The sequence below is a fragment of the Marinobacterium rhizophilum DSM 18822 genome, from assembly GCF_000378045.1.
GTDB classification, from domain to species: Bacteria; Pseudomonadota; Gammaproteobacteria; order Pseudomonadales; family Balneatricaceae; genus Marinobacterium_A; species Marinobacterium_A rhizophilum.
This window is the reverse complement of the sequence record NZ_KB899109.1, coordinates 56908-109036: the sequence shown is the minus strand read 5'-3', so window position 1 is coordinate 109036 and position 52129 is coordinate 56908. Positions and strand designations below refer to the sequence as shown.

The window sequence follows — 52129 nt, the reverse complement described above, 5'->3', positions numbered from 1 at the left end:
GAGGATCTGCCGGGCGATGCTGACCACCAGTATCTCGATTCCCGCTACCCGCAGCACGGCACTGGGGCCGAAACTGCCGTGCAGTCCATGGATCATGGGACCATCGCCGATAAAATGCCCATCGCTGATGGACAGCAGCTGGCCTTCCAGGGGCAGTGGACCGCCACCGAAGCGTGGGTCGGTAGCGCCCCCAAGACTGATCTGAACGGATTGACCGACCACAGCGTTGCGCAGCGTTTGCACGGCGCTGGCATCCACCAGGGGACCAAAACAGGCGTTGCCGACACCCGCGTCCAGCAGTGCCCGCAGCAGCGCGGTGGCATCGCCGTAGCCGCCGGCGCCCGGGTTATCGGCATAGTCGGCGATCACCAGGGGACCCTCTGTGGGGATATAGCGGGCCGCGAGGGTTGCGGCGTCTGCCACGCTGAGGTAATTGTTCAGCACTTCGAAGCGGCGGTTCCAGATATCATCGACGAGGGTTTCGGCGAAAGCGCGATGGGCGCTGAAGTCGCCCTGCGCCGTCACCAGCACCGTGGGCCCGACCTCCGCCACATCGGCGCTGGCAAAACCTGCATTAATGCTGACGGCGAAAACATCGTCCACCTCTTCATAGGCCCGGGCAATTGCGATGCGCTCGATCATCGGGCCGATATCGGTGCGCCCGCCGTTGACCTCCTCCAGCATAGGTCGGCTCACGCGGATCGTGCGGGGGTGGATCTCGCCGGCCATGGTACGTTGCAGAATTTCGCCGGCATGGCGACCGGCTTTGCGCATATCAATATGCGGGTAGGTTTTGAAGGACACAATAATATCGGCAAGCGCACACATCTGCCGGCTGACATTGGCGTGTGGATCCAGGGTGATGGCGATGGGCAGGTCCGGGCCGACCAGGGTGCGGATACGTGCAAGCAGTTCGCCTTCACCGTCTTCGCAGAAATCGAGTCCCATGGCACCGTGGAGCCCGAGCAGAATGCCGTCGAAGCGCTTGAGTCTGATGGCCGCGAGTATGGGTTCACAGAGCCAGTCAAACGCCTGGCGCCTGACTTTGCCGCTCGGGCCTGCCGCCGCGCTCAGCACATGATCCAGCTGCCAGTGGTGCGCCCGCCCGGTGTCGAGAAAGCCGGCAAGTTCGGTATTTTCATCGCCGCGCTCGCGTAGGGCAGCTTCGCCCATCAGCACATAGCGGGCCATGAAGGCCTCTCTGTCGGTTTTATACCGGCTGAAGGAGTTGGTTTCGTGGGAAAATTCGGCCGAAAGAACGTTGAAACTCATGCGGTTTTCCGTGGGTTATTGATCCGGGGGCTAGCCGCCGCCGGTGCTGCCAGAGGGATCGCAGTGTCGCCTGGGCGCGATGCGTGCAGTACCTTGGTGACGAAGGGTGAGGTCATGCTGCGCACCGTCGCGCTGTAATTGAGCTGAAAGCGTACTTCGGCCCCAACGGCCAGGGGATGCCCGCCGCAGTCAATGATCAGGTGATCACTGCTGGCATCGATAATGTCGATCCCCGCGGGGCAGCTGAGGCCGTCGGGGTCCACATCCTGGCGACCGATGGCCAGGATTGCCTGGGCGATGTCACCCCGATCCGCCGGCGGCGCCTTTTCGCCGAACGCGGTTTGGCCGATTTCTCCCCAGGGTTGCGTTGGCTTGATCTTCGATTCGATCACTTCGGCGACCAGGGTAATGGCGTCGGTATAGAGGCCATCAATCGGCTGGCGGTGCAGGGGCTCGCACCCCAGCAGAATGGACTCACCCAGGCGCAGGTTGTTGATGCGGCCGGTGTCCGCACCGCTGAACGCCCAGTTCAGATTGGCCGAGTTGCCGCCCGTCACTATATCCAGGGTCACGCCGAAGGCGGCTTCCACCGAGCAAGCCTGGGCGGACAGCTGATCCATATTGCGGCTGTCCGGCGACACACCGCAGTGGCACGCCAGGTTGGCGCCTATGCCCTTTAGCGTGATATTCGGCATAGCAAGTACCAGGCCCGCGGTGTGTAAAAGGTCGGCGGGCATAATCCCTTCGCGCAGGTCGCCAAGTTCCACCATCAGCACGACCGCGTGTGTCTTTCCGACAGCTTTGGCTGCGTCTGAGAGTTGACGGATCACCTCGAGTTCGCTGTTGAGGCTTATGTCGGCGTACTGAACCACCCGCGGCACATCGCTGATCATGGGGGCACGTATCAGCATCATCGGAGCCCTGATGCCTGCGCGGCACATCGCTTCGATATTCTCCATGCGCGAGTCGGCGATCATGCTTACACCCGCCCGCAGCAGAGTGCGGGCGATGTCCGGTGAGCCGAGACTGGCTTTCGTAACCGCCGTCACCGAGATACCGCGGGCGGCTAGCCGGGTGACCAGTGTGCGGGCGTTGTGATGAATCTTGTCGAGGTCGACGTCGAGGCGCGGCGCACTCAATGCGCGGTCGCGGTGAGCTTTTCCCCAAGTTCGGGAAAGGCCCCCAGTACGATGTCCACAAGGCGATCCGGTGAGCGGGTCAGCGCATCGGTGGTCGGTATGCCGAGCTCAAGTTCGTAGGCATCGACGGCCGTGCTGACTTCAGCATCGGTCATGTTTTCGTGATTGAGGGTCAATCCAATGACCCGGGTGTCGGAAAATGTCTGGATCAGGTTAATCTCGGCGGCCGGCAGCGGCATGGGCATCCGGTCGAAGTCGCAGCGGTAGGTGCGGCCCGGCGCATGTTGCAGGATGACGCCGGTGGGGCAGCTGCCGCGCAGGATAAACGAGGTGGTGGAAAATGCAGGGTGGCTCAGCGCCCCCTGCCCTTCAATGATGATCACATCGGGCTGCTCTGTCTCGAAGGCATCAAAGATGATGGCTTCCAGCTCGCCGGCGCAAAACTGCGAAGGCACTGCGTCCAGCGCGATACCGTAGCGTGCTCCCTGGATCAAGCCGGTTTGCCCTGTGCCGATCATTACCACGTTCAGGCCGCGATCCCGCAGGGCGCGGGTGAGGATGGTCGCCGTGGTGCGTTTGCCAATGGCGCAATCTGTGCCCAGTACGGCGATGCGCGGGCAGGTTACCTGTGCGATGCGGCCGCTGAACATCCGCAGGTCTTTACTCGCGCGGGGGCGGCGGATATCCAGTATCGTTACGCCCCTGGCGCTGCTTGCCGCGACAAACTCAGGGTCGTCGTTCAGAAATTCATGCAGGCCGTTGACGATATTCATGCCCAGACCAATGGCATCGAGCACCAGGCTGCGCTCGGCGGCCGACAGCATGCCGCTGGACGGTGCCATCCCGAAGATGAAAAAGTCGGGTAGCGTTTCGGTCCGTGACAGGGCATCGGCCAGGTCGCGGCAGACAGGGATGGCGTTTGCGACGCCATCAAGCACCATGCCGGCATCCTGACCGGCCTTCTGGCTGTCAATGATTGACAGGATCTCGTATTTTTCCGAGTGTCGCACGAGGCCGTTGGCGGTTTTACCGTCGATGGCGCCGAAGTTTGCTTCGCAATAGACAATGGCCGTCGTGAGACGTTGGGGTTTATTGAGTGATTGCGCGGGCGCTGCAGGCTCAAAGGTGCCGGTGCTGGGGGAGATCAGGGCGCCGGGTGTGGCTTGAAGCGGGGAAAGCAGGCTGTCGCTCGGGATCGCGTTGGAACGCGGTGTATCTTGCAAGGGGGGAAGCGGTAAAGCGGGCCTTGGGGTGGCCAGGGCTTGATCACCTGCGGCCGGTGGACCCTGGGGTGAATAGAAGCGGGCCAGCGGGGGCGATTGCGGAATGTCAGACATGGGATAACCTCGGCTTGACGGAGGCTCAGGAGGGCAGTTGGATCGTGCCGACCTGGGTCGGATGTCAACAAGAGGTCCCCACTAAGCGGTGGGGTGAAAGTACATACTACCATAGCCGGGCGCCGGATTACGGATAAAGCCTGTCCGGCGCGGGCGCCCGGCGTCTATCACTCGCACCTGGAGTACACCCCGAACCGATCCCGGCCCGTGGTTTTCGCCAGGTACATCACCTGGTCTGCTGCGCGCATCAGGCTCTTGGCGTCCTCGCAACGGTACTTGTCATTGTGGGTCGCAACGCCCGCCGGGGCGGTAATGAAAATACTCACCCCGCTGTCGGTCAGCAGCGGTGATTTACGCAGCGATGAAACCAGCCGGTTCGCGACCCGGGTTGCGGTGTTGCAGTCACTATCCGGCAGGATGATCACGAACTCTTCACCACCATAGGAATTCCGGGGACCCTATACCCATTTCCCACCTCAGCTCTGTTCCACCGGCAGCACAGGGCATACCGGTTCATTCATTTATACGCAATCAATACTGCCCATCAGTGCACAACACTGCGCCTCCCTTATCATCAAAAAGCCCCTGGTCGAGGGGCTTTTTCTTAGTTCACCAGATAAGGCTGATGGAAAACGACCGGTCAGGTCTTCGATGCCTCGAAGATACCCTGAATGGATGCATCGAGCATCGTGTTGAACGCATCGTCGGACTGTTGTGCCGACAGGCCCTCGCTCAACGCACGCGAGAAGCTCGCGATCATGCCGTGGTTCTGCGCAAGCCGTTCATTCGCCTGCTCCCTCGAATAACCGCCCGATAGCGCAACGACCCGCACGACATTGGGATGCTCAATACAGTCCTTGTACAGATCGGCCTGTTCCGGCAGCGTCAGCTTGAGCATGACTTTCTGATCCGGCGCAAGCGCATTCAGGTGCGCAAGGATACCGTCTTTCAGCATGGTCTCGGCATGCGCCTTTTCGGGACTGTGAATATCGACTTCCGGTTCGATGATCGGTACCAGTCCTGTGGCAAGAATGCGTTTTGCGATGTCGAACTGCTGGTCGAGGAGTGCGCGGATGCCCGCTTCGTGCGCCAGCTTGATGACCGAGCGCATCTTGGTGCCGAAGATACCCTGCGCCACGGCGCGATCGAGCAGGGTATCGAGATCAGGCATCGGCTTCATGAGCTGAACGCCGCTCTCCTCCGCCGCCAGGCCCTTGTCGACCTTGAGAAAAGGCACAACCTGCTTTTCCTCCCACAGGTATTGCGCCGTCGGTTTGCCGCCGATCTGGCGCTCCATCGTGTTCTCGAACAGGATCGCGCCCAGGATGCGGTTGCCGGCGAACGCCGGGCTGGTGATGATCCTGCTGCGCATCTGGTGGACCTTGTCGAACATTTCATCGTCGCCGGCGTAGTCGGTCTCGGGAATGCCGTAAAGACGCAGCGCCTTGGGTGTACTGCCGCCGCTCTGATCGAGTGCGGCGATAAAGCCGTCATCGCCACGCATTTTGTCGAATTGCCGCTGGTTCATGATTCCTTCCATGCACTGTGGGTTGAATGGGAACTTCGAATCGAAGCATCGGAGTCGCAACGAGGCTCATTATTAACCCGAAGGATTAATACATGAAGCGTTTATGCTTCATCATTGGCCGCAGGCCAATGCGAACGCCAGCATGCCCAGGTACCTGCGCCCGTTTTGATGGCGTGACGGACAAACAGGGAGGGAACCTATTTGTCCGCCGAGTTAAGAGTATACAGCCCAATCTGCCGTTTCGCCGAAGAACCGCCGGACCGCCGGACCGCAAAGGGGTTCGACCCTCGTGTTGTGATGGGCTTTCGCGGCCGCAAAGCGCCAATCCAATGCCTTTCATGGTGATGTACTACACGGTTGGCCGTCTCAGGTGCCCAGGCGCTGCTCCAGCTGCGCCAGTACCCGCTGGAACGGCTGCTCTGCCAGGCAGCCGTAAGCCGCATGCTTGCGCAGCCGAAAGGTCGCCGGGCTCGACAGGCCACAGAGGAAACGGGCGAGCTGGCGCGGGTGGCGCAGTGCCTCCTGGCGTTCCGCGATCAGCGCTTCGATACTCTGTTGCTGCGCACCAGACAGTGGCGTATCGGCCAGCGCCGGCAAGGTGCGTGCACCCTGCTCAACACAACTGCTGCACTGGCCGCAGGGTTCGCTCAGCTGATCGCCGAAGTAGCCACACAGCTGGGCCGGCAGGCAGTTGCCGTCCTCGGCGTAATCCAGTACCTGTTGCAGCCGGGAAAGGCTCTGCTGTTCGCGCCGGGTGAAGAGCTGGCCCAGCCGCGCGCAGAGCTCGGCCATATCCGGCGTCTGCAGGCGGCGGTACTGCTGGCGTACGCCCTTCACCTGGGTACTGATGCTGCCCTGCTGTTCCAGGTACTGCAGCGCCTTGAGCAGGCGTTCGCGCGGCTCGCCCAGCGCCTCGGCCGCCTCGGTGACATCCAGCGTCAGCCAGATCCGGCCCTGCTTGCCGGTGGAAAACATGCGCTGCAGAAAATCGGCGCGGGCCGCATCGAACCCCGCCAGCAGCTGCGCCTGAGGCACCTCGAAGCGAATCTGGTAGGTGCTGTAGAAAGGCCCGGTGCCGGCAATAACGCCTTCGAGCTCCAGGTAGGTGAGCACCGTATTGATCACCAGCGGGCGAATATCGAAGCGGTTCGACAGATCGTACACCGCGATATCGAACGTATCCCCCAGCGACAGCAGATGGCCGATGAGGGCGTCCAAATGCTCCGGCACCGGCGTATCGCCGTAGGTGAAGTTTTCCAGCACGCGGATATCGTCCGGGCAGGCGAAGAGCACGCAGCGCGACGCCCCGCCATCTCGCCCGGCGCGGCCGATCTCCTGCATGTAGTTTTCCAGCGACTTGGGCAGGTTGTAGTGGTAAACGGCACGGATATCGGCCTTGTCGATGCCCATGCCAAAGGCGATGGTAGCCACTACGGTATCGGCCTCCCCCGCCATAAAGGCATTCTGGATCGACTCGCGCACCTCCGGCTTCATGCCGGCATGGTAGGCCTGCGCACGAATGCCGGCGCGCTGCAGCTGCGCCGCCACCTGCTCCGCCTGCTGCTGCAGCGTCACGTAGATAATGGAGGCTTCACCGGCCGCGGCCTGCAATGCGCGCAGCAGCTGCGGCAGTTTGTCGTCGTCACGACAGGGCGTTACGCCCAGCGCCAGGTTGGGCCGGTAAAAGCCGGTGTGGATGTGGTTGGCCGCCGGAATGCCAAACTGGCGGCAGATATCCTCGGCCACCGAGGGCGTCGCGGTGGCGGTCAGCGCCAGTACGCGCTGCGCCCTTAGAGTTTGCGCGAGCTGCGCCAGCTTCAGGTAGTCGGGGCGAAAGTTGTGGCCCCATTCCGAGATGCAGTGGGCTTCGTCCACGGCCAGCAGCGCAATCCGCAGGTCCTTGAGCAGCGACAGAAAGCGCTCGTTCTGCAGCCGCTCCGGCGCCACATACAGCAGCTTGAGCTCCCCCCTGCGCAACTGCCGGTAGATCTCGCGCACCTCATCCCCCGTGCGGCTGGAGTCCAGCCGCGCCGCGGCGATACCGCGAGCGTGCAGCGCCGCCACCTGGTCCTGCATCAGCGCGATCAGCGGCGACACCACCAGCGTCAGGCCCTCGATCAGCAGCGCCGGCAGCTGGTAGCACAGGCTCTTGCCGCCCCCGGTGGGAAAGACCGTCAGTACCGACTCACCGGCGAGCAGCTTGTCGATGGCGGCTTGCTGGCCGTCGCGAAACGCTTCCAGGCCAAAGGTCGTTTTCAGTATTTCCAGTGCGACGCTCATAACCATGGGCTCCCCGGGGATTTGCAAAAGGGTATTAGACCCCGTCCCGCCCGGCGGCTGCAAACCCGGCGTGCAGCAGCGACGACTCAACAGGCAGCATTTCGAATGCTGCGGGCCATCGGCAGAAGCCAAACAGGATTGAGGTTAGAATGATGCTGGCAATAAAGTGCCGCACTCAAGACAACCGCTTGAGTGCTTAAAAAACAGTTCAAAAAGAAACGTATACGTATGCAAGGAAGCTGTCTGTGCGGGGCTGTCGAATACGAGGTCACGCAACTCGAGATGCCCATCACCCACTGTCATTGCCGTACCTGTCGCAAGGCGCAGGCGGCTGCCTTCGCGCCGGTGGCCGGCGTGTTACGCGCGCACTTCCGCTGGCTCAAGGGTGAGGACTCGCTCCGCGCCTTTGAGTCATCCCCCGGCAAGCTAAGGCGTTTCTGCGGCAACTGCGGCACCCACCTTGTTGCAGAACGCCCCGGGAAACCGCACCTGGTGCTGCGAGTTGCGACACTGGACGAGGATCCAGGCATGACGCCCGCCATGCATATCTGGTGCTCGAATGACGTACCCTGGCTGCAGGATGCCGAAGATATACCCCGCTACGCCGAATGGCAGCCCGACCGATAAGGCCTGCGGGCGAGTACATAGCGGGCTGACAGTCCGAAGGTTGTGATGGGCTTCGCTGCGCTGCGCCACATCCTACGAAGCGGGTTAGCCTCGGCCAGCCGCAGGAGTATCGTGGCGCTACTCGGAACCGAGGGTTGGGCGTCAGGCCAAACGTCCCGGCACAGGGTGCCGGGACACTGTTTCAGAAGTCTGCCCTTCCCGCCGCCGCAAAGGCATCGCGGGTCAGGTTCTCGCAGCCCTCGGCGGTGACGGCGATATTGTCCTCGATGCGGATGCCGCCGAAGGGCATCAGGGCTTCCACCTGCGTCCAGTTCACCGTCTCGCCAGCCGGACTCTGGCGCAGCCGGTCGAGCAGCGAGGGTATGAAATAGAGCCCCGGTTCGATGGTGATGACGAATCCCGGCTGCAGTGTTCGGGTCAGGCGCAGGAACGGGTGCTCCGCAGGCGGCTCGCGCAGGCTGCCGGCGGCGTCCTGCTGCCAGCCGCCCACATCGTGTACCTGCAGGCCCAGCAGGTGGCCGAGGCCGTGGGGGAAGAAGGTACGGGTAATACCCTGCTCCAGCTGCGCCTCGACGCTGGCATTGACCAGGCCGCTGTCGCGAAGGAGCTGCGCCAGCGCGGCGTGCATCTGCTGGTGCAGCTCAACAAAGCTGGCACCGGGGACCACCGAGTGCAGCAAGAATTTTTGTGCACTGTCGAGCGCCGCGATCAGGCCGGCGAAGGCCGACTCCCGATCGGCCGCATGGGTGCGGGTAATATCGGCGGCATAGCCATGATGGGTGGCACCGGCGTCGATCAGCAGCGTGTGTCGCTCAGCCGGCGCCTCGCGCTGCTGAAACTGGTAGTGCAGCACCGCCGCATGACGGTTCAGGGCCACGATATTGTCGTAGGGCAAGTCCCGCTCGTTATGATCGATGGCAGCCAGATAGCCCTGGTGGATACGGTATTCGCTGGCGCCGACATGGAACAGCTGTTCGGCGGCAATATGACCCTGCGCCGCCACGCGGTTGGCGCGGCGCAGACAATGCAGTTCCCAGTCGGTCTTCAGCGCCCGCTCGAAATCAAGCCGGGCCATCAGGTCCCGGGGGTTGTGTGCCCAGTCATCGCGGGCAAAGTCCGGCTGCGCCGCAGCAATCACGGCGGTGTGGCCAAGGCCGGCACAGAGCGCTTTCAGTGCGCCGGCATCGGCGAAGCACTCGATCTCGAACAGAGCGGTCCAGTCGCTGCTGGGTACTTCGGGTGTCTGGTGCCAGAAGTCGTCCGGGCAGTACAGGTAGAGCAGCGGCACCTGCCCTGGGCGCAGCAGCAGCCAGCTGCCGGGCTGCTCGGTCAGGTACGGCAGCCACTGCACGAAGGGCGGATGGGCACGAAACGGATACTGGGTATCGTCAAGGAAACGGCGCGGCGCGGTGCCGGAGCCGAGCAGCAGTGCATCAAAGCCGGTTTCGGCCAGGCTGCGGTCAAAGCGCGCCCTGAGCGTTTCGATGTGGTGTGCAAACAGTGTGTGCATTAAATTTACTCCGGCTGCGGGGGCCTGAATCAGGGTAAGACGTTGGACGGCCGCTCAAAGCGCTCGGCCAGCATGGACCAGAACGTTTCAAGGTTGGCATTGTGGTCGTGCCGGCGCCGATAAAGACGGATCTGTAACGGAATGTGCCAGTGTTCGTCACCGGCCAGCGCCAGCTGGCCGTATCGCAGGCTATCGTCGATAAGGCGGTGCGGTACCCAGCCCAGCCCAAAGCCCTCCTTGACCATGGCCTTGACACTGATGGCATGCACGTTCTCGTTCATGGTGACCAGCTGCGGCGGACGTAACTGCTGCTGCATGAACTGCTGTATCACCGGACGCGCAAAGGCGCCCTCATGGTAGCCGATATAGGGTATCGGCTCCCGGCCGCTGCCCGACAGCGTATAGATCGGCTGCTGTTCATCGTCCAGCGCCGTGATCGGCACCAGCACTTCATCGGTCACCGTCAGGTGTTCAAAGCGGTCATCATCCAGCGCCCCCATGAACTCGATGGTCGGGTGCCAGTAACACAGCACCAGGTCGCAGTCGCCCTGGGCCAGGGCGTTAACGAAGTCGGCGCCAACCCAGGCAGTGGACTTGAGGTTGAGCTCGATGTCAAAGCCGGGCTGGCTGGAGTACGGCTGGATCCAGTCGTTGTAAAAGCACAGGTAGAGTGTCTGGGTGGTGGCAAAGTAAAGCCGGTTACTCTCCTGCTCGCGTATCTCGTTGCAGCGTGCCTTGGTCTCGCGGGCAATACGGCTAATCTGTTCGACGCCGGCCAGAAAAACCTCGCCGGCCGGCGTCAGCGACAGCGGCAGGGTGTTGCGGTCGATCAGGGTCACGCCCATCTCGTCCTCGAGCAGCTTGATGCGGCGGCTCAGGGTCGGCTGCGTGACGTTGCGCTCGTCGGCTGCGCGGGAGAAGTGCCGCGTTTTCGCCAACGCGATGAAATCGTCCAGCCATCTGACTTCCATCCAGCACTCCTCAGGTCTGACGCGCGAGCCAGGCCAGCAGCGGATCCAGTAACGACGCACCGAGGCGCGCCGAGCGCTCGGGCGACCAGCCCTGCAGCGGGTCCGGCCGCAGATCGTAGTCCTTGAACGGCATTTCCAGCGTCATCGCCGGGCACTGAAAGCGCTTGCCGACCCAGTTGCTGGCAATGGTGATGGACTCGGCGCCGTACTTGTTGGGCGGATAACCGCGCTCGAGCTGAAAGTCGGCATTGGCCGCTGCAAGATCATGTTCGAACTGCTGCTCCTGTTCGAGTAACGCCGCCTCGACCCAGGGCAGGCCCTCCTGCCCGGCGATGAAGTTGCACGGCAACCCTTCGTCGCCATGCAGGTCGAGATGCAGATCGACCCCGGTCTGTTCCATGCGCTCACGTACGCGGAAAACCTCGGGGCTGCGCTCGAGGCTGGGTGTATCCCATTCGCGGTTCAGGTTCACGCCCAGCGCATTGGTGCGCAGATGACCGCGCACCGCACCATCGGGATTCATGTTCGGTACCAGGTAGATAACCGCCGCCTCCAGAATGCGGGCCGCCTGGGCATCGTGCCGGTCCAGCAGCCGCTCGATCAGCCCCTCGGCGCACCACTGGGCCATGGTTTCGCCCGGATGCTGGCGCGCGGTCACCCAGATCGTTTTGCGACCCGCGGCCGGCGTTCCAATGCGCAGCAAATCCAGGTCGCGGCCATCCAGGGTCGTGCCCAGGTGCTCGCAGCATACCCGCTCCGACTGCCCGGCCCGGGCGATCAGATCCAGGTGCCGCTCGAAACTGTAGGGCGCAAAACAAGCATAGTAGAGGCTGTCCTGCACTGGCTCATGCTCGATCACCAGTTCGCCCCCGGCGTAGCGCGTCGGCACCCGGAACCAGTGCTGGCGGTCATAGGATGCCACTGCCCGGTAGTCTTCCCAGCCATCCGGGTAGGAGGCGCCGGCGGCATTGAGCAGGCGCATGCGCAACGCTTTCCCGCGGGCACCCTGCACCCGGTAATGAAACCACTGATAGAACTCTGAGGCGTTATCCTGGCGGATCCGCAACTGGATATCGTCGGCCCGGCGGGCCTCAACGACCTCGATATTGCCACTGTCGAAACTCGAGCTGATATGGATGTTCGTCATCTCAGATGCGCCCCTCTTCAACCGCATGACAGGCGACCTGTCCGCCGTCACCGGTGGCTATTAGCCTGGGGATGTCCCGCGAGCAGCGCTCGTTGGCATGGGGGCAACGGCCATGGAACACGCAGCCCGTCGGCAGGTTCACCGGTGTCGACACCTCGCCCTGCAGCCTGATGTGGGCCGGCCGGCCGGTTTCGAGTCGCGGGATCGCCGACAGCAACGCCTGGGTATAGGGATGACGCGGCGTTGCAAACAGCGTTTTGGTCGGGGCCAGCTCGCACAGGGTGCCGAGGTACATCACCGCCACCCGGGTGCCGAAGTGCTCGACCACCGACAGATCGTGGGTAATGAACAGGTAGGTCAGGTTGCGGCTTGCCTGGGCATCCATCATCAGGTTCAACACCTGGGCCTGGATCGACACATCAAGCGCCGAGATCGGCTCGTCGGCAACGATGAACTCCGGATCCACCGCCAGCGCGCGGGCGATGCTGATGCGCTGGCGCTGGCCGCCGGAGAACTCGTGGGAGAAGCGCTTGCCCCAGGTCGGGTCGATGCCGACTGACTGCATCACCTCGTGCACCTTGTCGCGCACCTCGCTGGCCGGCGCCTTGGGATTATGAAACCTGACCGGCTCCTCCAGCGTCTGCGCAATGGTCATGCGCGGGTTCAGCGACGCATAGGGGTTCTGGAAGATCATCTGCATCTTGCGCCGATACGGCAGTATCTGACGGTCGCTCAGATTGTCGATACGCTCGCCACCGTAGCTGATGGTGCCGGCACTGGGGCTCAGCAGCCCCATCACGGTACGGGCGACGGTGGACTTGCCACAGCCGGACTCGCCGACCACGCAGAGCGCTTCACCGCGCTGCACATCGAGGCTGACGCCGTTGATCGCGTGCACGACCTCCCGCTCGCGCACCAGCTTGCCGCCGCGAAACTTGAGCTGGTCGAGGAAATCGCCGGAGATCGAGAAGCGCTTGTGCAGGTCCTTAATCTGGACCAGGGGTTCGGTTTGGGCGCTCATGTTACTTCACCTCCAGGGCGTGCACAGCCGCCTCTTCCTCGAGTTTCATCTGCGCCACCATATGGCAGGCAACCTTGCAGCCGCCGGAACGGGTAAAGCCCGGCAACTCCCTGTGGCAGACGTCCAGAACGTAATCGCAGCGCGGATTGAAGGCGCAGCCGGTGGGGATATTCTGCAACGGCGGCATGGAGCCGCGGATCTGGTTCAGCCGCTGTCCCGGAATGGCCATCTGCGGCAGCGCGTTCATCAGCCCCTGGGTATAGGGATGCTGGGCATCGTTGATGATTTCCCGGGTCGGCCCCTGCTCGATGATGCGCCCGGCATACATCACCATCGCCCGCCGGGTCACCTGCGACACGATGCCCAGGTCATGGGTAATGAGTATCAGTGCCACGCTGTTGCGCTCGCACAGCTCCAGCATCAGGTCCATGATCTCGGCCTGGATGGTCACGTCCAGTGCCGTGGTCGGCTCATCGGCGATGATGATGTCTGGGTCCATCAGCAGGCCGATGGCAATGACAATGCGCTGGCGCATGCCGCCGGACAACTCGTGCGGATACTGGTCGATGCGCGTCTCGGGCGACGGAATCTGCACCTGCTTGAGCTTTTGCAACGCGATGCGCCTCGCATCCTTGCGACTGATCTTGCGGTGGGCCAGCAGGCACTCGACCATCTGCTGGCCGATGGTCAGCACCGGGTTCAGCGTCATCATCGGGTCCTGGAAGATCATCGAGATGCGGTTGCCGCGAATCGAGCGCAGCTGTTTGGGCGACATCGCCGCGAGGTTCTGCCCCTCAAACAGGATCTCGCCGCCGGCGATGTAGCCCGGCTGTGACAGCAGGTTGAGGATAGAAAAGCCGAGCACCGACTTGCCGGCGCCGGATTCGCCGACAACGCCAAGGCGCTCGCCGCGCTCGAGACTGAAATTGATGTCCCGCAGGGCCTGGACCTCGCCACTGCGCAGGCCGAAACGGACGTCGAGGTTTCTGACTTCTAGAAGCGCCATGAGATTACCCCTTGTAGAGTTTCGGATTGAGAACATCGCGCAGCCAGTCACCCAGCAGGTTCATCACCAGAACCAGGCTGATCAGCACTGCGCCCGGGATCACGGTGATCCACCAGGAGCCGGAGAAAATGTACTCGAAGCCGCTGGAGATGAGCGAGCCCAGCGACGGCTCGGACACCGGCATACCGAGGCCGAGGAACGACAGCGAGGCCTCCGCGATAATGGCGTTCGCGACCTGCACCGTCGAGATCACCAGAATGGGCGAGAGCGTATTGGGCAGGATGTGGCGGAACATGATGCGCGGCGCCTTGAAGCCGATCACCCGGGCCGCATCGACGTATTCCTTCTTCTTCTCGGCCAGCACGGATGCACGAATGGTGCGGGCATACTGGGGCCATTCGGCAATGCCGATCACCAGGATCAGCATCACCATCGCCAGTTCCTGGTACAGCTCGGTGCCGAAAGTCGCCTGGAACACCGCCAGTACCACGATGGCCACCATCATGGTCGAGAACGACAGCTGCACATCGGCAAAACGCATCAGCAGGCTGTCAACACGGCCACCGCGGTACCCTGCCAGCAGGCCGATAACGATGCCGATCACCGCCTGCAGCGCCACCGCACACAGGCCGATCGCCAGCGACACCCGGGTGCCATAGAGAATGGTCGACCAGAGGTCGCGACCCTGGGCGTCGGTGCCGAGCCAGAACGCAGGGTCCGACCCTGCCTCCCAGCTGGGCGGCATCTCGGCATTGAGGATGTCGATCTGGGCCGGGTCATAGGGATTGTAGGGCGCGATCAGCGGCGCCAGCAGTGCCATGAGTCCATAGGCGACAAAAACCAGCAGACTGAACTGCGCGACCCGGTCCCTGGTAAAGCTGTGCCACAGGTGGCTGTCGAGAAAACGCTGCCAGGCACTCGGCGGCGCATCCAGGGTCTGTACGTGATCGTTCATTATTTTTTACCTGCCGTCTTTTTAAGCGAGACTGGAGGATTCACAAGGCCATTCTCTTTAACGGCCGTTTCTGTCAGGAAATCTGCAAGACTGCAGCGCGACATCATCACTTCTTACCTGCCAGCTTCACGGTTGGATTCACGAGGCCGTAGATCAGGTCGACGAGCGTATTGGTCACCACGAAGATAGCGCCGACGACGATAAGGTAGGCCACGATCAGCGGCGTATCGACACGGTTCACCGCCTCGAGGAAGAGGAACCCCATGCCGGGCCACTGGAACACCGTTTCGGTCAGGATGGTGTAGGCCACCATGGTGCCGATCTGCACACCGCCGACGGTAATGACCGGCAGCATGGTGTTTTTAAGCGCGTGAAGAAAATAGATGCGCCGCGGCGACAGGCCCTTGGCCCAGGCAAACTTGACGTATTCAGACTGCAGCACCTCCATCATCTCGGCACGGATGAGGCGAATGAACAGCGGCAGCATGATCGATGCCAGCGAAATACAGGGCAGCACCAGGTGCGCCAGGCCGTCGGCGGTAAAGAAACCGCTGCCCCAGAAGCCTAAGATCTGCGTGGTTTCGCCACGCCCGAACGATGGCATCCAGCCGAGCTCGATGGAAAACAGGTAGATCAGGCCAATGGCTGTCAGGAACACGGGCACCGAAATGCCAATGATACTGAACCCCATAACGGCGCGGGAAAACAGGCTGTAGGGCTTTATCGCCGAGTAGACCCCCAGCGGCACCGACAGCAGCATGATGATCAGTGTGGCGCCGAGCACCAGTTCCAGCGTGGCCGGCAACTTCTTGAGAATGACCTCCAGCGCCGGTTCCTTAAAGAAGTAGGAGGTGCCGAGGTCGCCCTGCAGGGCATTTTTGGCAAAGCGCGCATACTGCACCAGGAAGGGGTCATTGAGCCCCATTTCGTCGCGCAGTTCCTGGCGTTCCGCTTCCGATACCGACTGACCCACCAGCTCGCGCAGCGGATCGCCCAGGTTGTCCTGTATCGAGAAACTGACCAGGCTGATGACGAACATCACGATAATCGCCTGCACGACGCGTTTGATCAAAAAAGCAATCATGGTTTACGCCTCGAGTCTCACCGCGGTCCCTGCAGCGCACTCTGGTTTGACAATGAAAATAGGCGCCCGGAACGACAGGGCCGGGACGCCTGATAAAAGGGGGACAGCAGTCGGCGCTGCCGGCCGTCGCGGGACAGCCGGCAGCGACCGGCTTACTCCTTGATGACCAGGTCACCCAAATACGGGAAGTTCATCACATTGAGCACCGGCGCGATATCGACCTTCTTGTTGGCGGCCCACGCCAGGTTCTGCCAGTGCAGCGGTACGAAGGCAGCGTCGTCGTAGAGCATCTGCTCGACGGTCTGCATGATTTCGGCACGCGTCTGAACGTCGGTCTCGCTGTTCGCCTGGAGCACCAGCTTGTCGATGGCCGGGTTGCAGTAGTTGCCGCTGTTGTACTGGCCGGCACCGGTATCGACGTTCGGGCACTGGGTCAGGAACTCGTAGAAGTTGTTCGAATCCTCGGTATCCGCATGCCAGCCAATCATCATGATGTCGGCTTCACGGACATCGAATGCCGGCCAGTACTGCGCCTTGGGCACGGTTTTCAGGTCGACCGTGATGTTGATGCGGGCCAGCATCGAGGCCACCGCCTGGGCGATCTTGGCATCATTCACATAACGGTTGTTGGGCGCCATCATGGTCACGGTAAAGCCGTTTTCGTAACCGGCCTCCTGCATCAGCTGCTTGGCTTTCTCCACGTCATAGCGCGGTTTCAGGGCCGGGTTGTGGCCCAGGTAACCTTCGGGGCTCAACTGTGCCGCGGTAGTGGCAAAGCCCTTCATGATCTTGTCGACGATGCCCTGCTGGTTGATGGCATAGTTCACCGCCTGGCGAACACGTACATCCTTAAAGGCCTCGACCCGTGCCTGGTTCAGCTGAAAGGTAATGATTCGAGTGCCGCCCATGGCGACCAGGTCGACCCTGTCGCTCTTTTCGATGCGATCCAGGTCCGTGGGGGGCACCGGCGCGATAAAATCGACATCGCCGGACAACAGCGCAGCGACACGGGTGGGCGCCTCCTTGATCGGGGTCAGCACAATGCTGTCGACATTGCCCGGCGACTGCTTGTCCCAGTAGTCGGGGTTGCGGCTAAACTCGACCTTGACGCCCTGCTCCCGGCTGGTGATGGTATAGGGGCCGGTGCCGGACAGGTGGCTGGATGCAAAGGAGTCACCGTGCTTGACCAGCAGATCCTTGGGATTGCCTTTCTCATCGGTACCGCTGTAAAAGGCGCTGTCCATCGGAAACAGGTAGGTGGCGTTGTTCAGCACCAGCGGGAAGGGCTCGTTGGTCACCAGGTCGACGGTGTAGTCATCCACCACCTTCACTTCCTTGAACGGCGCAAAGATGCTTTTGAAGTCGGCCGACTCTTTCAGGCGATTGAAGGTAAAGACCACGTCCTTGGCGGTCATCGCGTTGCCGCTGTGGAATTTCACGCCCTGGCGCAGATGAAAGCGCATTGTCAGGTCGTCAACACGTTCCCAGCTCTCGGCCAGGCGTGCCTCAAAGCCCAGGTCCCTGGACCAGCGCACCAGCGGATCGAACGTCATGTGGGAAAGCTGCAGGGTGCCACCGGACAGCTGTTCATGCGGATCCAGCGACACCGGGTCGGCGTCGTACGCCATTTTGAGGGTCGCGGCCTGCGCGCTCACCAGCCCTAGACTAAACATGGCGCCGGCCAGAATCGAAACGGTCTTTTTCATCGTGTGTCCTGCAATTATTGTTTTTTATAAAGCTGTTAACGCCTCCCAGACTAGATGATCGGCTGCGCTCGACCAATCGAAATACCGACTAGCCCTATACGCCATACGCATGAGTATGCGAATGGCGTATAGCCCGCAGAAAACGGCACATCGATACGGGCGTTAAGAATCAGGACAATGGGGTGTGGCGTACTGCGTGAACAGGCAAGACGGCAAGCAGACGCATGAGTATGCAGAGGATGCGTCATCATGGGCCGCGGACGACAGCGGGAGGCATTCAAGGCGCATCCGTGCGCGCCCGCTGATAGGGAGTGACGGAAACCCGGCTGCTCGTCTGCCAGGTTATAACCACCCTAAACGAAAAAACCCCGGCCGCGAGGCCAGGGTTTTAAGGTTTGCCGGGAGGGCTGAGCTTACATCATGCCGCCCATGCCACCCATGCCACCCATGCCACCCATGTCAGGCATGGCCGGCTTGTCTTCCGGGTGATCAGCAACCATTGCTTCGGTGGTGATCATCAGGCCAGCAACAGACGCAGCTGCCTGCAGGGCAGAACGTGTCACCTTGGCCGGATCCAGGATACCCATTTCCAGCATGTCGCCGTATTCGCCAGTGCCGGCGTTGTAGCCGTATGCACCAGAGCCTGCGCGAACATTGGAGACAACCACGGAACCTTCTTCACCTGCGTTCTGAACGATCTGACGCATCGGTGCTTCCATGGCACGGAAGGCCAGTTCGATACCAACGGTCTGATCGTGGTTGATGCCTTCCAGGCCCTGTACATTGGACAGAGCGCGGATCAGTGCAACACCACCGCCAGGAACCACGCCTTCTTCAACGGCTGCACGGGTTGCATGCAGGGCGTCTTCAACGCGGGCTTTCTTCTCTTTCATTTCGGTTTCGGTTGCAGCACCGACCTTGATAACGGCTACGCCGCCGGCCAGCTTGGCAACACGTTCCTGCAGTTTTTCGCGGTCGTAATCAGAAGAAGTTTCTTCGATCTGAGCGCGGATCTGCTGTACGCGAGCCTGGATGGCGGTCGCTTCACCAATGCCGTCAACGATGACGGTGTTTTCCTTGGTGATGTTGATCTTCTTGGCCTGACCCAGCTGTTCCAGCGTGGCGGTTTCAAGGCTCAGACCCACTTCTTCAGCGATCACGGTAGCGCCAGTCAGGACAGCGATGTCTTCCAGCATGGCCTTGCGACGGTCACCAAAGCCCGGTGCCTTGACGGCAGCAACCTTGACGATACCGCGCATGTTGTTGACAACCAGGGTTGCCAGCGCTTCGCCTTCAACGTCTTCAGCAACGATCAGCAGCGGACGGGAAGACTTGGCAACCTGCTCGAGGGTCGGCAGCAGATCACGGATGTTGGAGATCTTCTTGTCGAACAGCAGGATGTACGGGTGATCCAGTTCAACAGACATGTTTTCCTGGTTGTTGATGAAGTACGGCGACAGGTAACCGCGGTCAAACTGCATGCCTTCAACAACGTCCAGTTCATTCTGCAGGCTGGTGCCTTCTTCTACAGTAATGACGCCTTCCTTGCCCACGCGCTCCATGGCCTTGGCAATCAGGTCGCCAATATCAGTATCGGAGTTTGCAGAGATAGAGCCCACCTGGGAAATGGCTTTGGAATCGGTGCAGGGCACAGCCATTTTGCGCAGTTCTTCAACGACGGCGGTAGTCGCCTTGTCGATGCCGCGCTTCAGGTCCATCGGGTTCATGCCGGCAGCCACGGATTTCAGACCTTCGTTAACGATAGCCTGAGCCAGAACGGTTGCAGTCGTGGTGCCGTCACCGGCAACATCGCTGGCCTGGGAAGCAACTTCCTTGACCATCTGAGCGCCCATGTTTTCGAAGCGGTCTTTCAGCTCGATTTCTTTGGCAACGGAAACGCCGTCCTTGGTTACCAGCGGTGAACCAAAGGATTTTTCCAGTACTACGTTACGGCCTTTGGGGCCCAGGGTAGTTTTTACAGCGTCAGCCAGGATGTTTACACCCGCGAGCATGCGTTTGCGCGCATCATCACCAAAACGTACGTCTTTAGCAGCCATTGTCAGTCAATCCTATACAAAGCGTTATAAATCGGAAATCAACGGGGTCGGACAGGCCGATCAGCCTTCAACCACACCAAAGATTTCGCTTTCGTTCATGATCAGCAGTTCTTCGCCGTCAATCTTGACAACATTGCTACCGGAGTACTGGCCAAACAGAACGACGTCACCTTCTTTAACGGTCAGAGGCTTTACATCACCATTGTTCAGCGTACGCCCTTCACCAACGGCTACGACAGTGCCGCGATTCGGCTTTTCTGCAGCAGAACCCGGCAGAACGATGCCGCCAGCGGTAGTGGTTTCTTCTTCACTGCGACGAACGACAACCCGATCGTGAAGCGGACGAATTTTCATCTGTTTTACTCTCCTGATCTTATTAGGATCCAAAGCCATTGTTTACAGAGAAAGGACAACAGACCCTCTGCTGCCCCAAATACTGGATGTTCAGGTTAATGGGGGCGGGGAAATGCATTTCAACAGCCCCGACAAAAAAATTTGAAAAAATTCTGTCCTTGTCAGCAACCGTTTCACTGCCCGCGTTACTGAATCCGCCGAACAGGCACGTCGCGCAACAAGACCGCGCCGGCGGCTAGTGTATTGCTGCACTCTTGGTGGTGCTGTAGAACGCGCTCAATTTTTCGCCAGTCAAGGCGTGAGGCAGAGTCATAGTGGGGCTATGGCGACAACGAACAACGCAGGATGGCGGAAAAAAGAGGCCGTTATAAGCTTCATAGAGGGTGCAACCGTACACTGCTGCGACATAGCGGTCAGGCACTACAAACTGAACGGATAACAGGCTATTGCACAGGGTGTGGCTTAATCATCTTCGCGGCGATATTCGCCATCGATGGTATCGCCCTTGCCATCAACGCGGGGATCCGGGCGACGGGCGCTGGGGCCGGGCTGGAAGTCCGGATCTACAAAGGTGGTACGACGGTGGGACGCCGCCACTATGGTAAACCGGCTCACCAGCGCTTTTGCCAGCAGTTGGCGGGTATAGGGTACCAAACAGCAAAAGCCGATCACATCGGTAACAAAGCCCGGTGTTATCAGCAGGGCGCCCCCCACGGCCAGCACGATACCCTCAACCATTTCACCGGCCGGAATCTCGCCGGCATCCAGGCGCTGCTGCGCCCGCGCCAGGGTCGACAGGCCCTGATGGCGCAGCATATTGACACCGATAAAGGCTGACAGCAGCACCAGGCCCACCGTATACCAGGCACCAATGGCCTGACCCACGTTGATCAGCAGAGAAATTTCAATGATTGGAATAACGATAAAAAGCAGAAAGAGAAACCGCATTGCCATAGTCCAGAAGAATTTCCCTCATCACACCAGATGCTCGCCGAATCCGCAACATAAATGCCCCTGCCAAAGGCTCTGGTGGTGCCGAAACGACGCCAGGAAGGCTTCGGAGTGAAATGCTGCAGCCACATTAGACCAAAGTATAAGAAACTTTTTGCCGCAAATCGGTCGCAAAATAAACACTATAAAAAACAGAAGGTTAAATTCAGAAAAAATGGAAACCTATAGCCCTAATCTGTAACAGCTTAGTGACAGTTGCATGAACCCGGTAGACTTTTGTGCACAAGCGTTATAGCTTTGTGCAATGCAACATACTGCATAGCATCATACAAGCGACACCCCGGCTAACTGCACCACAAAATAAAAACAGACAAGAACCACACTTGGACTAGGTGAACACTATGGATATTAAAGACAAGGTAATCGTAATCACCGGCGGCGGCCGCGGCCTGGGTCGTGCCATGGCCCTCGAGCTGGCCGGCAAGGGTGCACGCCTGGCCCTGGTCGACATGAACGGTGATGATCTCGATACCACCGCAGGTCTGTGCATGGAGAAAGGCGCTGAGGCGCGCTGCTATATCTGCAACGTCACCGAGGAAATCGCGGTCGAGCAGCTGTTTGCCGATATCGCCACTGATTTTGGCGCCATCAACGGCCTGGTCAACAACGCCGGCGTAACCCGTGATGCGCTGCTGGTAAAGGCCAAGGATGGTCAGGTTGTCTCCAAAATGACGCTGGAGAACTGGAACCTGGTCATGAATGTAAACCTCACCGGCACCTTCCTCTGTGCCCGTGAAGCGGCCTGCAAAATGATCGAACTGGGCAACCCTGGCTGCATCATCAACATTTCATCCATCTCCCGCTCCGGCAACATGGGCCAGACCAACTACACCGCCACCAAGGCCGGTGCAGAGGCCATGGCCGTGACCTGGGCCAAGGAGCTGGCACGCTACGGTATTCGCGCAGCCTCCATCGCTCCTGGCTTTATCGCCACCGACATGGTCATGGCAATGAAACCCGAAGCACTGGAAAAAATGGCCGCAGGCATTCCGGCCAAGCGCCTCGGACAGCCTGAGGAAATCGCCCGTACCGTTAGCTTCATTCTTGAGAATGACTACATCAGCGGCCGCTGCATCGAAGTCGACGGCGCCCTGCGCATCTGATGTTGCACTTGAAAAAACAGTGATTCACCTTTCAAAACCGGCGCCCACGCCGGTTTTTTTATGCCATATCCATCGATTGCAACACCAGCCCCTACAACCATAAAGGCTCATTACCCGATGCGCGGGCACCGCGGGCGTTTACAAGCCGGCAAGCGATGGACACAATGTTTGCTCAAGGATATCCAGGGAACTCAACTCAATCATGCAAATCGAAAACGCCGAGCAGGCCCAGAGCTGGAAACAATGGCTGCAAAGCGCCCGTGTCTATCTGCAACCCAGGCCCATCACGCTGTTATTCCTTGGTTTTTCCGCCGGGCTACCCTTGATGCTGGTGTTTTCCACCCTGTCCTACTGGCTGCGGGAAGCTGGTATAGACCGCGGCACCATCACCTATTTTTCATGGGTTGCACTGGCCTACGCCTTTAAGTGGGTATGGTCGCCCATTATCGACCGCATGCCCATACCCCTGCTGTCTCGCTGGCTGGGGCGACGACGTAGCTGGATGCTCACGGCACAGCTTCTGATAGCCCTGAGTCTGGTTGGACTGGCCGCTTCCGATCCGCAGCAAAACCTGGAATTGATGGCCCTCTTCGCCCTCGCCGTCGCGTTCTGCTCCGCCACCCAGGACATCTCCATCGACGCCTATCGTATCGAATCGGCAGAACCCAGGATCCAGGCCGCCATGGCCGCGACCTACATGCTGGGTTACCGTCTGGCCATGATTCTGGCCACCACCGGCGCCCTGCTGATTGCAGCCTGGCACGATCCGGGCGCCGACAGCTATAACCGCGAATCCTGGCAGATGGCTTACTGGGCCATGGCTGCCCTGATGGGGGTCGGCATCGTGACAACATTGTGCGCCCCGGAACCCAAGCCCAATGGTGCAGCAGCGGAGCAAAAACGACAGGATATAGAAGCCTTCATGGAACAGCGCCAGCATCTGCCACACCCGCTGGCAAAGCTGCTGGGCTGGTTTTACGTCGCGGCCTACTGCCCTTTTGCTGACTTCATCAGCCGCTATGGCAAGCCTGCGCTGCTGATCCTGGCGCTGATCGGCAGCTACCGCATCGCCGACGTTGTCATGGGCATTATTGCCAATGTGTTCTACGTCGACATGGGGTTCACCAAGGTTGAAGTGGCAGAAATCACCAAGCTGTTCGGCACCCTGATGACCATTTTCGGTTCCCTTGTGGGCGGCCTGCTGGTGTATCGCTTTGGCGTGATGCGTATTCTGTTTATCGGCGCTCTGCTGGCGGCGGCTACCAACCTGCTGTTCTCGGCCCTCGCCGTGACCGGACACAGCGTTAGCTTTCTGATCGTGACCATCTCCCTGGACAACTTCAGCGCAGGTATCGCCACGGCGGCCTTTATCGCCTATCTGTCGAGCCTGACCAGCATCAGCTATACCGCAACGCAATACGCACTTTTCAGCTCCGTCATGCTGCTAATGCCAAAATTTCTGGCCGGCTTCTCCGGCGATGCGGTGAATATGCTGGGCTACCCGCTGTTCTTTGTCTTCACCGCAGTGCTCGGCCTGCCGGTACTGGCACTGGTATGGCTGGCGGCACGGCATACACCTGACCAGGCAACCATCAAATAGTAATAATTATCATTTACATGTGATAACCAATATCATAAAGTTCCGAGACCACTCAAGGAAAGGGACTGTTATGAGCTATATCATCGACGCCTGGCTGGAGCGGCCGGATCCATACCTGCGCATTACTCATCGCCATACCGGCATTCGTGTCATTGAATGGCGCAACGAAAAAGTCGTCGCCCTGCTGGAACAGGGGGTCATTTGCCCTCAGGATCTGCAGCAATCGCAATGCTGCAGCAAGGAACTGGTACAGGAGCTGTTTGTACTGGCGTGCCTGGAAGGGGGGCGCTGCCACTGCCGCAGCGATGGCAGCGAAACGCATTGACTGGAGAGCGCACTCACTGGCAATAGCCGCGCTGCGTTTCTGATTTTAGTCAATCGCAGCGCCGCTCGCGGTTTCGAGTATGCCAACACCGGCCCCTTGCGGGCCGATGCTATTTTGCAGATTGCTAGTCGCGAAAGTTGTTGAACTGCAGCGGCAACTCAAGCTCAGCCGCCCGCAGCATAGCCATTACGCCCTGCAGGTCATCACGCTTCTTGCCGGTCACACGGACCTGCTCACCCTGTACCTGGGTTTGTACCTTGAGCTTGGCATCCTTGATCAGCTTGACGATTTTCTTGGCCAGCGCCTGATCGAGCCCCTGCTTCAGTACCACCTGCTGGCGGGCGCGCATATTGGCTTTTTCCGGATCCTTCACTTCCATGCAGCGAATATCGATCTTGCGACTGGTCAGCTTGGCACGCAGTACTTCCAGCATCTGCTGCAGCTGGAAGTCCACTTCGGCCCAGAGCATCACATGATCTTCGCCCTGCTCAAACCGCGCATCGATACCCTTAAAGTCGTAGCGGTTCTGGATTTCGCGATTGGCCTGATCCACCGCATTGGTTACTTCATGCATGTCCAGCTCGGACACTATGTCAAATGACGGCATTACCCGATCTCCTCTAGATTGAAGCGGCCCGTCAACACCTGGGTACAAAACACGGGGGCGGGCCGAAGTGGTGGCATTTTAGCGAAGGCCCGTGGCCATTTCACCCATTGCTCACTCTGGTTATCATAAGCCTTGTCATCAACCTGGCGAGGCAATGATGACGCAGCTCCATGTAAACTCAGCGAAAGCCGGCCTTTGCGCGTGCGAGCCGCTGATGTTACGGGAGCCACCGACAACCGGGCACGCAGCCCAGGGAAGCTGAATGTTCACCCGGTTAAGCAGCAACGACGGAGTTCTCATGCACTGGACTATTCTGGGTGCCGGCGCCATAGGCTGCCTGTGGGCGGCGCAACTGCAGCGGGCTGGCGTACCGGTCAGCCTGGTATTGCGCAGCCCTGCCCGCTTTGCGCAATACCAGGCAAAGGGAGGTATTACCCTGATTGACGGGACAGGTGAAACCTTCTGCCCGATGCCCGCCACACTGGCAGCGGCACAGACCCCCATTCGACAACTGCTGCTGTGCACCAAGGCCTACGACAGCCTGGCGGCACTGGAGTCCGTGTGGCACCGGCTCAGCACCGACAGTCGCATTCTGGTATTGCAAAATGGCTTGGGCACGCAGCAGCAAATCGCAGCTCGCGCTGGAAAAGCGCGCGTTCTGATCGGATCCACCACCGATGGCGCCTATTTGCGCGCGCCCTTTGAAGTCGTCCATGCCGGGCACGGTGAGACCGCGATCGGGCAGCTCGGCTGCGCTGCGGCGAGACTACCGGATTTAGGTCCCGGATTTGGCCTGCAGCTGCGCCAGGACCCGAACATCGAGGCGACCTTATGGCGCAAGCTGGCCATTAATTGCGCCATCAACCCCCTGACGGCAGTGCATGACTGTCGCAACGGCGAGCTGGCCACAGTCCCGGCCTATACTCAAGCGCTTGGAATCCTGTGTACTGAGTTCGAAGCCGTGGCCCGCGCCCGCGGCATCGTTCTGTTCGATCGCCCGCTGCAGGAACAGGCACTACAGGTGGCCCGCAACACCGGCGACAACTATTCATCGATGTTGCAGGATATTCGCCACAAGCGCCCTACCGAAATCGAGCAGATTACGGGCTTCCTGTGCCATCAGGCGGATCTTCTTGGTATCGACGTACCACATCACCGCGCCTTGCTGGAGCAGGTTCGCCAGCTCGAGACAGCGACATTCCGGAGTAGGCAGCATGAGTCCTGATACGCGTCCTGAGATGCTTGCGATTGACGTGCAAAGCGCCCAGGACGAAGAACCGAACTGGCGCCCGGCCAACCTCAACGAGCGGCGCAGGAAAACACCCAGGATGAGCGCGAAGGAATACCGCAGGGACATGCATGCGCTGCAGATCGAACTGCAAAAATTTCAGCGCTGGGTACGCGAGAACGGCATCCGCATTTGCGTGTTGTTCGAGGGCCGTGACGCCGCCGGCAAAGGCGGCACGATCAAGCGCCTGATCGAGCATCTGAACCCGCGGGGTTACCGGGTCGTCGCGCTGGAAAAACCCACTGAGCAGGAACAGGGGCAATGGTATTTCCAGCGCTACATCAAGCACCTGCCCAACGCAGGGGAAATCGTGTTGTTCGACCGTTCCTGGTACAACCGTGCCGGTGTTGAGCGGGTGATGGGATTCTGCAGCCAGGCCCAGGTCGATGCGTTCATGCAGTCGGCACCTGCGCTGGAACAGATGCTGGTCAACTCCGGTCTGCGGCTGGTAAAACTCTGGTTTTCGGTCAGCAAGAAAGAGCAGCGCAGGCGCTTCCACCGACGGGAAACGGATCCGCTACGCCGCTGGAAACTCAGTCCAATCGATTTGGAAGCGCAGCGACGCTGGCGCGACTATACCCATGCCAAAGAGGCAATGTTTCAGCACACCAGCACGACTGAAGCCCCCTGGGTCCAGATCCGCTCGAATGACAAGAAGCGGGCGCGTGTAAATGCCATTCGCTACCTGTTAAGCCTTTACGACTACCCCGACCGGGACCTGACACTACTGCAGCTGGACCGGCGCATCGTTTCAAGCCCCAAAATAACCACAACGCCACTGTCCCCCCTGCCGAATCAGGACAAGTACTGAACTTCACGGAGCACAACATGCCGGATCGTCTCAATCGAATTTACACCCGCAGCGGCGACAACGGGACCACCGGCCTTGCCGATGGTAGCCGGGTCGAGAAATACCATCCGCGCATCGAGGCTCTGGGGGATATCGACGAGCTGAACTCAAGCCTGGGCGTGCTGATTGCCGACCTCGCACCCGGCGATGCCCTGTCAGACATCCTGCCCCCGCTGCAGCACGACCTGTTTGATCTGGGTGGGGAGCTGGCCATGGTCGAGGCGCAATACTGGGTTCTGGACGCTGCTGCCATCAGCACGCTGGAGCAACAGCTGGACCGTCTCAACGCCGGTTTGCCGGCACTGCGTGAATTTATTCTCCCGGGGGGAAACCGCCCCAGCGCCCTGTGTCAGCAAAGCCGCAGCTTGTGCCGGCGCGCCGAGCGTCGCCTGGTTGAGCTGGCACAGACTGAGGCGGTCAATCCCCATGCGCTGGGCTACATTAACCGCCTGTCCGACCTGCTGTTTGTCTGTGCCCGGGTTCTGGCGCGCCGCGATGGCGGTCAGGAGGTGTACTGGCAGGCGCGCAACAAGCGTTAAGCGGCTCGGGGCCGCGACCCGGCACCGCATCAGTTATACTTAACCCCAGCCAAGGAGGATAAAAATGAAAAGAATCTTACCCGTACTGATGCTTGCCTGGCTGCCCCAGCTTGCACTGGCCGACTGTGCCCTGGATCAGCAATTTTGCCGTACCGAATGCGAAGTACGACATTTCACTGACGAGGCGGCAGTGACGGGTTGCAAGGCACGCTGCTCGGTTCAGCGGGCCATTTGTTCGACGGGCAAGGGCGCAGAAACGGCCGTAGAGCTGGGCAAGGAAGGTGCCGATGCGGCGGTGGAAGCCAGCAAGGATGCCTGGGAAGGTACCAAGTCCTTTATCAAGGGCATCAGCGAACCCTGAGCGACAGGGTTCAACAACCTCAGCTGGCCCGTTTGCCTTTTGCACCGGCATGGGAAAACGCCAGCCGGGCCTGCAGAAAAAAGCGATTGAAGCCGCGAAAATCATCCTCGCTGACAGCTCCGTGTCCACGCAACCGATCCGCATAGAGAAATCCGATTGTCCGGCTACCCACCTGCAGGGGCGAAAGCACAAACCCCTGCGGCAACACGGCCGCCACAAATGCAGAGGGAAGCCGCCTGCGCCAGTCATCCTGATCGATGTCTGAAACAAACAGGCTGCTGCCCTGCCCCAGCAATCGAAAGAAGAAGTCGCCCTCCCCCTGTCCACGATTGAATTTCAGGTAATCACGCAGTGGTGCCTGGCTCTCACCGCCAATTATGCGAACCGCCAGCTGCTGACCGTCACGATCCAGCAGGCAAAGCGCCGCCCGGTCGCACCCGGTGCTTTTGATAATGGCCTCGATAACCTTCTGCAACACCTCTTGCGGCGGCGCTGAAGCGCTGAGCAGTTCACTCAGGGCCTGCAGGTAATCCAGCTGCAGGGACTGCCCGCTGTCCACTGTCCGCTGAATCTCGGCCGGTGCAGGCTGTTCTGGTGACGGCGGCGTGTCATGCGCCTCGAGGCGGGAGTGAATGTAATAGGCCGTGCGCCGGTTCAACTCGGCAACATCCGGGTCCGTGCTGTCGAGCGGTGGCACCAAGGGGCGGGGCGGCACTTCATATTCCAGCGCCAGATCACACACCAGCTTGTAGGCATGACTGATACTTTGCTCGATGGCATCGCGGTCGATCCCGGTTTCGCTCGAGATATCCTTCAGTAACTGGGCATAACCGGGGCCGCCGTGGGTCCCCTTGGCATGCAACAGCTCCAGCAACTGGCTCGACAGGCTCACCAGGTGGTAGCCCAGCCGGTCGTCTCCGCGCAGCTGCTCGGCGGTCAGCGCATCCATGGTCAGAACCATGGCCTTGGGAAACCCCCAGCTGGTCGCCAGATCCTGTCCGATGTCACTGAAATTTCCACCCAGAACGCGCAGTTGCAAGGCTTCCCAGCTCTCGCCGCTACCCTGACGCAACTGCAACATCTTCTTGTACAGATCAGGCTGGGTATATGCCAGCGCCGTCTCGCCCAGGTTATGCAGCAAGCCGCACAAGTAGGTCTGTTCAACATCCCGCACACCGCAGCGCTGCGCCAGTTCCCGGGCCAGCGCACCACTGAGAAAGGCGCGCATCTGCAACGAGCCGATATCGGCCTCCGGTCGGTTCTGGCCCAGGGTTTCGATCAGTTTAAGCGTGACCGTCAGGCTCTTGATGCGATCAAAGCCGAGTAATACCACCGCTCTGGACACGACCTTGATCGGCCCCTGGCCCCGGTTGTATCCCGGCGTATTGGCGAGCTTGAGCAACTTGATCGAGAGGTTGGCGTCTTTCATCACCGCCATCGCCAGGGCCATCGCATCGGACTCCTGGGAACTGCTGATCTGCTGAATACGGTTGACCGTCGCACTGAAAATGGGAAGATCACCCAATCGGTCGAGCCGACTATAGACTGCATTGATGGTCTGCTGATACTTCACTGCAAACAGCTCCTTCCCTTGAAATAAGGTACCACCGACTCAGCCAAAACTGTCGAGGCCAGGCTGCCAGTTCATGAATGACAGCTCGCACCACTGCTGTTGCCGATCATAACCGATTTTCAATCGGCTCAGGGAACCGGTATCGATGCGCAGCTGCGACCACTTGTTCCCGGCCAGCTCCAGCTGCCGACCCAGCAGCCCTCGAATGACGCCACCATGCGTAAGCAGCAAAACATGCGCACTGCCCTGCGCCAGCGCCGGAAGATGCATCAAATGATCCTCAAGCGCCTGTAACCGCGCACAAAATGCCGCCAGGCTTTCACCACCCGGCGGCGGACTCGCATTCGGATCCTGCCAGAAGGCCATCACGGCATCCCGGTCCTGCTGCCAGACGTCCTCGTAAGAGCGCCCCTCCCAGTCACCGAAGTCAAGCTCCAGCAAGCGATCATCCGTGACCACGGGCAGCTGCAATTGCTCCGCAATATATGTGCCCGGCTCGGCACAACGCCGTAACGGCGAGCACATCAGCTGCTGCCAGCCTGGATTACGGTGCGCATACGCCTGCATCTGCCGCCATCCCAGCGGGGTCAGTGCCGAGTCCGTGCGGCCCCGGTAACAGGCCGCATTTTCGGCATCGCCGTGACGCAGCAAATCCAGCGTCAGTACGCTCAAGCGCCCGGCCCCGCCACACCGGCCCCGGCAAATGTCGCCATGTCACTGTGCAGCGCACAGGCACTGCGTACGATCTGTACCGCCAGTGCGGCCCCGCTGCCTTCACCCAGTCGCATATCCAGTGACAGCAGGGGTCGCGCCTGCAACGCTTCGAGCAGAAGCCCGTGACCGGGTTCGGCCGAGCGGTGACCATAGATCAGCCAGGCTGCCAGGTCGGGTTTGAGTCGCACGGCCACCAGCGCAGCCAGCGTGCTGATAAACCCATCCACCAGCACAGGTACCGCCCGCTGGCCCGCATGCAGATAAGCACCGACCATCGCAACGATTTCAAATCCGCCCAGGCAGCGCAGCAGCTCAAGTACCCTGTGCTCTTGAAGTGCCTCGGGCCCGCTGGCCAGATCCGGCATATCGGCTGTGTGTCGCTGCAGTGCCTGGCGGATCAGCGTCACCTTCTGTGCCAGCACTGCCGTCCCGACACCGGTGCCCGGACCCGCCAGTAGCTGCGGATCGAGCCCCAGCAACGCGGCGCCCAGTGCCGTCGCAGCACTGGTGTTGCCGATGCCCATCTCACCGGCCACGAACAGATCGCAACCCGCCGCCTTGGCCTCTGCCAGACGCTCCGCGCCGGCCAGCAGTGCCGCGTCACGCTGTTCGGCCGTCATCGCGGCCTGCTGGGTGAAATCGGCGGTTCCCGGACCCAGCCAGCGATCCAGCACCCGCGGGTCGGGCGCGGGGCGTTGCAGCGTCCCGAGGTTCACCACATCGAAATGGGCACCGGCAAGCCTTGCCAGCACCGACACCGCCGCACCGCCGGCGGCAAAATTGGCCACCATCTGACCCGTCACGGCCTGGGGATAGGCCGACACCCCGGCCGCAGCGATGCCATGATCGGCGGCAAACAGGCTGATATGGCAATGCTCAATGCGTGGATCGACACGGCCCTGCAACCCGGCCAGGCGAATCGCCAGCTGCTCCAGCTCACCCAGTGCCCCGGCGGGCTTGGTCAGCTGCAGCTGATGCGCGCGGGCCTTCGCCTCAACCTGGGCACTGGGACGCTGTATGGGCTGCTCAAGCCAGTTGTGCGGTATACCGACGTCTGTCATTTCACCTCCAGCGGCAAGCCCGCCACACTCAGCGTGACCCGGTCACAGAACCCCGCCATGCGCTGATGCAGCCAGCCGGCTTGATCCTGAAATCGCCGGCTGAGTTCACCCATCGGCACGATTCCCATCCCCACTTCGTTGCTGACCATAATGAGGCTGCCATCACAGCGGCTTAACAGCCGGTCCAGCGCATCCAGTTCGGCCTGCAGGGTTTCTTCGCAGTCCAGCAGCAACAGGTTGGTCAGCCACAGGGTCAGGCAGTCCACCAGCACGCAATAGCCCTGTTCCAGCAGGGGTTCAAGCGCACCGGCCAGCGCCGTGGGCGCTTCGACCAGGCGCCAGTCCTCAGGACGCTCTGCCTGGTGACGCCGAACCCGCTCGGCCAGCTCCGCGTCATCCCCCGGCACCATGGTGACCACCAGCGCCACCGGCAAGCCGCTCGCCTGGGCGCGCTGCTCTGCCAGCCGGCTTTTGCCGGACCGGGCACCACCGAGTATCAGTTGTTTCACGTACATCTCCGTTTTCAATTTAGTTGCTGCGCCCGAGCTTGTGTCTGGCATCGTCCAGGTGGGCGCACAGTTGCTCGGCACCGGATAATGCCCGCGAGGTGGCACGGTGCATCCAGTCGGCGTTGAGCTGATAAAACAGGTTATTCCTTACCGCCGGCAACTCGGGCCACCGCTGCCAGCGTGCAATCCAGTCGTGGGGCGCTTCTTCGGTTGTGGTGATGATAACCTCGGGCCGCACTGCCAGCACCGACTCCACGCCGAGCTGAGGCACCGCCTCGGGCCGGTCCGCAAAGGGATTTTCGCCGCCACACAGATGCAGCATCTGATCCACCAGCAGGGTACGGTTCACGGTCATCAGCGGCTCATGCCAGAGCTGGTAAAACACCCGTACCGGTGCCGCTCCCTGGTAGCGCACGCGCAGCCGATTCACCCGCTGCTCCAGCGCGGACGCCGCGGCATCCGCATTGACCTGCAGCCCGGTGAGCTGGCCATACAGCCGCAGATTGGCGGCAATGGCGGCAAAACTGCGGGGGTCGGACTCAAACACCGCAATGCCGAACTGGCGCAGACGCGCCAGCTGTGCAGGCGGGTTTCCGCCCGGCCAGGCCACCACCAGATCGGGCTGCAATGCCAGCACCTGCTCCAGGTTCAGCTGGCCAAAACTGCCGACACGGGGAATCGCCCGGGCACGCGGCGGGTAATCGCTGAAAGCGACAGTGCCGACAATACGATCACCAGCGCCCATGGCGAACAGGTTTTCGGTGATATGGGGCGCCAGCGCAAGAATGCGCTGTGCCGGTTGCTCCAGGGTGACGCTGTGACCGGAGTTGTCGATGACGGTGACCGCCGCCTGGGCGGGTAACACCAGCAACAGCCAGATTAACTTTATAAAAATGTATCTTGAGTACATAATAACGCAAACCGCAAAGCCGACAGTATACCGACACCATCAGGAGGTGCCCATGATACCGCTGCAGGAAAGGCGCGTTCCAGCCGAGTTTTCCCTGTTCAATCTTGCCTTCCGGCCCTTCTTTCTCCTGGCCGGTGCCGCGGGCGCCCTGCTGATTGGGCTCTGGCTGTATATCTATACCAGCGCCACAATAAGCACCTACTATGGCAACGGCCTGCTTTGGCATGGTCACGAAATGCTGTTTGGTTTCGCTATCGCCGTCATTGCCGGCTTTCTGCTAACCGCGGTACGCACCTGGACCTCGATTCAAACGCTGAGCGGCTTCTGGCTGGCGTCACTGGCCCTGGTCTGGCTGGCAGGACGTATTGTGCCCTTCTTGCCCATACCCGCTATCGCGGTCGCACTGACCGACCTGGCATTCCTGCCACTGCTGGGCATGGCGCTGGCCTGGCCACTGGTGCGCTCGCGCAATTACCGCAATCTCGTTTTTCTGGCGCTGCTGTGTGGCTTCTTTATCGCCAACCTGCTGGTGCATCTGCAACAACTGGGGCTGACCCGCACAGCCCTTGACGGGCTGCACGGCGCACTTTATCTGGTGGTGTTGATGATGCTCATCATGGGCGGCAGGGTCATTCCGTTCTTTACCGAACGCGGCCTTGGCACATTCACGGCCAAGCGCAGACCCTGGCTGGAGCGGCTGATCATACCGCTGGCGTTACTCTGGGCACTGAGCTGGGCATTGCAGTGGCCGCGCACCGCCCTGCTGACGGCGGCGCTGAACTTTGCAGCACACCTGGTCCGTCAAAGCGGCTGGCTCAGCCCGCGCATTGCCCGGGTTCCCCTGCTGTGGATACTGCATCTGGGTTACCTGTTCATGACGCTGGGCTTTGCCCTGCAGTGCTTTAGCGCGCTGGGCTGGCTGCCAGCATCGCTGGCACTGCACGCGTTTGGCGCCGGTGCCATTGGCAGCCTGACCCTGGGCATGATGGCACGCGTATCGCTGGGGCATACCGGCCGGCCACTTGAAATCCCGGGATCAATCCGGCTGGCCTTCGCGTTGATGCTACTGGCCGGCCTGTCTCGAGTATTGCTGCCACTGGCATCCCTGCCCTATGCGTTTGCCATCTACACGGCCGGCAGCCTCTGGGTACTGGCCTGGCTGCTGTTCTTACTGCACTACAGTCGGATTCTGATCCGCCCCCGCGTGGACGGGCTCTACGGATAAGAGCCGCAGGATATCTGCGCACACGGCAGCAACGCTTAGCGGTCACATCGAAAAACCTACTGCGCGCCTCATCTGCTGCGTTACGCGGTGCTCGGAATCCTCATGTATACCCCATACACTGCGGTTCCTGCGCGCCGTGCGCCTTGCAGCTAAGTCTGCTCGTAACGGTTTTTCGAGGTGCCTTAGCGTGACATATCGACGATTACACGTCCGCGCACCTGGCCGTTCACGATGCGCTGGGCATAATCCGGCACCTCGTCCAGACCGATGCTGTGACCGATGTCCCCCAGTGCCGCTGCTGGCAGCTCCTGTGCCAGGCGCTGCCAGGCCTGCTGGCGACGCAGCAACGGGCACATGACCGAGTCCACCCCCTGCAGCCGAACATTGCGCAGAATAAACGGCATCACCGTGGTGGGCAGATTGAACCCGGCGGCAAGACCACAGGCCGCGACCGTGCCACCGTAACAGGTCTCCGCCAGCACCTTGGCCAGGATGGTATCACCCACGGTATCAATGGCACCGGCCCAGCGTTGCGCCTCCAGCGCCCGGGGCTTGACCAGCATAGTCTCGCGGCTCACCAGTGCGCTGGCACCCAGCCCTTTGAGGTAGGCCTCGGTTTCCGGGCGACCGGTTACGGCATACACCTCGTAGCCAAGCCCTGCCAGAATGGCCACCGCCACACTGCCGACACCGCCGGCGGCCCCGGTCACCAGCACGGGCCCCTGCGCCGGTGTCACGCCGCCTTCTTCCAGCGCCATGACGCATAGCATGGCGGTGAGGCCTGCGGTGCCGATCATCATCGCGGCGCGGGCATCCAATCCCTCAGGCATAGGCACCAGCCAGTCGGCTTTAAGACGAGCCTTTTCGGCCATGCCGCCCCAGTAACGCTCTCCCACCCCCCAGCCGGTGAGCACCACCGCATCGCCCGGAGCAAACGCAGCATCGGCAGATTCCAGCACCCGCCCGGCCAGGTCGATGCCCGGCACCATCGGGAACTGGTTGACGATTTTTCCGCTGCCGGTGATTGCCAGGCCATCCTTGAAGTTCAGCGACGAGTAATCCACCGCCACCAGCACGCCCTCATCGGGAAGCTCCGACTCCTGCAGTGTTTTGACCTGCGCCTGTGTCTTGCCGTCCTGCTGATCCAGTACCAGTGCCCTAAACATATCGCCTCCGAATACCCTGTCGTTAATTTGTAAGACGAATTAACATTAAGACCCATTTGTCTATTTGTAAAGCGAATTAACAAATCGCCCCCACTGTGGAATACTAGCCCCACAACAGGGAGACCAGATGACAACTTCTACCTTCGCGCCAGTAAAACGGGACAACCTTTCTCGCCAGATCGCCGACCAGTTGCGCCGTGCCATCGTGGAGGGCGAGCTGCGTGCCGATGACCGCCTGCCCACCGAAGACGAACTGGCACTGCGCTTTGGCGTATCACGACCCACCATCCGCGAAGCCCTGAAGATCCTCGCGGCCCAGAACCTGATCCGCTCAAAGCGCGGCCCCACCGGCGGCACCTTTATCAACTGCCCCAGCGTCAAGGACCTGAGTGAATCCCTTACCTGCGCGACCACCCTGCTGGTCGGCATGGACGCTTTCAATATGGACGAGGTGCTACAGGCGCGCGAGCTGCTGGAAAGCCAGTGCTGTCGACTGGCAGCGCTCAACCGCACCGAGGAACAGCTGGCCCGCATGCGACAGCAGCTGGAAATCCAGCGGGACAGCAACCTCAGTGCCGAGGACTTTTGCGCCTCCGATGTGGCGCTGCACCGCACCCTGGTCGATGCAAGCGGTAACCGCCTGCTCGGCTTCGTGATGTATTCAGTCATCGAGGCGCTGCAGCCGGTCACGAACATGGTGGCGCATCGCTTTCGCGACCGGACCCATGTAAGCCGGCAGCACCAGCGCCTGATTGATGCGCTCGAAAGCCGTGATGCCGATGCCGCCTGTGCCATTGTCACCGAGCAACTCAATGACCTGCGTCAGCATCTCGGCACTGACAGCATGACCCCGGCCGGCAACAGCCACTGAAGCTTGCATCCACCGCCATGCTGCCGGTAGGCTTGGGCCAGCGATTGTTTTATCCTACGATTTCGGTTCAAATTCCAGGTGAGGATTGACTGTGGAAGAAAACAGTATATGGATCATTGGCGCCGTCGCGCTGGCGGCAGGCGGCCTGATCGGTTATCTGCTGGGACGCTCGGGCTCTGATGCAAATCAGCGCCAGACTCTGAGCGATCAACTTGATGAAACCAAAGCGGAACTGACGACCTACAAGCAGGACGTCACCGAGCACTTTGAGAAAACCGCTGAACTGGTTAATCAGCTCACCAACACCTACAGGGAAGTGCACCAGCACCTGGCCAGCGGCGCCCAGTCACTCTGTGACAGCGACACCGCGAGCCTCGCGCTGAAAGAAAGCGCGCAAGCCAGGCTAACAGCCGCACCGGAAGCGTCGGACGCCCCTATTCCAGTCGTCACCGATGTTGTTCCTAACGAGGAAGCGGAAAAGATTCCTGAACCGCCAAGGGACTACGCCGCCAAGTCAGGCAACGAGAAAGGCATGCTGTCTGAGGCCTACGGCCTTGATGTCGAGGTTGACGACAACGGAGAGGAGCCAGTGACCAACCCGGCTGACCTCGCCGCGCTGAAAGAGAAAGAAAAGGCTAAGGCACAAGAGAAAGAAAAGGCTAAGGCACAAGAGAAAGAAAAAGTGCAGGCCAAACCGGCCAGTACCGACGCCTGAACCGCTGCGCGGCACCTACGGCAATCGTAGCGCCGCGCCTATACTGCAAAGATGCCGCACACAACACCGGCAGGGGAATGGCTGTTCGGCCGACGAGTGTCAAACCGGATTGTCGATATCGGCAAAGCGCCACTGCAAACCAAAATGCTGCGCCAGATGCTCCCCCAGCGACTGCACGCCGTAACGTTCTGTTGCGTGATGTCCGGCGGCGATGTAATGCACGCCATGCTCCCGCGCACTGTGTACCGTAGGCTCCGAAATTTCCCCTGAAAGATAGGCATCGAGCCCCAGTTCGGCGGCCTGCTCGATATACCCCTGGGCAGCGCCGGTGCACCAGCCAATCCGCTCGACCGGCTGCTCCCCCCCCTTGATACACAGCGGCTCCCGGCCCAATACAGCCTCGATGCGGGCGGCAAACTCGGTGAGCGTCAGCGGGGTATCCAGCCGCCCGGCCAACCCGACCGCACGCGGATTGCCAGGCTCCAGTGAGCCTTCGATCGCCAGACCCAGTCGTGCTGCCAGTTGCACGTTATTGCCATAAACCGGGTGCACATCCAGCGGCAGATGGTAAGCCAGCAGACTGATATCATGTTTTAGCAAGGTCGCAAGTCGGCGCTTTTTGACACCGCGAATACGGCTGTCCTCGCCTTTCCAGAAATAGCCATGGTGTACCAGTACCAGGTCAGCCTGCCAGGCGACAGCCTCATCCAGCAGGGCCTGACTGGCCGTGACACCACAGAGGATGCGTTTTACCTGGGAACGCCCTTCCACCTGAAGCCCATTGGGGCAGTAATCGGAAATGCTGTTGCTTTGCAGCAACGTATCGCAGTAACGCACCAGCTCATTCAGTTCGATAGACATACACTTATGATTCCATATTTCACAACAGCCAAGCTCTAGCCGTATAATTGCATGATTTCATAGCACAATCACCCGAGCTGCCCATGCGAAAGACTTCCTATCTGATCTGGCCAATCATTACCGGCATACTGGCGGCGGTAGTGATCCTGCAGCTCTTTCCCGACTTGCTCAGCCCGCCGGTAACGACCGTCGAAATCCGTGAAGCCCAGCCCCCCAAGGCAGAATCCGCCGGTCCAGGCAATGGCCCGGTGTCCTATGCCGACGCCGTTGCCACGGCGGCACCGGCCGTCGTTAACATCTACACCCGCACCCTGGTAAAGCCCCAGGAGAATGCACTGAGCGCCGACCCCTTCTTTCGCAACTTTTTTGGTTCAGGCAACCAGCCGCAGCGTGACCGGATCGAATCCAGCCTCGGCTCCGGTGTCATTCTCAGCGCCCAGGGTTTTATCGTCACCAATAATCATGTCATCGCCAATGCCGACAGCGTGCTGGTTGCCCTGCGCGACGGGCGCGAAGCCCCGGCACAGGTTATCGGCACAGATCCGGAAACGGACCTTGCCGTCCTTAAAATACAGCTGCCCGACCTGCCCAGCATCTCCCTCACCTCTTCTGAGGCCAAACGCATCGGCGATGTAGTCCTCGCCATAGGCAACCCCTACGGCGTCGGCCAAACGGTCACCATGGGCATTATCAGCGCAACCGGGCGCAACAGCCTGGGACTCAATACCTACGAAGACTTCATTCAGACCGATGCAGCCATCAATCCAGGCAACTCCGGCGGTGCCCTGATCGACGCCTACGGTAACCTGATCGGCATAAACTCGGCCATCTTTTCCAAGTCCGGGGGTTCCCAGGGCATCGGCTTCGCCATTCCTTCCAACCTGGCACGCCAGGTCATGCAGGACCTGATCGAGCACCAGCGGGTTATTCGGGGCTGGATAGGGGTAGAGGTTCAGGAGCTGACGCCGCGCCTGGCCGAAAGCTTTGGCCTCGACAACGCCCAGGGGCTGGTCATCGCCGGTATCTTTCGCAATGGCCCTGCCCACATGGCTGGCCTGCAGCCAGGCGATATCATGACGGCGATTAACCAAGACCCGATCAGCGACAGTCGTACAGCCATGAACCGCATAGCAACGTTCAAGCCCGGCCAATCGACCAGCATCGACATTCTGCGCAACGGCACACCAATGCAGCTTGAGGTGCAGATAGGAGAGCGTCCGCAGGAAGGCGAACGTTAAGACAGGAAGGAATAAAAACGGCTGTCAGCACCCGCGGTGCTGCAGCCGTGTTGAGTATCAGTCTGGCTTGATACGGTATTCAGCTGAGCGGGCATGGGCCGTAAGACCTTCACCACGCGCCAGAATGGACGCGACTTCACCCATCTTCGACGCACCGTCGGCGGAGAATTGAATCAGCGACGAGCGCTTCTGAAAATCATACACACCCAGCGGTGACGAAAAACGCGCTGTACCGGATGTCGGCAGTACGTGGTTCGGACCGGCGCAGTAATCGCCCAGTGCCTCTGCCGTGTAATGCCCCATGAAAATGGCACCGGCATGACGGATGTCAGGTACCAGCGCCTCGGGATTATCCACCGCCAGCTCCAGATGCTCCGGCGCGATACGGTTGGCCACGTCGACGGCCTGTGCCATATCTTCCACACGGATCAGTGCCGCACGGTTACGCAGCGAGGCTTCAATAATCTCGCGCCTTTCCATGGTGGGCAGCAGGCGCAATATGCTCTGCTCGACCCGATCCAGATAATCGGCATTCGGGCTCACCAGGATCGACTGCGCGTCTTCGTCATGCTCGGCCTGAGAAAACAGGTCCATGGCAATCCAGTCCGGATCGGTGCTGCCATCACAGAGCACCAGGATCTCGGAAGGCCCGGCAATCATGTCGATACCGACAACACCAAAGACCGCACGCTTGGCCGTCGCGACAAAAATGTTGCCAGGGCCCACGATCTTGTCGACTCGCGGTACCGTTTCTGTGCCATAGGCCAGCGCCGCCACGGCCTGGGCGCCGCCGATGCAGAACACCCGGTCAACCCCGGCCAGGGCCGCCGCTGCCAGCACCAGCTCGTTCAGTTCACCACCCGGAGTCGGCACGACCATGATGATCTCGCCGACACCGGCCACCTTGGCCGGCAAGGCATTCATCAGTACCGACGACGGATAGGACGCCTTGCCACCGGGCACATAAATGCCCACCCGGTCCATAGGCGTGACTTTCTGGCCCAGCATGGTGCCATCGGCTTCGGTGTAGCTCCAGGAGTCGCTTTTCTGGCGCTCGTGGTATTCGCGTACACGTGTCGCCGCCTCTTCCAGTGCGCTGCGCTGTGCCTTGGGCAGCTGTTCCAGCGCCTGCTCCAGACGTTCACGGCTCAGCTCCAGCTCAGCCATGGTGCTGACATCCAGACGGTCGAAGCGCTTGCTGTACTCCACTACCGCGGCATCACCCTCGCGGCGTACGCGCGCAAGAATTTCATCCACGATCGCGTTAACGCCGGCATCGGACACCGACTCCCAGGCCAGTAACTGCTGCAGGGAGGCATCGAAGTCCGCTGCGGTGGCATCCAGGCGCTGAATATTCAGTTCTGACATTGCTTAACCTCCGCGCCGCGCCGCAACGGCCTGGGCCATGCTGTCGACGATCGGCTGTATCAGGTCGTATTTCATTTTCATCGAGGCCTGGCCAACCACCAGTCGCGAGCTGATAGGGGCGATCAGCTCCAGCGGCTCGAGACCGTTTGCCCGTAGCGTATTGCCGGTATCGACGATGTCCACAATCTGATCGGCCAGCCCCATGATCGGCGCCAGTTCCATGGCGCCATAGAGCTTGATGATATCGACCTGCAGCCCCTGGCGCGCGAAGTACTCGCGGGTCAGGTTAACGAACTTGGTGGCAATGCGCAGGCGGCCCTTCACCGGAGCCGCCTTGACCAGGCCCGCCGTCATCAGCTTGCAAACGGCGATCTCCAGATCCAGCGGCTCGTAAAGCCCTTCGCCGCCGTGTTCCAGCAGTACATCCTTACCGGAGATACCCATGTCCGCACCACCATACTCAACGTAGGTCGGCACGTCCGTGGCGCGAATAACCACCAGCTTTACATGATCCTGGTTGGTATCGAAAATCAGCTTGCGGCTGCTGAAAATATCCTCAGCCGGCACGATGCCCGCCGCCTCCAGCAGAGGCAGGGTTTCCTTCAGAATGCGCCCCTTGGAAAGCGCAATGGTCAACGGTTGTGTCATTGGTCTGTGGTGCCCCCTGTCAACCCGGCATGCGAACGATGTGTGCACCGAGCAGCCGCATCTTTTCTTCGATGTGCTCGTAGCCACGGTCGATGTGATAGATGCGATCGATCAGCGTGTCGCCAGTCGCCGTCAGCGCGGCAATGACCAGGCTGGCCGAGGCCCGCAGGTCTGTTGCCATCACCGGTGCGGCCTGCAGTTTCTCGACGCCCTCGATCGTCGCATGGTGTCCGTCGATGGTGATCTGGGCGCCCATGCGCATCATTTCCTGCATGTGCATGAAACGGTTTTCAAATACGGTTTCGCGAATCTGGCTAACACCCTGTGACACGACGTTCATGGCGGCAAACTGTGCCTGCATGTCGGTCGGAAAGGCCGGATACGGCGCCGTGGTAATGCTCACGGCCTTGGGCCGGCGGCCTTTCATGTCCAGTTCGATCCAGTCGTCGCCGGTGGTGATTTCGGCCCCGGCTTCGGTGAGCTTCTGCAACACGGCATCCAGAATATCCGGCCGCGTATTGGTGCAGCGCACTCGGCCCCCCGTCGCGGCTGCCGCCACCAGGAAGGTACCGGTTTCAATGCGATCCGGCAGTACCGAATAATGGCCACCCGCCAGCGACTCTACGCCCTGCACACGAATGGTATCGGTGCCGTGACCGCTGATTTTTGCCCCCATGGCGATCAGGCAGTTGGCCAGATCCACCACTTCGGGTTCACGGGCGGCGTTTTCAAGCACGGTTTCGCCATCGGCCAGTACTGCCGCCATGAGGATATTCTCGGTGCCGGTCACCGTGACCATGTCAAAGAATACCCGCGCGCCCTTCAGGCGCCCGTTGCTGCGTGCATGGATATAGCCTTCCTCCACCAGCACTTCGGCACCCATGGCCTGCAGGCCTCGAATGTGCTGATCCACCGGCCGGCTGCCAATGGCACAACCGCCCGGCAGGGATACCTGAGCCTCGCCAAAATGCGCCAGCAAAGGACCCAGCACCAGGATCGAGGCGCGCATGGTTTTCACCAGGTCGTAGGGGGCGTGATACTCGCGAATCGTGCGCGCATCAATCTGTACATTCAGGTTTTCATCGGCCACCACCTCAACGCCCATGCGACGCAACAACTCAAGCATCGTGGTGACGTCATTCAGGTGAGGCAGATTGCTGATATGAACCGGCCCGTCGGCCAGCAAAGCTGAAGCCAGAATCGGCAGGGCAGCGTTTTTTGCACCCGAAATGCTGACCTCACCGTTAAGGGTGACGCCGCCTTCAATCTTGAACTTTTCCATCAGGGATCCTGTCGTTAAACGCGGCTTAGGATTGCAGCGCTTGCCACTGTTCCGGAGTGTAGGTCTTGATGGTCAGCGCATGAATGGCGCCACTGGCGATATGCTGCTGCAGGCACTGGTATACAAGCTGCTGCTTTTTGACCGGTGTCAGGCCGGCAAACAGGTCACCCACCACGGTCACCTGGAAGTCACAACCCTCACCAGCGGGATAAACACTGCAGCCCTCAAGCTGAGATTCAATAATCTGCTTTACTTCTTGCGCTTGCATACCGCTCTCCAACACTCATTCTTCAAATCAAAACAAGGCGCAGAATAATAGCCGAATGAGAGCCAAAACGCGACGCCGGGCAAGGAGGCTGGCCCAAGCCTCTTAAACAACAGTCACTGTACGTTATTCGCTGAACAGGTGACTCAGGCCGACAAGACGGGCAATTGACAGCAAATCATCAGGCACATTGCGGGCCTGCAGGCTGACATTGTGCTCCTGCGCTTCGCGCAGGCAGCACAGCCAGAGCGACAACGCGGCGCTGTCGACGCTGGCAACGGCAGCAAAATCGACCACACAGAGCGACTCACCCGTCGCTATCAATCGCTCGAGGCGCTCGCGCACCGCCGATACCGTGGAGAAACGCAGGTCACCGCTCAGCGCCACCTCATCGGCAGCGCGCACTTCGACAGAGGCCTGCATCAGCTACCCTCGGATTTGGTCACCTGATTGCCTGCCTGACTGTCAACCTGACCCTCCCAGCTATCAATTACCCGCTGGATATTACCGTTATTGCGCTCGGCCAGGTCGGCAAACTGATTGGTAAACGTCAGACGCAGGTTGATGCCGTCAAGGATCACGTTGACCAGCTGCCAGGTACCGTCGCGTTCCAGCATGTAATTGACCAGGCTGTACTTGGTGCCGGCACCGGAGTAAACATCCAGCGTGACAACCTGCTTGTCCGGCTCGGGGCTCTCGGGACCTTGCGCGGCAACCTCAACACGGTTGATTTCAAACCCGGCCAGCGCCTTGGTGTAGGTCTTGACCATTGTGTGCTTGAAAACTGCCGCAAAGTGGGCCCGTTCGGCATCATTCGCGCGACGATAGAACTTGCCCATCACGCGCTGCGAGATGTAGTTAAAATCAATCACCCCGTCCAGACGCTTCTCAACCCGCCCCATGGCAGCACTGAGCGACGCCTCGTCATTGATATCCACGCCCTCTTCCAGCAGCGCCACCATATCATTGGTCACTTTCTCAACCACATCACTGGCCGCTTCCCAGCTGGCCTGCGCCGGCAATGCCGACAGCAGCAGCGAACACATCAACGCAACGCTTGTTAGCAATCGTTTCATGACAGACCTCACTCACTAACCTTGTTGAAAAGAAACTTGCTTACCAGGTTTTCCAGCACCAGCGCCGACTGGGTATTTTCAAGCGCATCGCCGTCTTCGAGCATTTCCTCATCGGCGCCGGGCGTAATGCCGATATACTGTTCGCCCAAAAGACCCGCGGTAAGAATCTGTGCCGAGCTGTCACGACTCAGATAGTCCACCGAATCGTTGATATCCATCTCCACCACCGCCATCAGCAGACGATCGTCAATCGTAATTGACCGTACCTGACCAATCTGGACACCAGACAGCGTTACCTTTGCCCTGGGCGCAAGCCCACCAATGTTTTCAAACCGTGCCAACACGCGATAGCTGCTCCCGCTATCAGACATTTTCAGACCGCTGACATTCAGTGCCAGCAGAATCAATGCCAGGATCCCTGTCAGCATGAAGCCGCCGACACTGATCTCAACCACCCTCGTACGCATTTTACAGATCTCCAAACATCAAAGCGGTGAGAATAAAGTCCAGCCCCAGCACCCATAACGACGCATACACCACGGTACGCGTTGTCGCCTGACTGATCCCCTCGGAGGTCGGCACGCAGTCATAACCCTGGTATACCGCAACCCAGGTCACCACGAAACCAAACGACACCGCCTTGATCAGGCCGTTAAGGACATCATCATAGAAGTCCACGGAATGCTGCATATTGGCCCAGAAAGAACCCTCATAGATTCCCAGCCAGTCAATGCTGACCAGGGCTCCGCCCCAGACACCAACCGTTGAGAAAATGGCTGCCAGGATTGGCAGACAGATAAACCCGGCCCAGAAACGCGGTGCAATAATGCGCCGATAGGGATCAACCCCAATCATCTCCATGCTGGACAATTGCTCGGTGGCCTTCATCAGGCCAATTTCAGCGGTCAGCGCGGAGCCGGCTCGACCGGCAAACAGCAGGGCCGTTACCACGGGCCCAAGCTCACGCACCAGGCTCAGCGCCACCATCTGACCAACGGCCTGCTCGGAGCCATAGCTGACCAGGATGGTGTAGCCCTGCAGGCCCAGCACCATGCCGATAAAGGTGCCCGACACCAGAATGATAACCAGCGACAGCACACCCACGAAGTAGATCTGCTTCAGCAACAGCGGAAACATCAGCATCGGCTGGGGCCGCGCGATAAGTGCATGCGCCAGCAACGACCCGGAGCGGCCAAGGGCAGACAACCCTTCCAGCCCGATATGGCCCAGCGCCTGAAGGCGATCCAGCATCCTTTACAACCCTTTCATCAGTTCGGTCTGATAGTCATCAGCCGGAAAATGGAACGCGACTGGGCCATCAGGCAGCCCGTGCATAAACTGCTTCACCTGTTCCGACTCGTCGGCCCTGAGTTCGGCCGGGGTGCCGCGGGCAATCACCGAACCACCCGATACGAGGTAGATGTAATCAGCTATACCAAGGGTTTCCTGAATGTCATGTGAAACAATAATGCTGGTGTGCCCCAGTGCCTGGTTCAGGCGGCGAATCAGATTGACCAGCACCCCCATGGCAATGGGATCCTGCCCGGTAAAAGGCTCGTCATACATGACAATATGGGGATCCAGCACGATGGCACGCGCCAGCGCCACGCGCCGCGACATGCCGCCGGACAGTTCACTCGGCATGAGGTGCCGTGCACCGCGCAGCCCAACGGCCTGCAACTTCATGAGCACCACATCCCGGATCATGTCCTGCGGCAAGTCGGTATGCACCCGCAGCGGAAATGCGACGTTCTCGAAGACGGACATGTCGGTGAACAGCGCCCCGCTCTGGAACAGCATGCCCATGCGGGCGCGCACTTCAAACAGATCCGAGCGCGACAGAGTGGGTATATTGCTCCCCTCAACCTCAATGCGCCCGGTGTCAGGCAGCAGCTGACCGCCAATCAGCTTGAGAAGAGTGGTTTTACCGGTGCCCGAGGGTCCCATGATCGCAGTTATCTTGCCGCGCGGTATCTGCATGTTCAGATCGCGGAAGATGGTGCGGTCGCCACGGGAAAAGCTCAAGTCACTGATATTGATTATGAAATCTTCGATGTTTTCCATATATGAAGCAGCAGGTCGACCATGAGCCCGCTGTAGTCTTCGCCTTGGCAGATTAAAAGGCTGAAATATATCATTGCAGCGCACAAACCGGAAATCTTAGTTGGCGCCGGGCATTCACGGCAGCTGAATTCCGGCACCAAGTTTGCACCGACTTCCCATTCTGTTCTAATAGTCTCCCTGCGCGGCCCGCGACCCGCATATGCAGTGCCGCCGAGGCGGCACAGCAGCGTCGCCAACGACGGTCAATAGCAGTTCACTGTGCCGAAAATCCGGTGCTGCTGTACACTGTGCGTACTTAAATAGCCATGATCTCTTAATAACCCTCAAGGCCGAATTTAGATGAGCGAAACCTTCGACTATCTCAGCACCGCACGCCGCACCATCGAACTGGAGCGTGATGCTGTATCCGACCTTCTTAACCACCTGAACGGCGACTTTACCCGCGCGTGTGACCTGCTGATGTCCTGCGAGGGGCGCGTTATCGTCACCGGCATGGGCAAGTCCGGCCATATTGGCAACAAGATCGCAGCGACACTCGCCAGCACCGGCACGCCGGCCTTTTTTGTCCACCCCGGTGAAGCCAGCCACGGCGACATGGGGATGATTACGTCCAAGGACGTGGTCATTGCCCTGTCCAACTCGGGCGAAACCTCTGAAGTCGTCACCATCCTGCCACTGATCAAGCGCATGAATGCACCGCTGATCAGCATTACGGCCAATCCCAATTCCACCATGGCCCAGGCCTCAGATGCCAGCCTGCACATCGGTGTCGAGCGTGAAGCGTGCCCGCTGGGCCTGGCCCCCACGTCCAGCACCACGGCGCAACTGGTCATGGGCGATGCGCTGGCCATCGCCCTGCTGGAAGCCCGCGGCTTCAGCGCCGAGGATTTTGCATTTTCCCATCCGGGCGGAAGCCTGGGCCGCCGCCTGCTGCTCAAGGTTAGCGACCTGATGCATACCGGCGCCGATATCCCCTGCGTCAGTAGCGATACATCCATTAACCAGGCGCTGCTGGAAGTGACCCGCAAGCGCCTGGGCATGACCGCCGTGACCGACAGCGAAGGACGCCTGTGCGGCCTGTTTACCGACGGTGACCTGCGCCGTACGCTGGACCGGGACCTCGACCTGAAGAACACCGCCATCAGCGAGGTCATGACGCCGGACTGCACCACCGTCCCTGCCGGCATCCTCGCCGCCGAGGCCCTGCAGATCATGCAGTCGCAGCAGATTAATGCGTTGCTGGTGGTGGATGACAACCGCCGTCCCGTAGGGGCCCTGAACATGCACGACATGCTCAAAGCTGGAGTTATCTGATGAGTTTTTTCAACACATCCGCACCGCTTTCCGCCGAACTGGTTGAACGCCTGCGCAAGGTAACCCTGGCCGTATTTGACGTTGACGGTGTCCTGACTGATGGCCACCTCAACTTTCTTCCCGACGGCACCGAAGTAAAGAGCTTCAATACGCTCGACGGCCTGGGCATCAAGCTGCTGCAGCAAGCCGGCATCGAAACAGCCATCATTACCGGAAGATGCTCCCCACAGGTGGAATTGCGTGCCAAGGCGCTGGGCATTACCTACCTGATCCAGGGCCGCGAAGACAAACTGGTCGCCCTCAAGGAAGTCTGGGCCCAGTCGGAACACGGCAGTGACACCACGGCTTACATCGGCGATGACTGGCCGGATCTCGGCGCCATCCGCGCCGTCGCCTTTGGCGCCACGGTGCCCAACGGCCACCCGCTGATGCTCGAATATGCTCACTGGTGCACCCAGAGGGCTGGCGGCGCCGGCGCCGGACGCGAATTCTGCGAACAGATACTCAGTGCCCGAGGACAACTCGAGTCACTTCTCGGCGAGTACCTGTAAACCATGCTGAGCAGCCGGACGCGCCTGATCCTTGCCACTGCCCTGCTGGCGCCGATACTGTTGTACTGGGGCGCCGACCGGGCGCCGACGGAAACAGCGGCGCCTGAACTGGCCCCCGGTCGTGCAGATACTGACTATTATCTGCGCGACGCCACCATTCGTCAGTTTGATAGCCAGGGGCAACTGCATCAGGAGCTGCGCTCCCCGCAGCTGGAGCACTACCCGAGCCACGGCGAACTCAAGGCCCTGACCCCGGATATTGTTTTATTTCGCAACGAGTCCCGGGACGAGGTTCTGATCAGCGCCGAGCACGGCCGAATGCAGGACAGCAGCGAGCAGGTCACGCTCAGCGGCAGCGTCAGCGTACTGAGCAGCTCCGCCAACAGCACACCGCTGCGACTGGAGGCCCAGACGCTAACCCTGACGCCGTCGCAGCAACTGATTGAAACCGACACTGCCGTCACGCTGTTCAGCCAGGATGGGGAAACCCGGGCCAACGGCATGAAGGCCAACCTGAACACCCGCCAAGTCGAGCTAATGTCCGATGTCGAGGGACGCTATGAAACCAAATAACACCCGCCTCTGGCTGGCAGCCCTGCTGGCACTGAGTATTTCCGGCACCAGCCTGGCCCTGCCGACGGATCGCAACCAGCCGATCCACATCAGCGCCGACACGGCCACCATCGATGACAACACCGGCATCACGACTTATTCCGGCAATGTCGAAATCGCCCAGGGCACGCTTAAAATCAACGCCCGCAACGTCGACCTGCACCGCAATGCCTCCGGAGTCAGCCGCATTCTGGCCACAGGTAACGTCAAATTCCAGCAGCAGGCGGCCAGCGACAAGCCGCTCACCAATGCCTATGGCGAACGTATGGACTACCAGGTCAACCGCCAGGAAATAACCATCACCGGCAATGCCCGGGTGGTGCAGCAAAAAGACACCTTCACCGGGCAGAAGATCGTTTACAACCTGGAAAAGTCACTGGTTAATGCCTTTAGCGGCGACGATGGCCAGGGCCGCGTGCAGATGGTCATACAGCCCAAAGGGGCTGATCAATGACCAGCACACTGGAAGCGCGCCAACTGGCAAAGAGCTACAAGGGACGCGAAGTCGTGCGGGACGTTTCACTGCACCTGAAAAGCGGTCAGATCACGGGCCTGCTGGGCCCCAATGGCGCCGGCAAGACCACCTGCTTTTACATGATCGTCGGCCTGGTCAATGCCGATCATGGCCAGGTCCTGCTCAACGACACCGACATCACCGCGCTGCCGATGCACGGCCGCGCACGCCAGGGGCTCGGCTACCTGCCCCAGGAAGCGTCGATATTTCGCAAGCTCAGCGTACGCGACAACCTGATGGCCATTCTTGAAACCCGCCGCGACCTGGATCGTGCCGGCCGCGAGCGGCGGCTAGAGCAGCTGCTGGAAGAATTCCACATCGTGCATATTCGCAACAGCCTCGGCATGGCCCTGTCCGGCGGGGAGCGCCGCCGTGTTGAAATCGCCCGCTGCCTCGCTACCGAGCCGACCTTTATTCTGCTCGACGAACCCTTTGCCGGCGTGGATCCGATTTCGGTCAACGATATCAAGAACACCATCCGGCACCTGCAGACCAAGGGCATCGGCATACTGATCACCGACCACAACGTGCGCGAAACCCTGGATATCTGCGAGCGCGCCTATATAGTCAGCGAAGGCGGCATTCTGGCCGAGGGTACACCCGCGGACATTATCGCCAATGAGCAGGTCAAGGCCGCGTACCTGGGTGAACAATTCAGACTTTAGCCCGGCATACCCGGCAAAGGATCGGCGCAGGCCTTGTGACCGGCACGGATTAACCAAGGTATTTGCACCCGAGCAGACTTTCAGTGGCCCGTTAGACAGATAGACGACGCACGCAGGTCACGGTTAGGCATATAATGCACAGCAACTCGACCCACTCTCACAGATAACGCAGTATTTCTATGAAGCAAGGGCTCCATCTAAAAATTGGTCAGCACCTGACCATGACGCCGCAGCTGCAGCAGGCCATACGCCTGCTTCAGCTGTCGACACTCGACCTTCAACAGGAAATCCAGGAAGCGCTCGAAAACAACCCCATGCTCGAATCCTCGGACGATGAGCACGACGAAGCGCCGGATGCCGACTACAACGAGCACCAGAATTCCGAAGCCCCGCAAAAAACCAGCGAGGCCGAGCGCGAACGCAACAATGCGGAAAGCGCTGACGACAGCCCCCAGGCCGAAGACAAGTGGAATGATGACATCCCGGAAGAGCTCGGCACCGACAGCTCGTGGGACGATACCTTCCAGAGCAACCAGCCCAGCGGCCCTGCCCGCGATGACGACGGCACCATGGAGTCCAACGACACCGCCGAGGAAACGCTGCAGGATCATCTGGAATGGCAGCTCAACCTGACACCCATGAGCGACATTGATCGCCTTATTGCGACAGGCATTGTCGACGGTATCGATTCCAATGGTTATCTGCGCATCTCACTGGATGAATTGCTGGAACACTTCAAACAAGAGAACCCAGCAGACTTCGAAGACATTGAACCCGAAGATATCGAAGCCGTATTGCACCGCATCCAGCAATTTGACCCGGCCGGCGTCGGCGGACGGGACCTGGGCGAATGCCTTGCCATTCAGCTGCGCCAGATGCCGGACTCGACCCCGTGGCGCAAGGAAGCCATTCGCGTCGTCAGCGAGTTCATCCAGCTGCTGGGCAGCCGAGACTACAAACAGCTGCTCCGGCGCACACGCCTCAAGGAACAGCAGTTACAGGAAGTTATCCTGCTGATTCAGAGCCTGAACCCCCAGCCCGGCGCCAGCATCACGGCAAGCACCGCAGAATATGTCATACCCGATGTCGTGGTCAGCAAGGTCAAGGGATTCTGGACCGTCACGCTCAACCCGGACACGGCACCGCGCCTGCGCATCAACACCCAGTATTCGGACCTGATCCGGCGCGCCGACAACAGCTCTGACAATACCTACCTGAAAAACCACCTGCAGGAAGCCCGCTGGTTTATCAAGAGCCTGCAAAGCCGCAACGAAACCCTGCTCAAGGTATCGCGGGAAATCGTCGCGCGCCAGGAAGGCTTCCTGGAACAGGGCGAAGAAGCCATGCAGCCGCTGGTATTGCACGACATTGCCGAAGCTGTCGAGATGCATGAATCGACCATCTCCCGTGTCACAACGCAAAAGTACATGCATACCCCAAGGGGCATCTTCGAACTGAAGTACTTTTTCTCGAGCCACGTTGGCACCAACGACGGTGGCGCAGCCTCATCTACGGCCATCCGCGCCCTGATAAAGCGCCTGGTGGCGGCCGAAAGCAGCACCAAACCACTGAGTGACAGCAAGATCGCCCAGCTGCTGGATGAGCAGGGATTCAAGGTCGCCCGGCGCACAGTGGCGAAATACCGTGAAGCAATGAACATTGCACCTTCTAATGAGCGCAAGCGTCTGGTTTAATTGAGATGCAAACAAGGCGATCTTTCGCCGCTGTTGACTAGGAGATAACTATGCAGATCAACATCACAGGACATCACGTCGAACTCACCGATGCACTGCACGAGTATGTACACAGCAAATTCGGTAAACTTGAGCGGCATTTCGACAACATCACCAATGTCCAGGTTACCCTGAGTGTAGAAAAACTGCGCCAACAGGCAGAAGCCGATGTCCACCTTGCAGGAGGCAAGTTGTTTGCGACTCACGAACACGAAGACATGTATGCCGCCATCGATGGCCTGACCGACAAGCTTGATCGTCAGATTATCAAGCACAAAGAAAAAACCAAAAACCACAAATAACGGTAAACGAATACGCCCATGTATCTGCATGAACTGCTGACCCCCGCCCTTACATTCTGCAACCTGGATGGGGGCAGCAAAAAACGCGTACTGGAAACGGCCAGTAAATTGATCGCCGAACAGGTACAAGGGCTGGCCGCTGAAGAAATCTTCAGCGGCCTGATCGGCCGCGAGCGGCTTGGTAGCACCGGTATCGGCAGCGGCATCGCCATTCCCCACTGCCGGCTCGAAAACGCCACCAAGGCCAGCGGCATGATGATCAAGCTCGCCGAGCCGATTGATTTTGACGCCATCGACAACCAGCCGGTTGACCTCATTTTCGTACTTCTGGTGCCCTCAGAGGCTACCGATGATCACCTGCAAACCCTGGCCATGCTGGCCGAACTCTTCAGCCGCGCAGAAGTACTGGCGGCACTTCGCGACACCACCTCTGACCAGCAGCTTTTCGACACGACACTGCATCTGGCCTCGCACTGAGCAGCTAAACGCCATGTCCAACTCCCCGGCATTCGCCCCTGCAACATCCACTTTGGTGGCATGGGTATGAAACTGGTTGTCATCAGTGGCCTGTCCGGATCCGGTAAAAGTACCGCGCTGCAGGTACTGGAAGACGTCGGCTTTTACTGTATCGACAACCTTCCCGCCCTGCTGCTGCCCAGCCTGATCGAGCAAATGCTGAAGGACTCGATGCCGCCGGAAAAACTGGCTGTCAGCATCGATGCCCGCAACCTTTTGAGCAACCTGCGACAGTTTCCCAAGCTGCTCAATAATTTGCGCACCCGCTATGCCGAGGTAAACACCGAAGTACTGTATCTGGATGCGTCGGATCCGACGCTGCTCAAGCGCTACAGCGCCACGCGCCGCAAGCATCCCCTCTCCGGCGAGAACACAGGCTTGCAGCAGGCGATTGAAAACGAGCGAGCCCTGCTTGAGCCCATCGCCACCCTGGCGGACCTGCGCATCGATACAACCCGCCTCAAGCTGTATGACCTGCGCGACAGCATCAAGCTGCGCGTATCCCAGCGCACCGAGCAGCAGATCTCACTGCAGTTTGAATCCTTTGGCTTCAAGCACGGGGTACCTCTGGATGTCGATTTCACTTTCGACGTCCGGGTATTGCCCAACCCGTTCTGGATTCCGGAGCTGCGCGGCTTTACCGGCATGGACGACCCCGTCATCGGTTTTCTTGAGCAGTCCCCGGAAGTGGCTGAAAT

The 52129-nt window shown here is 60.0% G+C and carries 54 protein-coding genes and 1 pseudogene (1 of these 55 cut by a window edge); 21 read left to right on the top strand and 34 right to left on the bottom strand.

The window, feature by feature from the left end; genetic code table 11:
* The 6 genes and pseudogenes from F451_RS0119785 to F451_RS0119760 form a co-directional block, all read right to left on the bottom strand.
* Window positions 1-1272, bottom strand: a 1272-nt coding sequence (locus F451_RS0119785) for a M81 family metallopeptidase (protein WP_020683154.1), incomplete at its 3' end; no start/stop codon positions are given.
* Complete coding sequence (locus tag F451_RS26125) at window positions 1269-2411, bottom strand: alanine/ornithine racemase family PLP-dependent enzyme (RefSeq protein ID WP_020683153.1); 1143 nt, start codon at window positions 2409-2411, stop codon at window positions 1269-1271. The genes F451_RS26125 and F451_RS0119785, both read right to left, overlap by 4 nt.
* Window positions 2408-3748 carry an N-acetyltransferase DgcN family protein gene (locus F451_RS0119775; protein ID WP_083928498.1) on the bottom strand — a complete coding sequence of 447 codons (1341 nt, stop codon included), beginning with the start codon at window positions 3746-3748 and terminating at the stop codon, window positions 2408-2410. The genes F451_RS26125 and F451_RS0119775 overlap by 4 nt, the downstream gene beginning before the upstream one ends.
* 167 nt (window positions 3749-3915) lie before the next feature.
* Window positions 3916-4179, bottom strand: a pseudogene (locus F451_RS0119770) (diguanylate cyclase); the annotation flags it as partial.
* A 209-nt stretch (window positions 4180-4388) separates the two neighbouring features.
* Complete coding sequence (locus F451_RS0119765) at window positions 4389-5276, bottom strand: fructose bisphosphate aldolase (protein ID WP_020683150.1); 888 nt, start codon at window positions 5274-5276, stop codon at window positions 4389-4391.
* 366 nt (window positions 5277-5642) lie between these two features.
* Complete coding sequence (locus F451_RS0119760) at window positions 5643-7556, bottom strand: RecQ family ATP-dependent DNA helicase (RefSeq protein ID WP_026291910.1); 1914 nt, start codon at window positions 7554-7556, stop codon at window positions 5643-5645.
* Between the two features lie 228 nt (window positions 7557-7784).
* Here F451_RS0119760 and F451_RS0119755 point away from each other — a divergent pair, with 228 nt between their 5' ends.
* Window positions 7785-8183 (top strand): GFA family protein, encoded by a 399-nt coding sequence (locus tag F451_RS0119755; protein ID WP_020683148.1) that lies wholly within the window; start codon window positions 7785-7787, stop codon window positions 8181-8183.
* Window positions 8184-8364: 181 nt separating this feature from the next.
* Here F451_RS0119755 and pepQ read toward each other — a convergent pair whose 3' ends face one another.
* From pepQ to F451_RS0119700, 11 genes are all read right to left on the bottom strand, one after another.
* Window positions 8365-9693 (bottom strand): Xaa-Pro dipeptidase, encoded by a 1329-nt coding sequence (gene pepQ / locus F451_RS0119750; RefSeq protein WP_020683147.1) that lies wholly within the window; start codon window positions 9691-9693, stop codon window positions 8365-8367.
* Window positions 9694-9722: 29 nt separating this feature from the next.
* Window positions 9723-10664: a LysR family transcriptional regulator gene (locus F451_RS0119745; protein WP_020683146.1), complete on the bottom strand. Its 942-nt coding sequence runs from the start codon at window positions 10662-10664 to the stop codon at window positions 9723-9725.
* A gap of 10 nt (window positions 10665-10674) precedes the next feature.
* Window positions 10675-11811, bottom strand: a complete 1137-nt coding sequence (locus F451_RS0119740; RefSeq protein WP_020683145.1) for a M14 family metallopeptidase — start codon at window positions 11809-11811, stop codon at window positions 10675-10677.
* Between the two features lies 1 nt (window position 11812).
* Window positions 11813-12832, bottom strand: a complete 1020-nt coding sequence (locus tag F451_RS0119735; protein ID WP_020683144.1) for an ABC transporter ATP-binding protein — start codon at window positions 12830-12832, stop codon at window positions 11813-11815.
* Window position 12833: 1 nt separating this feature from the next.
* Window positions 12834-13838 carry an ABC transporter ATP-binding protein gene (locus F451_RS0119730; protein WP_020683143.1) on the bottom strand — a complete coding sequence of 335 codons (1005 nt, stop codon included), beginning with the start codon at window positions 13836-13838 and terminating at the stop codon, window positions 12834-12836.
* Window positions 13839-13842: 4 nt separating this feature from the next.
* A complete protein-coding gene (locus F451_RS0119725) occupies window positions 13843-14793 on the bottom strand; it encodes an ABC transporter permease (RefSeq protein WP_020683142.1) in 951 nt (316 codons plus the stop codon).
* 106 nt (window positions 14794-14899) lie between these two features.
* Window positions 14900-15877: an ABC transporter permease gene (locus F451_RS0119720; protein WP_020683141.1), complete on the bottom strand. Its 978-nt coding sequence runs from the start codon at window positions 15875-15877 to the stop codon at window positions 14900-14902.
* Between the two features lie 152 nt (window positions 15878-16029).
* Window positions 16030-17583, bottom strand: a complete 1554-nt coding sequence (locus F451_RS0119715) for an ABC transporter substrate-binding protein (RefSeq protein ID WP_020683140.1) — start codon at window positions 17581-17583, stop codon at window positions 16030-16032.
* 413 nt (window positions 17584-17996) lie between these two features.
* Window positions 17997-19640, bottom strand: coding sequence for a chaperonin GroEL (gene groL, locus F451_RS0119710; protein WP_020683139.1), 1644 nt, complete (start codon window positions 19638-19640; stop codon window positions 17997-17999).
* A 60-nt stretch (window positions 19641-19700) separates the two neighbouring features.
* Window positions 19701-19994, bottom strand: a complete 294-nt coding sequence (locus F451_RS0119705) for a co-chaperone GroES (protein WP_020683138.1) — start codon at window positions 19992-19994, stop codon at window positions 19701-19703.
* A 462-nt stretch (window positions 19995-20456) separates the two neighbouring features.
* A complete protein-coding gene (locus F451_RS0119700) occupies window positions 20457-20942 on the bottom strand; it encodes an FxsA family protein (RefSeq protein WP_020683137.1) in 486 nt (161 codons plus the stop codon).
* A gap of 404 nt (window positions 20943-21346) precedes the next feature.
* Here F451_RS0119700 and F451_RS0119695 point away from each other — a divergent pair, with 404 nt between their 5' ends.
* The 3 genes from F451_RS0119695 (at window position 21347) to F451_RS26120 (ending at window position 24033) form a co-directional block, all read left to right on the top strand.
* Window positions 21347-22108 carry an SDR family oxidoreductase gene (locus tag F451_RS0119695; protein ID WP_020683136.1) on the top strand — a complete coding sequence of 254 codons (762 nt, stop codon included), beginning with the start codon at window positions 21347-21349 and terminating at the stop codon, window positions 22106-22108.
* Window positions 22109-22310: 202 nt separating this feature from the next.
* Window positions 22311-23708, top strand: coding sequence for an AmpG family muropeptide MFS transporter (locus F451_RS0119690; RefSeq protein ID WP_020683135.1), 1398 nt, complete (start codon window positions 22311-22313; stop codon window positions 23706-23708).
* 70 nt (window positions 23709-23778) lie between these two features.
* A complete protein-coding gene (locus tag F451_RS26120) occupies window positions 23779-24033 on the top strand; it encodes a PA4570 family protein (protein ID WP_020683134.1) in 255 nt (84 codons plus the stop codon).
* 124 nt (window positions 24034-24157) lie between these two features.
* On the opposite strand, the gene F451_RS0119680 is transcribed toward F451_RS26120, so the two are convergent.
* Window positions 24158-24640 (bottom strand): YajQ family cyclic di-GMP-binding protein, encoded by a 483-nt coding sequence (locus tag F451_RS0119680; RefSeq protein ID WP_020683133.1) that lies wholly within the window; start codon window positions 24638-24640, stop codon window positions 24158-24160.
* A gap of 298 nt (window positions 24641-24938) precedes the next feature.
* Here F451_RS0119680 and F451_RS0119675 point away from each other — a divergent pair, with 298 nt between their 5' ends.
* From F451_RS0119675 to F451_RS0119660, 4 genes are all read left to right on the top strand, one after another.
* On the top strand, window positions 24939-25865 hold the full coding sequence (locus tag F451_RS0119675) for a ketopantoate reductase family protein (RefSeq protein ID WP_020683132.1): 927 nt from the start codon (window positions 24939-24941) through the stop codon (window positions 25863-25865).
* Window positions 25855-26739: a polyphosphate kinase 2 gene (gene ppk2, locus F451_RS0119670; protein ID WP_020683131.1), complete on the top strand. Its 885-nt coding sequence runs from the start codon at window positions 25855-25857 to the stop codon at window positions 26737-26739. Before F451_RS0119675 ends, ppk2 begins: the two co-directional genes overlap by 11 nt.
* Window positions 26740-26756: 17 nt before the next feature.
* Window positions 26757-27317 (top strand): cob(I)yrinic acid a,c-diamide adenosyltransferase, encoded by a 561-nt coding sequence (locus tag F451_RS0119665; protein ID WP_020683130.1) that lies wholly within the window; start codon window positions 26757-26759, stop codon window positions 27315-27317.
* Window positions 27318-27381: 64 nt separating this feature from the next.
* Window positions 27382-27678, top strand: a complete 297-nt coding sequence (locus F451_RS0119660; protein ID WP_020683129.1) for a hypothetical protein — start codon at window positions 27382-27384, stop codon at window positions 27676-27678.
* A gap of 19 nt (window positions 27679-27697) precedes the next feature.
* On the opposite strand, the gene F451_RS0119655 is transcribed toward F451_RS0119660, so the two are convergent.
* Genes F451_RS0119655 through F451_RS0119635 form a run of 5 tightly spaced genes read right to left on the bottom strand, consistent with a single transcriptional unit; the run spans window position 27698 to window position 32400 of the window.
* Window positions 27698-29251, bottom strand: coding sequence for an HDOD domain-containing protein (locus F451_RS0119655; RefSeq protein ID WP_020683128.1), 1554 nt, complete (start codon window positions 29249-29251; stop codon window positions 27698-27700).
* A gap of 39 nt (window positions 29252-29290) precedes the next feature.
* Window positions 29291-29923, bottom strand: a complete 633-nt coding sequence (locus tag F451_RS26115; protein WP_020683127.1) for a histidine phosphatase family protein — start codon at window positions 29921-29923, stop codon at window positions 29291-29293.
* Entirely contained in the window at window positions 29920-31026 is a 1107-nt protein-coding gene (gene cobT / locus F451_RS0119645) for a nicotinate-nucleotide--dimethylbenzimidazole phosphoribosyltransferase (protein ID WP_020683126.1), read from the bottom strand. The genes F451_RS26115 and cobT overlap by 4 nt, the downstream gene beginning before the upstream one ends.
* Window positions 31023-31541, bottom strand: coding sequence for a bifunctional adenosylcobinamide kinase/adenosylcobinamide-phosphate guanylyltransferase (cobU, locus tag F451_RS0119640; protein WP_020683125.1), 519 nt, complete (start codon window positions 31539-31541; stop codon window positions 31023-31025). The genes cobT and cobU overlap by 4 nt, the downstream gene beginning before the upstream one ends.
* A gap of 13 nt (window positions 31542-31554) precedes the next feature.
* Window positions 31555-32400 (bottom strand): cobalamin-binding protein, encoded by an 846-nt coding sequence (locus F451_RS0119635; protein WP_240476521.1) that lies wholly within the window; start codon window positions 32398-32400, stop codon window positions 31555-31557.
* Window positions 32401-32497: 97 nt separating this feature from the next.
* On the opposite strand from F451_RS0119635, the gene F451_RS0119630 reads away from it, so the two are divergent.
* Entirely contained in the window at window positions 32498-33670 is a 1173-nt protein-coding gene (locus F451_RS0119630) for an NnrS family protein (RefSeq protein WP_020683123.1), read from the top strand.
* Window positions 33671-33852: 182 nt separating this feature from the next.
* On the opposite strand, the gene acuI is transcribed toward F451_RS0119630, so the two are convergent.
* On the bottom strand, window positions 33853-34836 hold the full coding sequence (gene acuI, locus F451_RS0119625) for an acrylyl-CoA reductase (NADPH) (RefSeq protein ID WP_020683122.1): 984 nt from the start codon (window positions 34834-34836) through the stop codon (window positions 33853-33855).
* A gap of 127 nt (window positions 34837-34963) precedes the next feature.
* On the opposite strand from acuI, the gene F451_RS0119620 reads away from it, so the two are divergent.
* Window positions 34964-35707, top strand: a complete 744-nt coding sequence (locus F451_RS0119620; protein WP_020683121.1) for a FadR/GntR family transcriptional regulator — start codon at window positions 34964-34966, stop codon at window positions 35705-35707.
* A 91-nt stretch (window positions 35708-35798) separates the two neighbouring features.
* Complete coding sequence (locus F451_RS26110) at window positions 35799-36422, top strand: Z-ring associated ZapG family protein (RefSeq protein WP_020683120.1); 624 nt, start codon at window positions 35799-35801, stop codon at window positions 36420-36422.
* A gap of 99 nt (window positions 36423-36521) precedes the next feature.
* Here the strand turns inward: F451_RS26110 and F451_RS0119610 are convergent, their stop codons facing one another.
* Window positions 36522-37283: a Nif3-like dinuclear metal center hexameric protein gene (locus F451_RS0119610; RefSeq protein ID WP_020683119.1), complete on the bottom strand. Its 762-nt coding sequence runs from the start codon at window positions 37281-37283 to the stop codon at window positions 36522-36524.
* Between the two features lie 83 nt (window positions 37284-37366).
* Between F451_RS0119610 and F451_RS0119605 the strand changes: the two genes are divergently transcribed.
* A complete protein-coding gene (locus tag F451_RS0119605) occupies window positions 37367-38521 on the top strand; it encodes a S1C family serine protease (protein WP_020683118.1) in 1155 nt (384 codons plus the stop codon).
* Between the two features lie 57 nt (window positions 38522-38578).
* On the opposite strand, the gene hisD is transcribed toward F451_RS0119605, so the two are convergent.
* The 9 genes from hisD to F451_RS0119560 form a co-directional block, all read right to left on the bottom strand.
* Window positions 38579-39889: a histidinol dehydrogenase gene (hisD, locus tag F451_RS0119600; RefSeq protein WP_020683117.1), complete on the bottom strand. Its 1311-nt coding sequence runs from the start codon at window positions 39887-39889 to the stop codon at window positions 38579-38581.
* Between the two features lie 3 nt (window positions 39890-39892).
* Window positions 39893-40537 carry an ATP phosphoribosyltransferase gene (gene hisG, locus F451_RS0119595; RefSeq protein ID WP_020683116.1) on the bottom strand — a complete coding sequence of 215 codons (645 nt, stop codon included), beginning with the start codon at window positions 40535-40537 and terminating at the stop codon, window positions 39893-39895.
* Between the two features lie 19 nt (window positions 40538-40556).
* A complete protein-coding gene (murA, locus tag F451_RS0119590; protein ID WP_020683115.1) occupies window positions 40557-41819 on the bottom strand; it encodes a UDP-N-acetylglucosamine 1-carboxyvinyltransferase in 1263 nt (420 codons plus the stop codon).
* A gap of 25 nt (window positions 41820-41844) precedes the next feature.
* Window positions 41845-42087, bottom strand: coding sequence for a BolA family protein (locus tag F451_RS0119585; RefSeq protein ID WP_020683114.1), 243 nt, complete (start codon window positions 42085-42087; stop codon window positions 41845-41847).
* Between the two features lie 123 nt (window positions 42088-42210).
* The gene (locus tag F451_RS26105) at window positions 42211-42507 is read right to left on the bottom strand and encodes an STAS domain-containing protein (protein ID WP_020683113.1); all 297 of its coding nucleotides are present in this window, start codon (window positions 42505-42507) and stop codon (window positions 42211-42213) included.
* Window positions 42507-43160 (bottom strand): MlaC/ttg2D family ABC transporter substrate-binding protein, encoded by a 654-nt coding sequence (locus F451_RS0119575; protein WP_040880212.1) that lies wholly within the window; start codon window positions 43158-43160, stop codon window positions 42507-42509. The genes F451_RS26105 and F451_RS0119575 overlap by 1 nt, the downstream gene beginning before the upstream one ends.
* Before the next feature lie 8 nt (window positions 43161-43168).
* Entirely contained in the window at window positions 43169-43627 is a 459-nt protein-coding gene (gene mlaD / locus F451_RS0119570) for an outer membrane lipid asymmetry maintenance protein MlaD (RefSeq protein ID WP_026291904.1), read from the bottom strand.
* 1 nt (window position 43628) lies between these two features.
* A complete protein-coding gene (mlaE, locus tag F451_RS0119565; RefSeq protein ID WP_020683110.1) occupies window positions 43629-44411 on the bottom strand; it encodes a lipid asymmetry maintenance ABC transporter permease subunit MlaE in 783 nt (260 codons plus the stop codon).
* 3 nt (window positions 44412-44414) lie between these two features.
* Window positions 44415-45224 (bottom strand): ATP-binding cassette domain-containing protein, encoded by an 810-nt coding sequence (locus tag F451_RS0119560; protein WP_020683109.1) that lies wholly within the window; start codon window positions 45222-45224, stop codon window positions 44415-44417.
* A 339-nt stretch (window positions 45225-45563) separates the two neighbouring features.
* Here F451_RS0119560 and F451_RS0119555 point away from each other — a divergent pair, with 339 nt between their 5' ends.
* The 9 genes from F451_RS0119555 to rapZ all read left to right on the top strand — a co-directional run.
* Complete coding sequence (locus F451_RS0119555) at window positions 45564-46538, top strand: KpsF/GutQ family sugar-phosphate isomerase (protein WP_020683108.1); 975 nt, start codon at window positions 45564-45566, stop codon at window positions 46536-46538.
* Entirely contained in the window at window positions 46538-47089 is a 552-nt protein-coding gene (locus F451_RS0119550; protein WP_020683107.1) for a KdsC family phosphatase, read from the top strand. The genes F451_RS0119555 and F451_RS0119550 overlap by 1 nt, the downstream gene beginning before the upstream one ends.
* Window positions 47090-47092: 3 nt before the next feature.
* On the top strand, window positions 47093-47662 hold the full coding sequence (gene lptC / locus F451_RS26910; protein ID WP_020683106.1) for an LPS export ABC transporter periplasmic protein LptC: 570 nt from the start codon (window positions 47093-47095) through the stop codon (window positions 47660-47662).
* Complete coding sequence (lptA, locus tag F451_RS0119540; RefSeq protein ID WP_020683105.1) at window positions 47649-48155, top strand: lipopolysaccharide transport periplasmic protein LptA; 507 nt, start codon at window positions 47649-47651, stop codon at window positions 48153-48155. Before lptC ends, lptA begins: the two co-directional genes overlap by 14 nt.
* Complete coding sequence (lptB, locus tag F451_RS0119535; RefSeq protein ID WP_020683104.1) at window positions 48152-48880, top strand: LPS export ABC transporter ATP-binding protein; 729 nt, start codon at window positions 48152-48154, stop codon at window positions 48878-48880. Before lptA ends, lptB begins: the two co-directional genes overlap by 4 nt.
* Before the next feature lie 179 nt (window positions 48881-49059).
* On the top strand, window positions 49060-50574 hold the full coding sequence (locus F451_RS0119530) for an RNA polymerase factor sigma-54 (protein WP_020683103.1): 1515 nt from the start codon (window positions 49060-49062) through the stop codon (window positions 50572-50574).
* Window positions 50575-50624: 50 nt separating this feature from the next.
* On the top strand, window positions 50625-50915 hold the full coding sequence (gene hpf / locus F451_RS0119525; protein ID WP_020683102.1) for a ribosome hibernation promoting factor: 291 nt from the start codon (window positions 50625-50627) through the stop codon (window positions 50913-50915).
* A gap of 18 nt (window positions 50916-50933) precedes the next feature.
* Window positions 50934-51392, top strand: coding sequence for a PTS IIA-like nitrogen regulatory protein PtsN (ptsN, locus tag F451_RS0119520; RefSeq protein ID WP_020683101.1), 459 nt, complete (start codon window positions 50934-50936; stop codon window positions 51390-51392).
* A gap of 66 nt (window positions 51393-51458) precedes the next feature.
* Window positions 51459-52129: the 5' portion of an RNase adapter RapZ gene (gene rapZ / locus F451_RS0119515; RefSeq protein ID WP_026291903.1), read on the top strand. 190 nt of this gene lie beyond the right edge of the window; 671 of the gene's 861 nt are visible here — the first part of the coding sequence; its start codon is at window positions 51459-51461; the stop codon falls past the right edge of the window.

Coding starts and splice junctions, on each gene's coding strand:
- F451_RS0119775 (WP_083928498.1), bottom strand. CDS start 3,748: ATGTCTGACATTCCGCAATCGCCCCCGCTGGCCCGCTTCTATTCACCC.
- F451_RS0119765 (WP_020683150.1), bottom strand. CDS start 5,276: ATGAACCAGCGGCAATTCGACAAAATGCGTGGCGATGACGGCTTTATC.
- F451_RS0119760 (WP_026291910.1), bottom strand. CDS start 7,556: ATGAGCGTCGCACTGGAAATACTGAAAACGACCTTTGGCCTGGAAGCG.
- F451_RS0119755 (WP_020683148.1), top strand. CDS start 7,785: ATGCAAGGAAGCTGTCTGTGCGGGGCTGTCGAATACGAGGTCACGCAA.
- pepQ (WP_020683147.1), bottom strand. CDS start 9,693: ATGCACACACTGTTTGCACACCACATCGAAACGCTCAGGGCGCGCTTT.
- F451_RS0119745 (WP_020683146.1), bottom strand. CDS start 10,664: ATGGAAGTCAGATGGCTGGACGATTTCATCGCGTTGGCGAAAACGCGG.
- F451_RS0119740 (WP_020683145.1), bottom strand. CDS start 11,811: ATGACGAACATCCATATCAGCTCGAGTTTCGACAGTGGCAATATCGAG.
- F451_RS0119735 (WP_020683144.1), bottom strand. CDS start 12,832: ATGAGCGCCCAAACCGAACCCCTGGTCCAGATTAAGGACCTGCACAAG.
- F451_RS0119730 (WP_020683143.1), bottom strand. CDS start 13,838: ATGGCGCTTCTAGAAGTCAGAAACCTCGACGTCCGTTTCGGCCTGCGC.
- F451_RS0119725 (WP_020683142.1), bottom strand. CDS start 14,793: ATGAACGATCACGTACAGACCCTGGATGCGCCGCCGAGTGCCTGGCAG.
- F451_RS0119720 (WP_020683141.1), bottom strand. CDS start 15,877: ATGATTGCTTTTTTGATCAAACGCGTCGTGCAGGCGATTATCGTGATG.
- F451_RS0119715 (WP_020683140.1), bottom strand. CDS start 17,583: ATGAAAAAGACCGTTTCGATTCTGGCCGGCGCCATGTTTAGTCTAGGG.
- groL (WP_020683139.1), bottom strand. CDS start 19,640: ATGGCTGCTAAAGACGTACGTTTTGGTGATGATGCGCGCAAACGCATG.
- F451_RS0119705 (WP_020683138.1), bottom strand. CDS start 19,994: ATGAAAATTCGTCCGCTTCACGATCGGGTTGTCGTTCGTCGCAGTGAA.
- F451_RS0119700 (WP_020683137.1), bottom strand. CDS start 20,942: ATGCGGTTTCTCTTTCTGCTTTTTATCGTTATTCCAATCATTGAAATT.
- F451_RS0119695 (WP_020683136.1), top strand. CDS start 21,347: ATGGATATTAAAGACAAGGTAATCGTAATCACCGGCGGCGGCCGCGGC.
- F451_RS0119690 (WP_020683135.1), top strand. CDS start 22,311: ATGCAAATCGAAAACGCCGAGCAGGCCCAGAGCTGGAAACAATGGCTG.
- F451_RS26120 (WP_020683134.1), top strand. CDS start 23,779: ATGAGCTATATCATCGACGCCTGGCTGGAGCGGCCGGATCCATACCTG.
- F451_RS0119680 (WP_020683133.1), bottom strand. CDS start 24,640: ATGCCGTCATTTGACATAGTGTCCGAGCTGGACATGCATGAAGTAACC.
- F451_RS0119675 (WP_020683132.1), top strand. CDS start 24,939: ATGCACTGGACTATTCTGGGTGCCGGCGCCATAGGCTGCCTGTGGGCG.
- ppk2 (WP_020683131.1), top strand. CDS start 25,855: ATGAGTCCTGATACGCGTCCTGAGATGCTTGCGATTGACGTGCAAAGC.
- F451_RS0119665 (WP_020683130.1), top strand. CDS start 26,757: ATGCCGGATCGTCTCAATCGAATTTACACCCGCAGCGGCGACAACGGG.
- F451_RS0119660 (WP_020683129.1), top strand. CDS start 27,382: ATGAAAAGAATCTTACCCGTACTGATGCTTGCCTGGCTGCCCCAGCTT.
- cobT (WP_020683126.1), bottom strand. CDS start 31,026: ATGACAGACGTCGGTATACCGCACAACTGGCTTGAGCAGCCCATACAG.
- cobU (WP_020683125.1), bottom strand. CDS start 31,541: ATGTACGTGAAACAACTGATACTCGGTGGTGCCCGGTCCGGCAAAAGC.
- F451_RS0119630 (WP_020683123.1), top strand. CDS start 32,498: ATGATACCGCTGCAGGAAAGGCGCGTTCCAGCCGAGTTTTCCCTGTTC.
- acuI (WP_020683122.1), bottom strand. CDS start 34,836: ATGTTTAGGGCACTGGTACTGGATCAGCAGGACGGCAAGACACAGGCG.
- F451_RS0119620 (WP_020683121.1), top strand. CDS start 34,964: ATGACAACTTCTACCTTCGCGCCAGTAAAACGGGACAACCTTTCTCGC.
- F451_RS0119610 (WP_020683119.1), bottom strand. CDS start 37,283: ATGTCTATCGAACTGAATGAGCTGGTGCGTTACTGCGATACGTTGCTG.
- F451_RS0119605 (WP_020683118.1), top strand. CDS start 37,367: ATGCGAAAGACTTCCTATCTGATCTGGCCAATCATTACCGGCATACTG.
- hisD (WP_020683117.1), bottom strand. CDS start 39,889: ATGTCAGAACTGAATATTCAGCGCCTGGATGCCACCGCAGCGGACTTC.
- hisG (WP_020683116.1), bottom strand. CDS start 40,537: ATGACACAACCGTTGACCATTGCGCTTTCCAAGGGGCGCATTCTGAAG.
- murA (WP_020683115.1), bottom strand. CDS start 41,819: ATGGAAAAGTTCAAGATTGAAGGCGGCGTCACCCTTAACGGTGAGGTC.
- F451_RS0119585 (WP_020683114.1), bottom strand. CDS start 42,087: ATGCAAGCGCAAGAAGTAAAGCAGATTATTGAATCTCAGCTTGAGGGC.
- F451_RS26105 (WP_020683113.1), bottom strand. CDS start 42,507: ATGCAGGCCTCTGTCGAAGTGCGCGCTGCCGATGAGGTGGCGCTGAGC.
- F451_RS0119575 (WP_040880212.1), bottom strand. CDS start 43,160: ATGAAACGATTGCTAACAAGCGTTGCGTTGATGTGTTCGCTGCTGCTG.
- mlaD (WP_026291904.1), bottom strand. CDS start 43,627: ATGCGTACGAGGGTGGTTGAGATCAGTGTCGGCGGCTTCATGCTGACA.
- mlaE (WP_020683110.1), bottom strand. CDS start 44,411: ATGCTGGATCGCCTTCAGGCGCTGGGCCATATCGGGCTGGAAGGGTTG.
- F451_RS0119560 (WP_020683109.1), bottom strand. CDS start 45,224: ATGGAAAACATCGAAGATTTCATAATCAATATCAGTGACTTGAGCTTT.
- F451_RS0119555 (WP_020683108.1), top strand. CDS start 45,564: ATGAGCGAAACCTTCGACTATCTCAGCACCGCACGCCGCACCATCGAA.
- F451_RS0119550 (WP_020683107.1), top strand. CDS start 46,538: ATGAGTTTTTTCAACACATCCGCACCGCTTTCCGCCGAACTGGTTGAA.
- lptC (WP_020683106.1), top strand. CDS start 47,093: ATGCTGAGCAGCCGGACGCGCCTGATCCTTGCCACTGCCCTGCTGGCG.
- lptA (WP_020683105.1), top strand. CDS start 47,649: ATGAAACCAAATAACACCCGCCTCTGGCTGGCAGCCCTGCTGGCACTG.
- lptB (WP_020683104.1), top strand. CDS start 48,152: ATGACCAGCACACTGGAAGCGCGCCAACTGGCAAAGAGCTACAAGGGA.
- F451_RS0119530 (WP_020683103.1), top strand. CDS start 49,060: ATGAAGCAAGGGCTCCATCTAAAAATTGGTCAGCACCTGACCATGACG.
- hpf (WP_020683102.1), top strand. CDS start 50,625: ATGCAGATCAACATCACAGGACATCACGTCGAACTCACCGATGCACTG.
- ptsN (WP_020683101.1), top strand. CDS start 50,934: ATGTATCTGCATGAACTGCTGACCCCCGCCCTTACATTCTGCAACCTG.